Here is a 46,331-nt window from a genome sequence, read left to right as displayed (position 1 = left end):
TTTGGTGGTGGGTCGTGCGGGGGTCGAACCCACGACAAACGGATTAAAAGTCCGTCGCACCATAACGAGGCATAAGTAGAAAGCGCCGCAAATTCAACGACTTGCAGCCTTAGCCACCCTTCCACGGACGGCGCTTTCTATGCCCAATTATCCCCTTTTCGGCCTACTTTGGGCATGTTTTGGTCATAGCATATACTGTATGTCCATACAGTGAGTCAGCCATGTCAGAAAACGGAATTCTTGCAGAAGTGCCCGGCGAATATGTGTCCCGAGCGTCAGACGACCTACCCTACGCAGAACTTGCCGAAGATCGCGAATACATCGCCGAAATCGACGCCGGCCACGCAGGCCTGGTGCGGATCTTTTACCGCAAGCAGAAGGTGAAGAAGGGAAAGTACAGCAACGTCTTCTGGCTGGCAGTTCGGGCAGAGCGGATTACGTGAGGCCTATACTCCGCACATAGGAGAACACCATGTGTGGACGCATCGCTCAATCTCGCGCCGTCGCCGACTATCTGGAAACGATCGCGTGGAACTCGTACAGCCTGCCCGATGCGCTGGGCCCGCGCTACAACGTGCCGCCCGGCACGAAGCCATTGGCGTTCCACCGCTTGGCCGGCGATCCCGAGGCGACCCGCCTCTTCTGGGGCTATAAGCCGGTCTGGTTCAAGCGCGCCCCAGTGAGCAACGCTCGCCTGGACACCATCCTCGACCCCAAGAAATCATTCTGGCGTGGCCCGTTCGAACACGGACGCATGCTGGTGCCGGCCGATGGCTGGTACGAATGGACTGGCGAGAAAGGCAGCAAGCAACCCTGGTTCATCCACTCCGAGGGCGACGAGCCCATCATGATGGCGGCGATCTGCGCGTGGCGCCCAGGTGCCGAGATTGACGCGGAGCACGGCATGGCGATCGTTACCGATGATTCAGCAGGTGGCATGGTCGACATTCACGATCGCCGACCTGTCGTGCTTCCGCCGGCGCTTGCGCGTGAATGGGCGGACCCGTCGACCACTGCGGATCAAGCGCACGAAATTATTGCGGCCGCCCTGCCTTCCGATGCTTTTCGCTGGCACAAGGTGCGCACCGAGGTCGGAAGTTCCAAATATCAAATGCCGGATGCAATTAAAGCGATATGAGCAACTATTCCTCGTTCACCTACCTTAAGGGGGCTGAAGTATGAAAAAAGTCACTGACTGGCTGCTTGGCACCACAACGCGTCTTACATGCGATCTTGGCAACGGGAAAAGCAAGACAGGAACTGGATTCTTCTTCAACTTTGCGGCCGGCACAGAATCACACGTCCCCGTCATTGTGACGAATAGGCATGTAATTCAGGGCTGCCAAGGCGGTCAGTTTCTCGTGACGAGGTCTGATAGAGAGGGAAGGCCGATCGCAGGCGACTTCCAGTTCTCACACCCATTCCACGAAAGAGACTGGATTCAACACCCCGATCCTGAAATTGATTTGGCAATTTTGCCGATCGGGCAAATTCTTGAGCAGTGGGAGAATCACGGTATTACGGTGCTTCATAGCCAACTCACGGAGAACTTAATTTACGGATGCTCGAAAGTCGCAAAGCTAAGTGATATCGAGGAAATATTGATGATTGGATACCCCAACGGAATTTGGGACCAATATCACAACGCGCCAATTCTCCGGCGTGGCATTACTGCCACAAGCGTAAATCGACCGTACAACAACCAACCCTTTTTCTTGATCGACTGCGCCTGTTTTCCCGGGTCGAGCGGAAGCCCGGTTTTTCTCTACGACAATGGGTCATACGTAGACGAGAACGGCAACACTTACCTTGCCTCTGGTCCACGAGTAATTTTGCTCGGCGTTCTGTTCGCCGGCCCTCAACACACCGCCCCCGGCGAGGTCCAGACCATCAACATACCCCTGGCACAGGGTCCAATCGTGCTCTCCCAAATTCCAAACAATCTGGGATTTGTCATAGAAGCAAAAAAGATACTGGATTTCTGGGTGCTCCTGGGTTTCGATCAGGCACCAAGAGGGCTGTGCTGAAAATCCTGCGATTACCTCTTAATCAGGGATATTGAACGAACGTAACCTTGCAACCCGTTCACTTTGTCGGCAAGCCTTGCAGTGTCATTGCCCAGTCGCTCATATTCCGCGACACAGCTTCCAAGTACTCCGATCCAGTCGGCTCCGGCGCCATCAGATCCGCTGCCGGAGTCGGCAGTCTTGGAGCGACGGCGTAACTGGTCGAGCAGCCCGTCAATACGAGCACGCTGAGTGGCAACAGTTTTTTTAGCAGCTTCGCGCGCCATGATGGCGCCGCGGTATTCAGCATCGGCACGATCGGCCTCCTCTTGTGTTGCAAGCTCAATTTGGATATTGAGCGCACGGGCATCAGCCTGTGCCTGTTGGTAACCGCTGCCGTACTGAGCGGCGCGGTCGATACGCCAAGCGACGATAAGAAGGAGCAGCAGCCCAGCCATCAGCAGGGCTGGCCAACAACGGCGAATCATGGCGTATTCAGCCAGTCGGGAACGTCACCGTTCGGAGTCACCAAGCTCGGCGCCGGCGGCACATAGCCCTCTGGGAAAATTTCTTGAATTTTTTCCAGGGCATTCTGAGCGCGGTCACTCGCCTGCTGGGCCTTTGTCGCTTGCTTGCGTGCAGCGACGGCTGGACCTCCAATCTGCTCGACGATCTTCGTGGCGGCCTTGGCCGCATCACTTGCTCCTTCGGCAGCCGCTTTTACCGAGTCGCGGGTGTCGGCAGCCTTGGCGCCGTAGGTGTCACGCACAGCCAATATCTCCCGGCTGTGCCGCGCGGATTGTTCAGCCAGCAAGTGCGTGGCTTCGATCCGCGATACGGAGTACCCCGCGATGCCGCCAGCCATTGCGATGGCCAGACTCATCGACGTGGCCTTTACGGCGGCCAGTGCTGCGCTATATCGAAAGCGCAGGCGGTCCAGCTTAGTTTTGCTCAGTAGGGACATAGGCCACACCTCGAAGTTGTGCGATTTCCATTCGGGCGGCGCGCAGTTCGGAACGCATCCCGGCCACCTCGCCTTCCAGCCTGCCCAACGTCTGGTACAGGCCGTTCCGCTCTTTTGCGATCTCATCCGCGCGGCGATTTGCTTCGTCCGCGCGCGCATCGGACTGCTCCAAGCGTTTGAACAGTCCCTCCACTAAGTCGCTTAGTCCGCTGTCTGCGGCCTTCTCGCGCTTGTCGTTCTTGTAGCTGTTGTAGGCCTCGCGCAGCACCAGGCCGATGACCCCAGCCAGCGCTCCGTAACTCGTCACTAACTCTTCCATGCCTACCCCAACACGGCCAGCGCCGCTTTGTACCGACGTTGACGATCGGCCCACCCATTGGGGAAGCCGTCTCTGTTCTTGCCGTTCACTCGTATGGACACACGTAAAAAATCGCCTGTGTCGGCGATCTCGTTGCATCCATTGTTCAGCCACCACCACCCGCTTGCGCGAGCAGCGTCAGGCGGTCGTTCCAAGTCCTCCGGGCGACTCTGGTAGTCCACCCTCAGGCCACGCGACACCGCCGCGTAATTGGCGCGACCTGTAATCTGAATCAGCCCGCGTCCCATGAATCGCTTGCCGTCGCCTGGCTTGACGTTGCCCAGATCAGCGCGCATCTCGTATCGCTCTTGGGTCGGCGTCGGCCCCCAAATCTCTCGCGTGTAGCGGAAGTCAGCAGATTCATGCCCGATCGTCGCCAGGAACATCGCTGCGCGCAGCGGCGACACGATGGAGAACTCCATCATCGACCGCTCGACCGGGTCATACCATTTGTCGGCAAGCGCCTTCGATAAACCGGCCGCCGCGGCAAAGTCCTCTTTCAGCATGATCACTCCAGGCGTTAAAAAGCCCGCACTAGGCGGGCTGGTCGGGGTCGGTGGGTTCGGGTGACGCTGGCCATCCAACCTGATAATCGGCAAGGCCTGCAGCGTCCAAGCCGGCCACCTCTTCCTTCATCTGGCGCTGCCGAACATGGATGCGAAAGCCCTGCTCTACTCGGGCCCCCATCATGGCGCCGTAGAGCCCAGAAAGATTCTCGGCCTGCATCGGCACGTCTTCGTTTGACTCATCCGTCCAAAAGAATTGACCGCTGCTACCGATTCCTGATGCCACCGCATCCTGCAGGCGCATGCGTGACTTTTCGCCGCCGTCGTACTCGTGGCCGTCAAAAGTGAACTTCACGCCAGCGCGTTCCTCGGCATCACGCCAAGCTTCGATCGCTGCGATTGTCGCTACGAGAAACTCATCAAGCGAAGGGCCGGGAATATCCTCAATCGAAACCACGCCATCGATAACGACAATCGCTTTGCCAGCGTACTGAGCGGTCAAAAGCTCGTTGCGCTGCTCTGGCGTGACCATGACAGCGTCTGCGGGCCTACCGCCGCCATCGTAGAAACCATTGGTTGATGGTGAGTAGTACGGCATGACTTATCCCCTCCCGATTGAAATGTAAAAGAACGCAGTCGATGCAACGCCAGAACCGGCGCTATTCGACGCGAAGAAAGTGCCGACACTTGCACTTGCCGTCGCCGTCATGTTGATGGCAAAAACACCCGAAGCGTTAACTGTGGCTAGAGTTGAGAATGGGGCCTGTGCGAAGGCTCGAGAGAACGAGACGGCGATGCCGCCACCACTCGATGTGGTGGGGTTGCCCCAACAGATCTGAAGCCCACCAAGCCATGATGGCAGCTTGATATGCCCATTGGCGGCGAGATTGATTGACACCCCAGAACGCAGCCCCGCGGGCGTGACGAACTTGTCGTCGTTAGTACCGCTGTCTACGTCCGCCTGCAGAGCTCGCGGGTACAGGTTGCTCAATGTGACCCATGCAGTATTCGCAGCATTGCGGCGCTTCAGCAGACCGTTCGTGGTGTCGGCCCAGGTCATGTGCGGGCCAGCAAGACTGGCCGGGTCCGTGCCTCCCGCGAAGTCTGTAGCCACGGCCATGAGCGCCGCATTGGTTTGCTGGACGAGCGCCAGCCCAGGCAGAGGAGGCGTCTCCGATACCTGAATTGCTGATTGGGTCATATCAGTATCCCTGCGAAATGTAATTGAATTGCCGAGAAACCGGCGTTGCGTTGTTGAAAAATCGAAGATCGAAGCCGGTCGCGTCTTGATTGGTCAGTACGTACCGATCGCCGGCCACTGCGTCGAGCCATGTGATCTGAACATTAGGCGTCGCGTGAAAGGGTTTCGGGTAGGTGATGCGCGCGCCCGCTGAAGGCAACGTGACAATCTCGCCGCGCTGGATCAGATCCGGCACATCCACTGTCCAAGTGAAACTCTCGACAAACGGCACGATCAGCGGGTTGCGCGTCTCCAAAGCCAGTCGCACATCGAAGAAGCGACCGTTGATCAGGCCGGGAACGAAGTCTGCCCATTCTGTCCATTGACCGGGAGCCGTCGCGCTGCGTATCTGAGGCGTAACGCTGTAGAACTGCATGTTCGAAGAATTAAGGACGTCTTCTTCTGCAAACAAGTCCTCCATCGCCAGCACGTTCTCGCCGAAATTCAGTGCGTACGCGTCAATGTCAAAGTCGATCCGCACGGGCGCTGGATAGCCAATGTCGATGACGTTTGCGTCGTTCGTCTCGTATGTCCCCCTGCCGCTCACGCCGCCATACCAGAGCACGTCGTCCATTGCCAGGATGTCGTCTGCCGCCAGCAAGTCACCAATGCCGCGCAGGGTGAGTTTGTTGTCAATGACGAATGCGCCGCCCTGGGTGCGACTTCCCGAGCCAGTCCAAAGCATGGAAGCGCCAGCTTGTGGTGCGACTGCGGTGGTGATGGTGGCGCCACTGCGGCTGTAGTCTGTGATGGTGACGGCGGAGGCAACGGTCGGGACATAAGACGCTAGTTCGCCCGGGCCTAAAAATGTGTTCGTGTAGTAGATCCCCGACGATCCATCGCCAACTGTTGCGGCCGAATCTAATGAGTAGGCCCGAAAAGCAATATTGCCGTGCGTGTCGGTGTCCACCGTAAGCCATACTCGGTAAGAACCGTCGGGTAATAGCAAAGCCCCGCCGACCACGTTTGAGAATGCCGAGCCGGTTACCTGCTCAACAATTGCGCCGGTTAGCAAGTTAACGGTTATGTAGGCGATAGCCGTACTTGTGTTCGCGCCGTTCAGATAGAGACGGGCTCGGTTGTACTCAGCGGCTTTGGCATCAAAAAAGCCCGTATATCGCATCACCGCCGCCGACGGCTTCGTGACAGTCTGAGTCCGACCTCCTTGAGTTAGTCCGCCACCTGCTTGCCGCACCAACTTCCAGAAATTGTTAACGCCGTCAGGCCCGCGAATAGATGTCGCGACCGCTGCATATCCGGGATTAGGGCCCCAAGGGGTTAGGTCTAGGCTTTGTGACCGAAGCAATTGGTTCGTCCGCGGCGTCCGATACAACAGCTGCCGCCCCTGCCAGTCGTCGCGGTAGATCACCGGCTCGCCGTCGACGGTGGTTAACGGCAGGTTGAACACCGTTCGGCTGTCATCGCCACCGCCAAATCGGGTCGGCTCGGTAGCCACCACCGGCACATCCTCCGCCCCACCCAGATCACCTGTCCAAGTCGGATGCTCGTATTTCGTCACCAGCACATTGCGCACGAGCGTGGCGCCAGCGACTTCGAGCGAATCCGGGACGCCGTAGATCAACGTCCCCTTCGGCGTCTCGTACCGCGCAGCCACAAAGAATCGGCCGTTCGCAGTCGGCAGCATTTCGAGATTGGGCGTCAACGCCACCGTCTGCGAGTTGCCCCACGATACGCCGGTGCGGACTTCGTACAGGATCGGGCGCACATCCTTCACGGCGTCCCACTTCAACACCGTCAAACCGTCTCGATAGACGCTGGTCAAGCCTGTGACCGTCGGCACCGGGGCAAGCAGACCAGTCACCGTGTAGGAGCCGTCTTTTGACGTGCCCTTACCCGTCAGCGTGATCGGCGTGACCGTGACAAGGATGAAATCTCCGCTGTGAGCGGGGATAGTGAATGAGCGCTCCGTCGTTTCGACAGCGGTGTAACCCTCACCATTGATCCGGTATTCCACGAGCACACGCCCGGCAGAAGACAGGACGTAATCCAGTCGCACGGCGATGTCATCGTTGGACACGCCGTTGATCGTTTCGGAGAATGACAGCGCGAAAACGATGCCACCGATCAAAGCCCCATCGCGCGGCGGGGTGTAGAGGAACGGATTCCACTCCGATGCGTAGTAGTTGGGGTCGTCGTCCACGGCTTCGAACCGCACGCCCTCATCGTTCGTCGGCTGCGCGTGCACGATCTTTAGGCGGCGGCCGGGTGTGGCAAGCGGATCGAACTGCCACGCCCAGTCCAGCGCAACGATGCCGTCTTCGTTGACCTCGTCGGGCACAGGAAAATCGGCTTGGATGGGCGCAATCGGATAAAGCGTGTCGTATTCGCCGGCGACGGCGCCACCGGGCCCGCTCACCTGAAACGTGATGAAGTGGCCCAACGGACTGCGCAATGTCATCCATCCGAAGGTCGCCGCGACGGGCACAGAGCGATCGAGACGCAACGCGAACCGCGAGCCACCCAACAGACGGCCGGCGTATCCCCATACCGTCAAATCGTGGCTGATCTGCACCACGTCGCCTCGCGTGCACATCATGCCCTCGATGTCCATTTCCCAGACCACGCGGCGGCGGTGGAAAAGCTGGCTGGCGGCAATCAGATTCACCTCACGCCCTGCCAAAGCTGCGTCCGTATTCCCCTCGAGGTCGAGCTTCAACGGGCTATTCAGCAGCGGTGCGCCGGGAACGCGCACGCGCACCTCGTCCGCTTCCCAATTGCGTGCGGGGTTGATGAAGGTGCCGACGATTTCATCGACCGTCGCGTCGGCATAGGACACTTCGAACGTGCCTGCCTTGATGTTGTATGGCCCGATCATGCCAACGTAGGGCTGATTCGCAGCGTCCCAGATCACGCCGAGCTTTCCAGTCTGCCAGGTGTAGGAGCCTCGACCGGCCCGCGCGATCATCGTCAGCATGTCGTGCGCCGTGCGCTGTTGCGTCAGCACATAGTCAAACGTCAGCCCGCGAGCATCGCACCAGGCGGCCCATGCATAGATAGCATCGAGGTCGACCTGCGAATAGAGCATGCCCGCACCCCAAACGCGATTGCCGGCCTCGTCCCGCTCACCAACAGCGAACCGCAGGAACCACCAAGCCGGATTTCGAGTGTGCTTTATCGTCCAGGTTGTGCCGTCGAAGGTATTGCACTTCGCCTCAACCATGCCGTTGAGCTGCGCGATCGAGCCGTTCAGCTGCGCCGTGGCCCGAACGCGCACACCAAGTCGCGTCTGTCCGGTGTAGTCGGTGGGCGTGTCCTGATACGCCCGGATTTGGCTGACGGATACGACATTGCTTTCGAGGTTCGTAGCAACGTCCGCATTCATCTTCCGCACGCGGACTTCGTATTGTCCATGGCCGGTGTTGAAACTGACGGTTAGACGCACTGGCTTGCTGGAACTGCCAGTCAAGCGGGTGTTCGATGTAGTCGTGTATCCGATGAGAGGATCCGGCGCCACACCAGACCATGGCCGGCCCAACTGATATGGATGAGGCAGCCACCGCCACTCGTAGGTGGTGCAATACTGCGTTTCTCCCACGTCGCCACCACCAGACGTAAAGCACTCCTGATACTGCTCGCCGTTGACGTGGTCGGCTGCGTTCAGCGACCCATATCGAATCTGCGTCCAGTAGCGGTTGTTCTGGTCGTCGTTCGCATTGCTGTAAACGCCCAAGGCCCAGTAGTGCGTCGCGTAGACAGGATCGGTGTAGCCGCCGATCGGCACCCAATTGCCCTCCGGATAGCTACGGTACTCGACCTGCACTTCGACGGCGTTCGACTCAAATGCACCGGTCTGCGCGTTGACCTTGTAGACCTGACCCACTAGTTCGACCTGCACATGATAGGTGTCAGCCGGCGTGATTCGAGCGTTCCATCCGTCCGCGAACAGAAGATCGAAACCCTGCAGCGTATCGACGTTATCCGGCACCAGCGTCAATTGCCCGTCGTGGGCCGACCGTTGAATCTCGACGCCCTGATAGTTCACGATCGGGGTGTCGCCGATCCGAAGGTCGGTAATGTCGATCTCTTCCTGCACGCCAAAGTGAAACGCCTGGTTCAAAAACTGGTCATCCCCCTGGTAGAACGTGTGCGGGTTGCCAGCCAGGTCGGGATATACGCGGTGCCGGCCAAACACTACCATCATCGGCTCAAACGGGCGCGAACGGTTCGAGGCGGCGCCGATAGCGTAAGACGGGGCGTCTGCTTCTTGCGCTGTGATGCGTGGTGTTGACGCTTTTGGCGGAGGAAGTAGAGCGCTTACTATTAAAGATCCGCCGATCGTGATCGTTGCCGCTGCGGCTGCGCCAAGAGTCCCAGCACTAATGCCAGTTGCAGTCGAGGCCGATGCAATCGCCCCAGCACCGATAGCTCCAGACGCCACGCCGTAAGAAACGGCGGCAAGAGCAATAAGCGCCACACTCCGAAGAACTTTGCTACTGCCACCGCTCCCATGCATACGCGCCCGAATGGTGACCAAATCACCACTGCGAGGAATAAGCCGCAACCACAAAGCTTCCGGCACAAGCTGACCATTGTGATGCACAAGAACCGGCCCGCGAGCAATCGTGATCTCGTTACGCTCTAGATAGGCTCCCAGTGTTTCACGAGGTAGAAATTCCGCAAAGCAAAGGTCGCGCCCATCCGCCAGCAACGCATGAGGGGACGAAATAAGCCTCGGCTGCTCGATCACGTCCATCTGTAGAAACCTTCAAGTTGATAATGAATACGCGTCATTTCCCGCAGACGTTGCCTTACAACAAAACCTACTGTTTGATCGGCATGAAGAATCCATGTTTCGCCTGCAATCAAGCAGCAAACACCGATATGGCAGACACGCCCACGCCCTACAAAGAGAGCGGGCTGCCCATCGATCGGCTTATCAACGCGTCCCGCCAGCACATCCTTATGCTCGTAGATTTGAGTGGCCTGATTACGTAGCCCTGTTGCGTGCACTTCCGGCAGCCCGCAGGCAATACCCAGCACTTCACGACCGACTTTGGCCGCTAAAGAAGCGCAGTCACCCACGCCGGGAACATAAGGTTCTCCAACGTACTTGTCAGACCAATGCATCTATTGCCCAATTAAAAAGCGCCCCGAAGGGCGCTGCATGTTTGCTAGGTTCTAAGCTCGGAATACTTTCGGCTGACATGTGCCATGACAATTTCAGGCATTGCACCGCCTCTTGCTTCGTCATTCAGCCGCTTTGCCAGTGCTGTCAGCCCAAGCGGCGTAATCCGAACTTGCTCAGAAAGACGTTCCTCACCAGTGTGGATGTCCTTGATTGGCGTCTGCTTCAAGTACAACCAACCCGCCTTCACTTTGTCTGAATACCCAAGCAGGCTTTTGTGACCCGCCCGCCGATAGACCCAGTTGTGTTGCTGCAGCCACAAGACCAGCTTACGTTCCGGGTATCGCAACGTGTTGGCAGTCTCCCGAATGGTGATGCTTCCTTCGGCATCTGCAATTCGATCGTGCACTTCAACCTTCGGCGCCTGCTCGGCAACTTTAGCTTCCAGTTGCAGCTTCTCTTCTTCCGCCTGCATTGCAATCTGGATCAACTGCATGCGGGTAAGCGTCGCCGGATTGATCGCCGGAGCCGCCGCCTCCAGTTCCTGCCATCGGTCGATGATCTTGGCACGCATGGTCAGGTTGTAGCCAGACACCAAGATCAGAGTCTCGCGCTTAGCAAGAAGAAACACCGGATAGTTTTGTCCGTTTTGAGGGTTTGTATACGTCTCCTCAAATCTGAGGACACCCCCCTCACCGTGCAATTCCATCAGCATTTCCCTAATGTCGCGCATCACGTTGTCATGCCGCTTGCCTGTAAGCTCCGCGATCTCACGGCTCGACATCCTTGCTTCTTGGCCGATCTGCATCAGTGCGCTCATCCCGCACCTCCGACCAAGTAGCTTTTCTGCAACGGGACTTGACGCTTTAACTGCTTCATCAAGAACGGCCATTTCTGGCGGAGCATTGCCGGCGTTACAACATGCGGGTCAAACATCAGTCCAAAGTCGCAGTTGTCTTCCGTCGTGCTGGCAAACATGCTGAAGCCACTTTCGAGGCAAGCCTTCGCGCTGCACCGCGCATCAGCCCAGCGGCGACGTTCGGTCAGCGCTTCTTCCACTTCGTCCAGCAAGTCTTCCTGCATTTCGTCAAAGTACTCGGGCGAAATGGATGCAGTTTCAAACTCCACCGTTACCAGGTAAGGCCAAGAACGAACCTGAGTGACAGTCACTTTAGGGTTGCAAAAGCCCTGCCATTGCGCTACCGCAACGGCTGATATAACATTAGCCATGTTGTGTTTCCTCGTAAGGGTTTCACTGCATCGACGCATCAACGGTTGCCGCCATTGGTGCGTTTTCTTTTTGGCGCTGCATTTGCAGCAAATGAACAATCTCTGCGTTGGCCGAACGATGGCTTTCCACAGCGCGGCGCTTAAGCCACACTTTTAGATCCTCCGGCAACCGAAGCTGCATTGGTTTGACTAACATTTGAAATCCTCTTCAGTGATGGCGATCTGCCATTACTGAATTATGGCGAATCGCCATCACTAAGTCCAGTGTGTAGTAGCGATTCGCCATCATATATTTCTATGGCGATTCGCCACTAGAATAGGTTATGACTAAATCCAGCTTTCCATCAGACACAGCCGAGAAGTTCGTCCTACGGCTTCCAGCTGGCATGCGCGAGAAGATCGCAGCTTCCGCCAAAGAGGCCGGCCGTAGCATGAACGCAGAGATGGTCCATCGCTTGCAAGAATCCTTTTATCTCGATTTGCTTGATGATCGAGACCCAAACAAATCTCTAAACCAATTGGAGATCGAGAGCCTTAAAAAAGCCATGGAAAGGCAAACCAAGCTTTTGGTTGAGGTCTACCACTTAATTGGAGACCTCAGAGCGGCATCACTAAAGCCATCCAACTTAACTTCAGCGTTAGAAACGGTTTCGTCTTTGGGGAACGAGCCCGCCCACCATAAAACTAGGTTTGCTAGGCCACGTTCCAACAAAAAACCGCCCGAAGGCGGTTGAGACGTTTCATTGACAGGAATTATCGGCAGACATTAGTCCCTGATATCAGCGACGACTTGATAGCTTCAATCATGCGTCGGTCAAAAACACCTTCGTCCATAGCGCTTATCTCGACAGCGGTTGTGGCGTCGGTTACGGCAGCAAAGCTTATACGCACAAAATCATACTGAGAACTGGCGGGATAGTACGTTCGAACAGACCCCGCGCGAGTGTCTGTGTAGAGATCATCGGAGATGATCATGCTTGGCGCACATGTCCTTATGTTTGATACAGCCCGCCGGTGAACTTCTTGGTAAGGCGCCGGCGCATCGAACGTAACAGACGGGTAGGTGCGACCAGGCTTCATCCCGCTTGAGCACCCTGATGCCAGCACAGCGAGGATGACTATAAAAACCATTCGTCTCATTCAGCACCTCCAGTAGATTCGAAAATCTACCACAGCCCAGGCGCGCTTTGAGGATTGAACGTCTTGGCGACCGCTGATCGACCGAGCGTGTTAACGAAACCCAGCTGTGCCGACACCGTTAAGTTGTTCGCACTAATTGAAGTCAGATCAAGCAACATATCCAGTTCGCGTATGTTTGGGGTTGCCTCGGAAACCATTAGGATTCGGCACTTCGCGCCTTGTCCTCCGCGGCTTACCTCCAACCAGCCCATCAAAGCCTGATCTACGTTATCGACCTGCAACGTGGCCTGGGGTAATTGCCCCTCCGCGTCGTCAGGAAGAGTTATCGCGAAAGGACAACTGCTGAACGTCAAGCCTTGGCTAACCAAATCCTGAGTATCGTTGACGATTCGTACCGGCGACGTCAAATCGGGATGAGATATCTCAAGCATTATCAACAGGGATTCTTCGGGAGACGTCGCCAAGATGTTGCGGCGCCCGTTGAGCGAAATGTTCCGCATTAGCCAATCGTCTCAATTTGAGCCTGAGCAAACCAGATAACGCCTGGCGAAGTCCACGAGATCGCACCGCCCACAAAGCGGCCCTGCTTGCTCAGCCCATCCACCGGATCGGTAAAAGTGAACCAACCAGTACCCCCAAAGATGGCCGTCCGAAACCACGTTTCAAAGACCGCTTTGTCGTACTTATCCCGCAGACGAAGTTTTACCGTGCGCGTCACGATTGGCTTTGTCCACCGGCGCCGCTGCTTCGCCAAGCCATCCATATCTGATCGAATGACGCCGTAGTTTGGCGATTCGCTATAACCGTCCAGTTGAATGCACGCATAGGATGGGAATGCAGGTGTAGCCATTACGCACCCCTCATGGCACGACTAATCGGGCCATTTCGCTTACGGTCTCTTAGTATGATCTCGGTGACCACACGATCGCCGTCGAATCGCGTGGTTGCAGAGCTCGCTTCCAAATTTGCGTTGCTGGTCTGATTGATTACTCTCACTTCCGTCGCACCTCCCACACCAGCCGGCGCGGCGCCAACCAAGCCTCCATCGGCGTAGCCGTTGAGCCGATCCAAATAGGCGCGGCCGAGCTTGCGTGTGGCATCGGCATTAATAACGTACTCACCAGCGTGAACTACCCCTGCCGGATCGTACTTTCCGCCCTGCCCTGTGTATCCTCCGTCCGCGAACGCCTTGCCCAAGTAGCTCAAGCCGGACACATCGCCAGTCGCCGCACCGACCGAGGTGGCTTTGCTGTAGCTACCGCCGAGCGACCCGCTGCTAAGTTGTCCGAAGAAATAGTTGCTGACCTCACCAAGTATTCCGCCAGCCTTGCCGGAGTTGCCGTAGTCTCCGAAAAGTGCTTTGCCCAAATTCGCCGCAGCGGCGTTCGCAGCCATTCGGATAATCATCTGGCTCCAAGACTTCCCGATGTTGTCGAAGTTGCCTTCCAACAAGTCAACCAGTCCCTCCCCCAATGCGTCCTGAATGTTCCGAGCAGCCTGGATCGTGAATTGGTCCATCTCAGATGTCGTCTTCTGGGTGACTTTAGAAAGTTCTTTCAGCGTTTCCTGCGCGCTCTTGTACGCATCGTCCTGCTCTTTGATGAAGTCGAGCGTGTCGGCATAGCCCAGGGCAAGCATCTTGTCCTGCTCGCTCTTGAACTTCGTATAGCCCTGCTCAATGTCGATGAGTAACTTTTGACGCTCGGTCAGATCGCCAGTCAACGCGACACGCTTCTCAAGCTGCGCAACTAGGGCGGCGCCCTCATCCCGCTCTTGCTTGGTGCCGCCAGAGCGAGCAGAAGCTTTCCCGACTTTCTTTGGAGCGCTACCAATAACCGGGATCGCTGCCATTGTCGGCACCGATCCAGCCCAACCGAGCGCTGTGGTGTCGGTCTGGTTTTCTTGAAGATTGGCACGGCTTCGGCTGAAATTCAGTTGATTCTGAATCTGCTTGATCTTGCCAGATACCGTATCCGCGGCGTCGGTTTTGCCTTCGGAAAGGAGACGATCACGCCACGCCACGGCCTCTTTCAACTGATCGGTGTATTTGGTGACGTTCTCTCGATCCGAATTGAAAGGATTGATCGTCCCGTAGGTCAACAGAGAATCGATAAAACCTTCGGCGGCGGCCATGCCGTTGACAAAGTCATTCGCCATCTTCACCAGTGCGGTGGAGACATCGACCATGAAGCCGATGAACGAAGCGAACGCCGCCTTCGTCTCCGCCGAGCCAAGCAAGTCGGTCAAGTCATTGATGGCGTCGGTCAAACCGTTAACGCTATCGTCGTCGCCGGTCATCAGACTATTGATCTGTTCCTGCAACGCAGTGAGCGACCCGCCAAACGTGTTGCGGGCAGCCTCAGCGGCCCCGCCATAAGCTGTTTCCAAGGCGCTGAGAATGATGCCCTGTGCTTCGGCGGTACGGCCAGTTGATTCCAGGCTTTCGACCAGTTTTTTCTGATCTTCGGTAAATCTGAAGCCTTGTTTGGATAATGCGGTCAGCCCTTGGCTCGGCACGTCCAGAGCCTTGCCGATTGTCTCCGATGACTGCTCGAGCGAGGTACCCAGCCGAGCCGACATGTCGATAGCGGCCTGCAGCGCACGGGGGAACTGATCGCCGACCACTCCGGTATAGGACAGCAGACGCGTCTGAGCGCTGTTGATATCTCCTTCACCGAAGATCGACTTCCCGGCGAGCTGGGTCGCCATTCGGTTGAGTTGGTCGGCAGAAAACCCAGCGGCCTGCCCGGTCGATTGCAGCGCGGCTTTAAGTTGCGCTTGCTCGTTCTGGGCGTTCTTGGTTTCTTCGACGAATTTGCCGAAGACCTGGGAAACACCAACGCCAAAGATTGCGCCGGCCAATACGCCTTTGAAAGCGTCACCGATCCCACGGCCAGCATCGTTCGCGCTCTTCTGGATTTCTTTGAAGCGCTTATCGGCTGCCTTCGCTGCCCGCTGAGCGTCCGTCTCAAACGAGCCGGTGCGCATCAACAGGTCAACGACGATCGATCCCGCTGTGGCCATCTATTTTCTCGCTGGAGGTTTGAACCCGAAAGCGGCGAGTGTCCTCATATCCGCTTCGTCAAAGTTGTCTTGATTTGCTGCGTAGCTTGGCTGCAGCCAGCCGATCAGATCATCGATCTTTGCGGTAGATGAAACCTTGGCGATCAGCGCTGCCGGCCGGTGGTAGCGGTGTTTGTCATCAAAAGGGAACGACTGGTAAAAATTCGCCCACTCATCAAACTCTGTCTTCGACATCGCTGCTCGCCACTCGGCGATCGTCCGACCGCCAAGCGCCAGCGCAATTACATGCCAGAGCCAGTCTTCGCTTCCGGCCTCGATTCGTTTCCCAACGCACCGCCCTGCAACTTGTTGACCTCAACCACGTGGCTGAAGAGGGCGTTAGCAGCCGGCGCCGTGAGTTTCAAAGCCTGGGCCCGGGTGATCGCAGGCGACCCGTCCTCATTGCACAGGCCCGATGCGATCAGGTCGGCGATGCTGTTGGCGCGAACCTCAGCATCATCTGACCGCTCAGATAGGCTGAACTTCCGGAAATCCACGGCCGGCAACTGTCGAAAGTGCAGCTGGTGCTTACTACCATCCGGCAGTTCCACCTCCCGAGCGTGGATCTCGGGGCTTACGAAGAAAGACTTGTCCAGGCTCATACGGCCGGCTCCTTCCACGTCAGGGTGTAGCCACCAGAACGCTGCAACGTCATCGTGCCGCGCACGACTTCGTTATTGGCGACATCGATGTCCAGATCGGCGATGTAGGCCGTGAACGCCAACCACGAGCGATCTGCGCCTGGCACCAGCGCACCTGCCGCCGCGGTGGGAACCGAAGTGCCATCGGAAAAGCCGATGATCCATTTCAGGTTCTCGCTGGTCTTCTTCAATTCGAAGATGCGCTGATGGCTGCCATCTTCCGAATCGAGGATGAACGGTACCGATACCGTGCCCGGATCACCCAGACCAGATGCGTAGCTCATCTCGTCGGTTTCATCCAGGCAAGTCGTGTCGATACGACTGCGGGCGCCCGTGGTCACGCCGGTGATACCGGTGGGGCACTTGAACTTGATGGGCGTGGTCGGGCTATCGGGATCCAGCAAGTACAAATGCGTGCCGGCAGTCTTGAGTTCCATATCGGGCTCCAAAAGAAAAAGCCCGCTCAAGGCGGGCATATGCAACGTGGTGTTGGCTTATCGGTTGTGGATAAAGTCGGCTTCGATCGAAACCCGGAAAAGCTGTGTGTCTGTCTCGCGCGTCGTGATGATCGTGCGGTTGTGAATCAAGGCTGCATCCAATGCGTTACGGACGGCCAACGCCAGTGCACGTGCCTGGGCACGGCTATCGTCAGCAGGACCGGTGTAGCAATTGATCTGGATAGTGTCGAAATCGCCCTGCGGCGCTTCGCTGATGTTGTCAAACGGTTGGCCGGAAACATCGAGCCAAGTTATGTAAGGCGTCTGAACTCCTTGCGGTGCGCTGTCGAAGTCGTAGATTCGCAACGGCGTGCCAACCAAAGCAGCGACAGCAGGCACATTCAGCGTCTTGAATACCGGCGCCAGCATTACTTCATCCCCTTTTCTTTCGCCAATTGAGCTGCAACCTTCTCGATGCGCTTGCTCAAATCGGAAACGATCGTCTCAATGGCTTGTTGACCCTTCAATTGCACTGCGGGTCGCAACCACGGCGTTGCGGGCTGGTGGCTCGAGCCATATTCCATAAGATTCGCGGTTTGAAGCGTCGTCGTTGGCTTCTTGCCGCGCAGTTTTGGGTAGGTCTTGCGCTTCACTCGCACGAGATATCGCTCACCCTTCCCGCCAGACGGCGCCTTGCCGCGGCTGGCAATAACGTTCTTTTCAAGCAATCCGGTCGATTCAAGGCTGCCGTTCTGAGCAACAGCCACCTTCACATTCTTTCGAGCTTCGTCCCGGATGATCCGGGCTCCCTTAGCAAGCGCCAGCTTTACAGGTCCGCCACGCTTCGATACGACTTCGGCCGGCATCGACTGCAGCATGCCGAGCAACCCATCAGCACCTTGCAGTTTGACCTCAACCTTCACCGAAGCACCACGACGCGGCAGGGGATCGAGTACGTGCCACCGATCGCCAACAATGGCGCTGTAAGCGTCACTTGCAACGTTCCGTTAGCGGTGGCGATCGCGCTGTGAATCGCAACGCCGGCAGGAAGCGGGCTGGTCGGGAACAGCAGCACATTGTCCCCAGCCTGCAGGCCCGATACGCCCGTGAACGTCAATGTGCGAACACCAGCAGCAATTGCTACCGTCGCGGTCTGCGTGACCGTAATATTGCCGAGCGTCACTAGTGGCGAAGGGCCAGCATCACCTTTGGCGCCGGGAATACCTTGCGGACCAGTTGCGCCTTGCGGCCCCTGAACGCCGGTTGCCCCGGCATCACCCTTCGGCCCAGCAGCGCCAGGCGCACCAGTGGCCCCAATTGATCCTGTTTCGCCTTTCGCGCCGACAGCGCCTGGGATACCTTGCTCGCCGGCTGGGCCTTGAGGGCCACGCTCACCCTGCTCACCCTTTGGGCCAGTAGGCCCGACAGGGCCGGCTACGCCTTGCTGACCGTCTTGTCCAGGCTGCCCATCCTTACCATCAGTGCCATTCAACGAAGCTAGCCACTCTGCTTCGGTGCCTGACCACCCCAAGCCCACGGCCACGTCATAGGCGCTGGCGCCACGGGGACCTGCAACCGGAATATTTCCAGGTGCTTTGCTCATGCTTGGGAAAGCATTGACTTGTTCAAACTGCTCGTTGATTTGATTCATGGCTGTCGCACCCAGCCAGACTTCAACGAGAGCTGCGACATCGCGTCTCGAGTCCAGGTTTGCTTGTAGGAAATACCGTCAAACGTTGTCTTGGTGATCGATGTAATGTTCACACCAGACTCATCGTAGGTGTAGGCGGTCTGAGAATCAGCGGCGAAAACGTCGCCGTTAGTAGCCATGTTGTACAGGCAGACAGCAACGAGGCCACCCTTACCGCCCAAAGCGACAACCTCAGCGTACGTTCCGTCGCCCATATCTTTGTAGCGCTTGTTAGCAGCCACATTCCCAGGCAAACCACCTCTTGCGACAATATCTGGCATGACCGCTCCTAAAGTCCTTGGCCTACGCCTTCACTGCACGGCAGGGTCAAGTATTCAAGGCCGCTATCTTTGTCGGCCAATACACCTTCAATTCCGTAGATTTTTTCCCTGTGAAGGATACGCATCGTCGCATCGATTCCCTTTCTATATCGGATCGTGACTCTTGCGGTGATGTTCGACTGCGTAGCTGACGACTGGACAAATTCACGCGCCGACAGAGGCTCGATCGACGCCCAAACGCTCGCTAGATCCACCCAAGTCGTGGTCAAGTCACCGGTGTCCGGGTCCTGCGTGTTCTGCTGCCTTTGGATAACTACCCGGTGCCGCAACTTTCCTGAGGACAAAGGCATCACGCAAGCGCCGGATCGCGAAGTGGATAAAGCAGTGCTGTCACAGGACGCGGTAGATAACCTGGCTCGAAAGCTGAATCAGCATCGTCGTCGCGGTTCTTGAAAAGAAAGCCCAACATCAGCAATACGGCTGCGCGGACTTCAAAGCGCACATCGCGGGTGTATACAACGTTGCCATCTGCATCAAGCTCAACGCTACCCGATGCATCTCGTTTGGGCTCGAAGACAACCCCGCTCTTCATGTAGTTCAAGACCGATGAGGAAGCCGCGCCAATCTTCAATAGCAAGTCAGCGTCGTCGTCATCGGAATCAATGCGGAGATGCGCTTTGGCATCTTCTAGAGTCACAAGGGTGATCATTTCTTGCCCACCTCGACACTGTTCTTGGCATCTCGACCTTTCTTTACCGCAAGGCGCCAATCAGGATTGCCAATTTCAGGCTTGCTACGCGTCACCGCTTGAGAGATCCAATAGCTGCCACCAAAAGTCACCCCGTCGCCCTTCTCGAAAGATTCGCCTTCCTTGTAAAAGCCGCGGTCAATCACTACGGGGATGGTGAACTCAAACCGTTTCGTCTTTTCACCAGCTGCAAACGTCATGCAGAAACCTCGCTCGCCGTCATGTTCGATGGTCATGTCATCGAAGCCGAGCCCATCCAAGCCATCCTTTCCATCAGCCCCATTAATGCCGTCTTTGGGCTTTTCCAGCCGATCAATCGCTCGTTGCAGAGTCTCGTTTGCGCGTCTTTCGAAATCTAGTTCCCATCGGGCCAAATGGCCGTCGAGTAGGTTCTTTGCATCGTCAATGGTGAAACTCGAGCCGTCCTTGCCATCTTTGCCGTCAATACCAGGCGCGCCGTCTTTACCATTGGAAGGAATTGGAATGCGGGCCAGAATGTTTTCGATAACGACACCCTCGTCTAACGGCGTCGCATCTTTTCCATCGACGCCGTCCTTGCCCGGCTCCCCGGCCCGAGGCGAGGGTAATTCCGCTATGGTGCGTTCGATAGCGTCGATCCTGCCGCTTAAGGATTCTTTGACACCCGCGACATAGCCTTTAACGACTTCAACCAAGCCATCGGCCAACATCTTCATATCAAGCCGCATGGGTAAGCCCTTTCTGGAACAGTGCCAAGAATTGTCGCGTCTCTTCGGCGGCCAATTCTTCGTCGTCATATTCGTTCGGTTCGACCACCGGCGCTGGCGGCTGCGCAGCTAGCGGATTAGTCTTGTCGCGCTCGTCCAAGGCCGCCAAGCTGTAGTTCTGCTGTTGTAGATAGACCGTATCGCCGCCAACGATCTTTTTCATGTTCAAACGCTTCCTAGCTTCGTTTGGCGCCATGATCGAACCGCCCACTGCCGCTGCAAGAGTAGTGACTTGGGTAGCCTCATCCATTCGGAGAAGTACATCCAGATCCAGTTCGGTCGCATAGCGCTCTGGCATGGACAATCCTTCGTCCATGCAAAGCTCGAATTCTTCGATCAGAGAGTGAAGGCATTCGTCGTAATAGTCTTGCTTTAACTCACCAGGTTTCTTGCCGGCCGGGGCCGATCCGACGCCGACCAAATACGCGGGCATATGAAAGGTCGAACAGATATATTCATCAAGCCGGCGAGACTGTTCAGTCGTCTGAGCGTCAACCGCCGTCATGCGCATAGGCTCATACTTCAACCCGTCGCCCATTACAGCGACCTTTCCAGCGTTCTCACCGGTGAAGTTAGCTGTCCACTTCTCCTGAAGACGCTTGGCGGTCTCATCGCTAATTGAACCCGGCGCCGTCAGTACACCACCTGGATTAGCGCCATTCGCAAAGAAGTTCATCGAGTCATTGATGATCTTCAAGCCAAGATGGGCCGGAATACCACCTGCAAACAGCGGCGATACACCCATCAGAGGATGGAATACTGGGCACATGCGATCATGAATGATCTCTCGTGCGGGAACCGCAACGGCTGCCTCTTCAGTGATTCCATTCAAGTTATCGACCGATAGCTGATAGAAGATCGACCCGTCAGGACTCACCAACGGCTGAACTTTCGTTGGGTCAAGAATGTAGAGCGCCGTGACCACGCCACGGTTGTCGCGCTGTTTGATGGCATACGTATTGCCACGGCTAAGCTTCGACATGAACCACCATTGTTTGAACTGAATATGGTTCTGGTAGCGATTTGGTCGCTTTAAGACCGGGCTGAATGCAGCGCTAGTCGTCTCGTTCCAGATTCCATCGTTATCCAGTTCAACCAACTTGGCGCGAAGTTTTCCGATGTCGCTGGAGATCTGGGTGATGCAGGCGTAGACGATCGGATGCGAGAAGACTGTTTCCACAGTCCATTCGTCGTTGCGCTGCCATGCGCCCATGTACGGCTCACGCACAGTAGGAAACCAGCCGCGACTGTCTCCAGCAGGTGCGAGGTGGGCTCGCTTGATCTCCAAGCCGAACAAGCGCATTTCAGTCCTTAGCCTTGAGATCTCGCCGCTGATATGCTCGTTTCTTCTCGCTTGCTTCAGCGTCCAAATCTTTCTTGGCCACCGTCGCCTCTGCTTTCTCAGACTTGACCGGCTTAGCCCACTTAAGTGCAGTCAGAATGGAGGCCTCGTCCGCGTTCGCGGTGTATTCCTCGCCAGCCTCGCGCTCACCAGTGCCGAACGGATGCTTTCGCAATGCCACCATTTTGATTGAGCTCATGATTCGTCCTTGATTAAGAAAGGGCGCCCACTAGGAGCGCCCCTGTTTACTTAGCCTTCAGTTACGGCACCGTTCCACGACACACCGGACAGATACTGCACGGCGGCCGGGCGAGCCTTCAGCCAGTTGACATACCGCTCGGCACGAATTGCCAAGAGGTTGTTTTGCCAGAGGCTGACCATCACCGTGGTGGCAGTCGGGGGGCTGTCAGGAGCGCTGTCCATTTGCAGCGATGCTTCGCGGCTCGCGTCGATCGACACTTGTCCATCGTCAGCCAACAGAATGTCCTGAGCGTTGGCAAGAATGACGATGTTGCCCACAGCCTCGGACACAATCACGGGCATGCCCCAGAAAGTGCCGCCGGCCATATTCACGTCCGGGAAGGAGCGTTGCCCCAACGCATTCTTCATCAGAGACAAACCAAGCGCGTTGGTGGCCGACATGATCCAGACGGCGTTGGTCGGCGCAAGGTTGGCCGCGATGAAGGGCGCGAATACCGCTTGGATGTCCGCATTCACCGATGCTTCGCCGCTACCACTCGACGGCACCGCCGTGACGCCGTTGGTGATCGACGCGGGCTTGACGTTGGCAGTGCCGGCGTTTGCCGGGTTTACAAAATCGGCGTCCATTTGCTGGATCACGGCTGCAGCCAACTGATCGCGCAAAATGGTTTCTGCCGAAGGCTGAGAAAAGCGAGCCAGTTCGTCGGAAATCACAGCAATCGTCGCAAGCTTCGTCCAACGCAAGGTGACTTGGTCGAAAGCCAAGCTGGTCAACGGCTTGGCTTGACCTTCACCGACCCAGTACGCTGCGCCGCCAGAGGTTTGGCGCGGCATGCTGATGTTGAACGGCACCTGACGCAGGTTCGGGATGCGACCGACGATCGTCTGCGGACGCAGGAAATCGATGAATTCGCTGGCCATTTGGTTGTACTGAACCAGCGGAGCCGCCCAGGTGGTTCCGCTGGTCGTGCCGACAGCAACTGCGGCCTTGGTCACGTCTTCGAAGTTGTATTGCGAGAACATCTTGATGATGTCGTGCATACCTTTTTCTTCGGGGAAGCGATTGTTAGCGAAGTCGAGGGCGTCGCGCATGTTGCCCTTGGTGTGCGCCATCACACCGGCAAAGCGTGCGAAAGCCACGCCAGGCGCCAACTTGCGCTCAACGACAACGATGTTGCTGCCGCCACGGCTGGCCGAAGCTGCTGCAGTGGCGTCCTTCGTTTGACCCGGGGTCACGGCGGGAACCGGAACTGCCTTGGTGGAATTGATGGCTTCCAGCGAGTGCAGATCTTCCAGTTCTTGATCGATCGACTTGATCTCGTCTTTCAGCGTCGAGAATTCTTCGCTTTCGCCAGCATCCTTGGTCCGGTTTTCAGCCAACGTCTTGTTGGTCAGTTCCGTCATTCGGCCGGCTTTGGCATTGCGGGTGGATTCCAGGTCGGCGATTTGTTCGCCAATGGTCTTCTGGGTCATGGTCTTACCTTTTCGAAATTTTGATTGGTCCGCGCTTGGCGGTGCTGGTGATTGCCACCGCGCTAGCGGCCGGCTTTGAGCCCCGATCACCAGCGCGGCCAGCAGAGGCCAGGTGTTCGTGGTCGATACTCTTGACGGCGGTGATTACCGCCTGTGAATTCGCGGGAATAGTGACGAGCGAGAGCTCAAGCCAATCCCATTCTTTAAAGCGAAGCCCACCTGACTTCAGGCGTTCAACTTGACCTTCGATCGCGCTGAAGCCGATAGAGACGGCGGCAATGAGCTTGTACTTGAGCGAATGAATTGCCTCATCAACTCGGTCCTTCAAACGCCCAGCCTCGCTCACTATCGGCAATCTGGCCTCAAACGGAATGCCTTTCTCAGTCGCCTGCGCAAATGTCACCTGTCCTACAGGCTGATCATGCTGATGCTGCCAGAGCAAAGGCATAGGGGTTTTGAACTTTGCGCCCAGAGGCTCAACGATGTCACCCATGCGATCAGTGGAAGGTGTAGAAGCAATGCCGCGGATCACGACAAAGCCATCTTCTTCATCCACAGACTTTGTTTCTAATACGCTGTATGCGCGATCCATTGCTGGCCTCTGAAATGCAAAAGGCCCGCGCATGGCGGGCCAAAATGGTTAGAACGAACTCAAGAGAAAAACAACTGGTACTTTGGTTGAACAACAGCATCACCCGCATGTGCGGCACCGAATGCCATGCATAGCGCCACAGCAGCATCAATCTTGTTGATCGACCGCGTTTTAGCGAGCCAACTGTTATCCCACTTATCGGTTTCCGTCACTGCACTCATCATCGCGGACACAAGGACCGGGTTTTTCAGTAGCCTTACGCGACCTTCGAGCAAGGCATCTTCCAGCAAGCGCAGAGAGCCCGGCATCCACAGACCTTCTGCCTGCTCTCCCTTGGCTTTTGCAGCCTTTTGCATTGCCTCAGTGGCCTTGCCCTTCTTCAAACCACCCTGGGGATGTTCGACAAACTCGAGCGCAAGGCCGATCTCATCAACATCTTCCTCAAACCGCTTGAAGGCGAAGCGATCGTAAGCAACCATTTGAATGTCGTACCGCTCTGCGTATTCCGCAAGCGTCTGTGCGACATGCCTGTAGTTAATACTTTCGCCCGCCGGAGCCTGGATAAATCCTTGCTGCTTCCAAACGGTGTACGGGATTTTGTCTCGTAGTTCTCGCGCCTGAATCGTGTCACCAGGCGTCCAAGCTTCGATCCAGGCGTCAAAAAGCGGCTTGTTGTTGGCGTCCGTGCCAGTCCTTACGACTGCCCCGAGCGCCGTGATATCTCGGTTTTGAGAGAGATCGAGACCAATCCAGACCTGTTCTCCCTCATAGTCCTTGGGGTCAAACTCTACTAGTGCGGGTTCAAGCGTTGAGCGAGTCATCCACGCGGTTTCAGCATCAGTCCAAATGCAGAAGTGAAGCCGAAGAATCCCGTTTAATTGGCCCGGTATCGATTTGGCTTGAGCCACCACCTCCGACAGATACTGCTCAGTAATTGTCACGCCAAGCAGCGGGTTCGCCTTGATCCAGCATGTCGGGTCAGTCAGAGGATCATCGCCATCATCTAACGAACACACATAGCTGAAAGTCGTGTCGTCCAACGGCTCGCCAACGAACACCGGGTCGTTGACTGCCTCGGTGTGACCTGCAGCTACCTTTACCGCGTGTTCATGCTCTTCCCAAGCAACCGAGTTTCGGTCCGACCCACTATTCGTGATCATGAATAGCAAAGGTTGGCGCCGAAACTTAAACCCTCGCTCGAGCATTTCAATGATCTTGCGATCAGGCAACTCGTGCACCTCGTCGGCCAGCACGAAGTACGGACGCGGGCCTGAGCCGGTTTTACCGGTGTCCCGGCTCACTGGTCGGAAGAAGCTTCCGCTAGCATGATGAGCGATGTTGAACTCACGCCCTGGACCACCGGAAAACTCCATTCGCTTGTTGAGCGCGGGCGACTGCTTAACCATCTTCACCGCATCAGCGAACAGAATGCCGGCTTGTTCACGCTTCGCTGCCGCTGCATAGACCTGGGCGCCTGCTTCGCCGTCTGCGCTCATGCCCATCAGGCCAATTCCACCAGCCAAAGGCGACTTGCCGTTTCCTTTTCCCTGCTCGATATAAGCGCGTCGAAAACGTCGAGTACCATCCGCACGTTTCCAGCCAAACAGCGAACCAATGATGAACGCCTGACTTGGGTGAAGTTCAAAGGCTCGGCCTTCAAACTGCCCTTCTGACAGCTTCAGTACCGTTTCGAAGAAGTTGAATGCGTACTCGGCTGCAGCCTGGTCGAAGATCAATCCTCGCTTACTGCCGTCCTTCAGGTCCTTCAAGTGGCGTCTACATGCATTTCGAACATGGGGACCAGCCACTATCACCCCAGCCACTACAGCTTCAGCGTATTCCTTAGTGCGGTCGTCCAAAGAACTGGTCTGCCGGATCTTCTTCTTCGCCGTCGCCATGGTTCACTTTGGTTTCATCAACTGGTGTAGCGCCAAGCTTCGAGAGAATCGAACTTAGCGCCTGCGTTGCCGAAACTCCGAAATCGGCGTCATCCATTCGCGCCGTCCAAATGCACGCCAGGCGCAAGAGCGGTCGGTGCGAGCTGTTCAGCCAAGGCAGTTCGGCGCGGTATTCTTCCCACGCCACTTTCTGCTCGTCCGTCATTTTCAGATATGGTTCGCCAAGCGACCTAGCCCCCTTTGGAGCCTTACGATCCTTGAAGCGCTTTGGGTCGTGAACAGCGGCGCCGGAGACCGCTGCCTTGCTGGCCGGCAGCCTCGGTCGAGCCATTGGTTACCTCGTCTTGTGAATTGCGGATACGAAAAAATAGGTGAGCGGCCGGTGTCCGAGTTTGTCCCAGAAAAACAACGTTCTACCCCCCCCTGTTACAAACGTCAGAATGCCCCGATTTGGTGCATCTGTTACACACTTTCGGGCCATCCTTCGACGCTGATACGTGCCCTCAGCTTTCCGGTGTTGCCGGCCTCTCGCTGCGTCTTGGCCTCGTGACATGCGTCACAGATAGCTTCAAGGTTCGATGGGCTGTCGTCGCCTTGCTTGGACACCGGCACGATGTGATCGCACTGGGTTGCTTCGGCGACCCTACCCTTACGCTTGCATGTCTGACATATCCAACCATCGCGGTTCATGATCTGCTCTCGAAGCCTGCGCCAAGGTCTCCCGGTTAGTGTCCGGTCGTCCCTGTTCTTGCGCCACGCTTCGGTCATAACGGGTTGTTCGTGTCTCGGTCGCCTGGGATGCGCTGACCATCTAGCGAGTGGCCTGCATCCTCAAGCTCGTCTTGCTCATCTGCGAGTGCGGAAAGCAATGCATCCAGCTTGGCTTCGATGCGATCAAGTTGTGACGGCTTGGGATCGATAGCCGCTTGCTGGACGGAAGTGAACTGCCGACTTTCGTCCTCAAGCGTCGTTACGTCGTACTCAGCCTTGACGCCATCTAAGCGGTGCGGTTGCACCATGAGATGCACCACAGCGCGCCATACCTCGCCGACTTCAGCAATCAGCTCGACGCGCGTAACACCCTCGATCTTCTTGCCATCGGCGGTCAATATCTGAGTGCCCATACAAGGCAGGTGACCGTCCTCGCTGAGGGGTGGCGGAACGATGCTGATTAGCTTGCCCATCAGTAGCCGTAGTCCTGTTCGTTCATGCTACCGCGCCTTCCTGGCCATTCGTATATCCGCGGACTTCACCGTCGAACACGCAGTTCTGCGGCAGCTCGTGCGAGTACATCGACTCGCTTGCACCAGCCTTAATAGCCTGATCGCACTGCACGCAGAAAGCCTTATCTGCCTTACGCACGATCTGGGAGAAGTTGCGGAAATAGCCCTGGCATCGATCGCACTGTGCTTCCAATCCCATCTTAGTTCTCCAAATGCAAAAGCCCGCCAAGTCTGAGACCGGGCGGGCTGTTTTTGGTGGCTACTTGGGCACCAACGCGTCAACTTTAAACCGGAATCCGCGTTCATGCAACATATTTCGTTCACTAACGCGCATAAGGCCACGTTTAACGAGCATCGGTAGCAAATCCAGCTTTGCCCGTTGGTATTCCTGATGCTGTTGCTGCGGACTAAGACGAGGGTTCTTGTAGATGGCATTGCCGCATGCCTTGTTCGCGGTATGAATGCCTACCGCTGCACGTGCCTGCCAGGTCAGTTCATCCAGACACACGTCCACCGCCTTGCACTGGGCGTTGAAGATGCGCGTATCCGCTTCCTCGCCATCGGTGAATGAGTCGGTGTCACTCATGCCACGGCCATATGCTGAGACCCGAGGCGCGCCTAGATGCGGGCGGTAGGCATTCGCCCAGCGGTACCAGTCCATCAGCAGCCCTTCGATCTGTTCGCTATCTTCCTGTGTCATCACGACAATCCCCTTCTCTCTGATTGCCCCAAAGGGGTCTTCGGTTAACTCGGTACGCTGCTGTTTCAATCTTTGCTGCTCTCTGGCCATCGCTACCAGACATGGGTCAAGGCGTTCCCACCGCCTCTGCCAAGTCATCGCTGCCACCCTTCTTTGCCGCCCCACGATCGAGGATCCTGGCTAGCGCCCTTTGGAGTGATGAGTGCAGGCTGAATGGCCTTGGCTTTCTTCGCCAACTCGGCAAGCTGTGGCGGGAGTTTGTAGGTGCTCATCGCGCCTCCGATATGAAGACCCGAACAAGGCCTTTGGCTACTGGTGCGAAGCGGTGGATAGAAAGCTTGTCGATCAAGCTGTCGTCTTCAATCACGCCGGCATGAACGAGTCCATCAAGCAGACCTTTAAAAACGTTGTCCAAGTCTCGTTTGCGCCTGTCTGGTGGGTAGGCATCAACATGCACCTGCAATCGTCCTGGCGGGGCTATTCCGGGCTTCTGCGCTGCCATGACGATTGATCGGTATGCCCGGCCCCGCTCGCTGATCAGGGTTCGGCCGGCAAGTGGCCCCTTGTTGGGACTGCGCCAGTAGCCGTTCACGCTCGGCGGATAAGGAAGCTCGATAACGATCATTCTTCCCACTCCATCAGTTCGTCGTACATGGCTCCAGCACGGCAAAGACGCAGCGTCAGCCAAGCAAAGCCAACCCAAAGGGCAGCGACCAAGCCGACAAGGATCCAGTCCGAGGTATCCATCAGGCCACCTGCGCAATTAGGGTTGCGAAGACATTGCCTTGGTTAGCGGCAAGGCGATTAGTCAGAGTTTTCTTCTTGTGCCATGCCAACTGGCGGCGTCGGACCTCTGCCTTAGCCTGACGCGGCATCTTCGGGCTGACGCCAGCACCCAGCGTGTAGACCGGCGCCCACAAACCTTGCTTGCGGGGAGCCACCCAGCCGCAGACGTGGATCTTCCCTTCGTCTTGAAGGCGGCGAAGGTTGTGCTGAATCGTGCTGCGACTTGCCTGCAGATCGGCGACAAGATCTACCATCGTCATGTCGCCATTGGCTTCGAGCGCTTGCAGGATCGCCGGATAGGTGTAGTTGGGTGGGCTCATGCTGTCTGTGCCTCGCTCGAGTATTCGACGTAGGGAAATGGTCTGCGTTGGGGGTTGGTGGTGAACTGCATGGACGCGCGATTGAAAAAGAGGTACAGGCTGCGGGCCTGCGTTTCGCCATTGCGTTGTTTGTGGAGCTCGAGCTTCGCGTCTGGGGTATCCGGGTCTTCGCCGTCTTCCTTCTGCGCAGACCACACCGAAAACACGTTGTCTGCGGCATCAGTCAGCTTGGAACTGCCCGCCACATCCATCTTTCCGGGGTTCTTCTTCTCGTTCTCTCCTTTGCGGGGATGTGCGACAAGGTGCAGGTGCACGCCGAACTCGCGGCAGAATCCGGCCAGCTTGCGCATCGCCTCTTTTTGGGCGGACATGGCGCCTGCACCGTCTTCCGGTACATCGGTCATCATCAAGCTGTCGATAACGAAGTGGCGGATGCCATAGCGCTTGAAGCCGTAGCGAAACACTTCGAGCAAGCGGTCAATGGTGGCCGTACCGGTCAGGTTGAACAGCCACGACTTGTCCTGCAGCCATTTGCCGCAGTGATCGAAATAGCCTTGAGTCGGGCGATCCTGACCGGTCAATTGCTTGGTCATGCGCTTGCCCTGATTCACCGCGGTCATTTCTCCGGAGAACACACAAATCTTTTCCCCTTGACGCATCACGCCGATGAGCGCTTGATTCAACAGAAGCGACTTGCCGTGGCCGTTGTAGCCAGTCCAGACAGTGAGCTCGCCCTGACGGAACTGAAACCACGGTTGATCGACGCCGTTGAACGTCAAACACGGATCCATAACCTTGTCGCCGGCCGGCCAAAATGACGCCTTTACCTGGCTCCAGAAGTCAGACAGCGGGCGCAACTCTTCGGGGTCGAATGGCTGGGCAGCACGCAGGCAGTGATCAAAGTCAGCGGCCTCGACCCCACTCTGCAGGTACTCGTTCGCGTCTTTTGCTTTGTCGAACAGAACCACCTTGCAGCGTTCCAGGCCGAGCCGGTTTGCTACTTCACGGGCGCCCTTCTGACCTGCTTCGTCGTTGTCGTAGCAGAGATAGATCTCAGAGAAGCGCTGCAGCCGCTCCCAATCGTTATCAAGCCACTGATGATTACCGGCGCCAGCGTTCACCGACAAAGCCGGGACGTTCATCTGGTGCAGGCTCATGGCATCGATCTCGCCTTCGCAGATCGCAATTACTCGAGCCTTCGGATCGATCAACTGCCAGCCGAACAAGCATGGCTCGGCACCGCCTTCTTGGCGCATGTCCTTTTTATCCGCGACGTTCCGATATTTGGCGTTGATGAATTCGCCTTCACGCAGGTACGGGAACACGGCGTAGGATTTGCCCTGACGCTCCTGCTCAGCGATCTGGAAGGCAGCAATCGTCTCTTCCGTCAGCCCACGGCTCATGAGCCAATCACGCACTGGTTGCTTAGGCTTACTGGCCGCTGGCTTCGACGGACGCTTGAAAGTCGGCACTTCCTTGCGCGGCATGCTGTCGCGGATGCCCAAGAACGATTTGGCTTCTGCCATCGCTTGGCCGATCGACAGAATGCGGACCGATGCCCACAAGTCCAACAGATCTCCGGACTCACCAGTGTTGAAGTCCTTCCAGACGCCGCGCTTCGAGCCAGTCAAGCGGACCGACAGCGATCCGCCTTCGTCGCCGGCCACGCTGCCGGCCTTCCACTCACCGGACGCCTTCTTGCCACCGGGCAAGAGGTATTCGGCAATCCGTGCCGCGTCGTCTGCCAAACGTTGGCTTAATTCCTGCGCATTCATGCCGTCACTCCCATGCGGTGGCCGTCTTTCCATAGGTACGAGGTCTTCTCGCTACACCCTGCGTTCTGTGCCTCAAAAGGCGTTGCGAATCCTGCGTTCAACCACCAGCCGGCACCAGGAGCGCGACGCTCAACCTGGCCGACATAGCCTGAGAACTTGCTTGCGCCGAAAAGCGTTTCCGGCCGGAGGTATTTCGACATTTCGGCGTCATCGCCCCACTGGGCAGCCTTCGCGTCAATGACGGCTTTCACGTCGTCAAGGGAATAGCCCTCAGACAAGCGTGCGCGAACCAGCCGAAGATTTGCTTCCACTGCCCGGTACTGACAGCCTGTGCGATTGTTCAGGTACGAGATGACTTCCCGAGCATCGGCATTCGAAGCCTTCACGTCTTCGGGCTCTTCACTTTTTTGGCCCGATAGGTCGGGCTTGCCCGACAATGTCTTTTCTTTATCTTCTTCTCTTCTCTTCTCTTCTTTAGGTAACGCTGAGGTAACGCTGCTACCGTTACCTTTGCCGTTACCCTTAGCGTTAGCTTTGTGAGAAGCGACCCGTTTTGCCGTCAAAGCTCGGTCTTTTGCGGTCTTTCCGTTGTGGCGATCAAAGTTCGGAAGGGAAACACCAGCCTCTGAGACGACCAACCAACCTACATTTGCCATCGCTTGAGCGAAGCCGCTAACGCCAGCGATACGATCGAGTAACGCTGCGCTAACGCTCGGAGCGTTACCGTCAACAGTCTGCTGGTCGAACCAACGCCAGACACGGAGCAATTTGCCAACGGTCAGATCTGGGTCCTCCCATCCCATCGCGAAGGTGATCGCTAAAACTTCCTGCTTTTCAGGCGTGTTCACTTCGAACTTGATCCAGTCGCCGGCCATATCAATACCCCCTCAGTCGCAGGACTGAGAAAACGAAACGGACGAGCCACGCCGGCACAACGCCGCGGCAGTAGCCATCCATCAAACGATCTTTGATAAGCGCTCTCATGCCGCTGCCCGCTTGAGAGGTTCGTAAGCAACGCGGTAGGCTTGCTCGATTTCAGGTGTCCACAAGCTGCGGGCAATAAGCTCGGCTCGAGTCAGGTCGATGAACTGGACTTCCTGACGGCGGCGAAGATCGCGGTTCATGCCTCCACTGTCGTGATGTCGATGGCAGTTAACGCAAAGCGCCATCAATTGGCTGTCGCAAGCCTTCAGGCCCAGACCTTTGCCGAAATTGGCATGCGCGGCTTGCGTAAAGCCCTGCAGACCGCACTTCACGCAGGCCAGCGATGCAACATTGCGACGATGCTTTTCAGAGCGCAGGCGGGTGTTCTTGGGGCACGAGATCATTGCGACACCTCGACGTTGTTATCAACACACCAGGCCTGCACGTATTCAATGAGGCTGGTCATACGAGCAACGGACATCTGCGCGGATGACTCACGGATAGAGACGAATTCCCCTTCCAGACCAGGCACCATGTCGGCGCCATGCCCAGTCGCTGCGGCGTGCCCGGAGATCATCAACGTCTTCCATTGAGTGGGCGTCAAAGTGCGGCCCATCCATTTGGCTTGCTTTGCGATCTCGCCAAAAATGGCGTGCAACCGGGCGTTCTGGTCGCTTGATCGCGTGCGAGGTTTGATCTCGACCCGATAACCGGGCTCAGCTTGCAAGACAGCTTGAGCGGCGTTCTGACGAGCTTGGGGATGGCTCAGGACGAAGATCTGATTCATTTCTTCGCCTTCTGCGTGCGCACAGCATTGCGCTCGGCTCGATGTGCCATAGTGCGCAAGTCGCGAAGGTCCTCGACAAGCGCATCAACTTCGGCAGCGGACAAATCGCCGTCTTCCAACGATGCTGCTGTCGTGCCGGCCACCTTCCCAGCCAGAGCAGCTACGTTCATGACCTTCGACTGCAACGCCGTGATCTCGCACGGCCAGCCATTCGCAGGCGCGGCCGGAACGTTGTCGATAGCCATGTTGCGCGAGCCGGCAAGAGCTTGAATCCAGTCATTGGCGTACTCCGCGCCGCCCTCTTTCTCTTCCATCCACTCGGACAGAAGTTCAGCCATTTCGACGCTAATTGCATCGTCATCGCCTTTGAGCTTGGCGCGCAAAGATTCGGGGTGGATCGACTTGCCACGGCGCTCAGTCAAGAAACGAGCGGCATCAGCAACGCCACCTTTAGTGCGGCGAACCGACATGTAGAGAACGTCGAGCCAGTTGGTATTGCTGTAGCGGCAGGTCATCGAATTACCTTGAACCTTTGGAAATTTCAGTCTTTCGACGTTGCTGCGCTGCACCTAAGATGCATCCAACAACGAAACCGAGGACAAAGAAGTGAGCCAGACCGAGAAACTTTTGAAGAGCGCCGCAGACATAGCGAAGCGGACCTTTAGCGATCCGAGCGAAAGCGCCGTGCTTGAGATATTTCGCCGGCTGTCCTTCGAGATGGACACCGTTGACGTTGAGCGTGCGGAGATGCGTGGGGCTATGCACTGACGCTCTCCGCGCACTTTGGCGACACGCCCCAAATGAGGTGGTGGTCGTCCGGCCTGAGGGCCGAAACCGGAACCCCGGTCTTTGCTTGAATTGCCAAGCAATACTTGGCCGGCACGTTGCCGACCTTCATCCACTGCTGGACGGTCTGATAGTTCTTGGCGCCGAGGATTCTTGCGGCAGCTACAGCACCGCCAAGCAGATCAATCGCACGCGAGATGTCGGGGTTCTTTTCCATACCCCCACTTTAATGCAAGAAAAACTAGCATGCAAGATATTCCTGCAATGACACAAGAGATTCTTGTCTTTAACCTCGCGCGCATGAATACGATCCACACCCGCATCAAGCAGCTTCGCGAATCGCTCCAACTTTCAATGGAGCAACTAGCCGCGCTCGTGGGTGTGTCGTGGCAAACAGTGCAGCAGTGGGAGAACGGGAAGACGGCGCCAAAGCGTTTGCGGCTTGAGGCTGTGGCAAATGCACTGCAAACGACCTCAGATCATTTGCTGTTGGGTACGTCCAGCGAGCTGAAGACTGCCAAGACGGTTGATCTGGAGACAACGCCAGGACTGGTTGCCATTCGAAAAGTCGAATTCCGCATTTCCGCTGGCATCGCTGGGTTCGCCGTGGACTTCAAAGATGATGGCGACGGCGTGCCTCTGTTCATGCCGCAGAGTTGGGCAGACGCTAAAAAGCTAGATCCTGCCAAACTTTATGCAACGCGCACCAGTGGTGACAGCATGAGCCCCGGCATCCTTGATCATGATGTTGTGGTGGTAAATACCGGCGACACCAAACGTGAAAAGGACACAGTGTTCGCCTTCAATCATGAGGGCGAGTTCACCGTGAAACGGGTTAAGCACGAGTTCAGGAGGTGGTGGCTGTTCTCAGACAATCCGGATCAAAAGTCCTACCCACCTATTGAATGTTCTGACAGCACATTTCTACTCGGCAGGATCGTCCACCTGCATCGAGACATGTAAAAGCCTGGACGAAACACAGGGATGGAGAGGGGCTGATGAGGTTCTTGATTGCAGGTGTGATGGTAGCGTCTTTGGCTGGCTGTATCACACCACCAAAGCCAGTGGAACGGCGTCCTTTCGTAGAAGCGGAGTTCACTAAGTATCGGACGCCTGGCACAAGCACCATCAAGGGCCAAGCATTTTTGACGACACGCGGGGGCCAGGTTCGATCGGCTGCCGGCAACGAAGTGACGCTAGTCCCCAATACGTCTATTAGCGACCAATGGATCATGGTTAGTTGTAATGGTGGCCTACCGTTAACGCCTGCGGACCTGCGATATAACGAGTTCGTCCGCCGTACCGTCGCGGATGCCGATGGCCGATTCAGCTTCGCCGGTTTGCCAGCTGGTAGCTATGTGGTGACGACGGCCGTCATGTGGAGCGTGCCGGTCTCGGCCTACTCGACCTCAACACAAGGTGGAATGCTGGTCGATCGGGTATGGATTGAAGAAGGTAAAGAGGCCAACTTGGTGCTGTCCCAGCGAAATCTTTGTCAGGGGCGTTAAGTTGGATGACGAACCGCATTACAGCACCGGATTCAACTTCACCGATCCGCGAGTACTGGACGATATCCATAAGCGCCAAAAGGCTTTACCAGGAACCATTGCCATGGGTGTGGCGTGGCTTATTTTTACGGGTATTGCGTGGTCAGCCTTCCCCTCTTGGGATAAAGCGGGCCTATGTGGACTACTTGGAGCCGCAATCTGGTACTCGATTGTTCAGCAGGAGCGATTTGCACTTGAACAGCGGCGCCGCGATGAGATAACACGCGCCATGATTCGTGAGCTCGATCACACACTAGCCTTCCGAGTTGAGCATTTGGATCGAGAGCATGAGATAACGCGATCAATCATCAGGGCTAACCGCTGACCCATAGAAAAAGCCACCCGGAGGTGACTTTTTCTACAGTTTCTGGTTCAAGAATGCCGTTTCTTCAGTGGTTTCTTAATCCAGCGTTTAGCCAGCCATTCAAATTCTTGAAAGAATGTTTCCTTCTGCTGCTGTTGCCGAATGTCTTGGATAAGGCCGCGCGTCGCTTCCCAGACTTTTACGTAGTTGGAGCACTGCATCTCTTTAAACATCTGCTCATCAAACGCACCGACACGGATTCCGAGCGCGACGAACTCATAGCTGTTCAAAACCAACCTGATGCATTTACCCTGGTCGCTTTGAAGCGTCGGCAAATGCACGCTAAGGTTTTCGTTGTTGCGCTTCATCGCGTAGATCATTGACAGCGCATTTATCAAGTCGCTATCAGCCTTCTGATGAAGCACCAAATCTACCGTGGCTCGCTGCCGTGACACTCTACCGTTGTAGAAGATGACTGCGATTGCGCCTATCGCAGACAGAACAAAGGCTCCTGTTTGTATCCAGAAGCCTAAATTCGTCGCGCTCAAAGTTGTGGTGACTTCAGGCGGCATTAGCAGCCGTCCCAGCCTTCGCGATGTGCGGTCATGACGTTTTCCTTTCTGAGTGATCCGATGTGGATTCGTGTTGACGGCTTGGTCAACATGCCGTCACTTTACCAAGAAAAACCCGCTAACGCATGGCTTTATTTGCAACGCTTTCCGGTGAAGTGACAACTTAGATGACGCTATACGTAGGACAGACGTAACAGTACAAGGTTCCAGCTAGATATGGCGTCATCTGCAAGTGCACGAGAAGCCATCCGTGCAATCAATTGCAAACCAGCCACAGCCCGCCCTCTCGCGGGCTTTTTTGCGTCTGCGCGATATGTGGCACACAGAGCTTCTCAACGATCGATAAGTAGCACTTCGGAATGCGCTTACAACTTTTCGCGGCTCTATCTGCTAGTTTTTCTTGCATTGCTAGTTTTTCTTGTGCAGAATGGCATCTAACGGTTCACGCAACACCGAGCCGCCAGGGTCCAGCCCGCAGCAGTACGTCGATGGCGCTGACGGTAAAGCGCAATGCTCGGAACGGCCCGAGGATAAACAACAGTCGGGACTCGTGCGACGTGCATTGCACCAATCGAGGTCAGTAGCTGGCAGGGATGCCGGCAAGGATGCCCAGGCGACCAACTGGGCGTGAATCTGTCAGTGCCCTTGGTAAGGGTGCTGACAAATTCAAGAGGGCCGACCATGAAAGAAATTCTGACCTATCAAGGTCATGTAGTTCAGGTTGATGACGACGATTACGAAACTCTCGCTACGTTCAAGTGGACAAGTAAACGCACCAGGTGTTCTGGTTTTTATGCAACCAGGACACTGTCAACCTTGGAAGACCAGAGTAACGATCGGCTCATGCATCGAATGATTCTGCAGCCCAGAAAAGATCAGGTTGTTGACCACATCGACGGCAACTCGCTCAACAACCAGCGAAGCAACCTTCGAATTTGCACATCGAAGCAAAACTCTTGGAACAGCAACCGGAACAGCACGAAGGTATCTGGACTACCAAAAGGGGTTGTTTGGAGGCGAGTAAATCAAAAGTACTTGGCTCAAATTTATGTCAATGGTCACAAGTACTACCTTGGAAACCATGACACAAAAGAAGAAGCCGCACACGCCTACAACAAAGCGGCCATCAAATATTTTGGCGAATTTGCTCGGCTCAATCCTTTATGAGCCGTGTGACAGACGGCAGCCACATTCAACCGGAGATAGATATGAGCAAATCCAAAGCCGCGTGGAATCAGCTTTCTGACGCACGTAATTACGTCGCGATGGTCGGTAAGCCTGAATTCCATTTCACGCCTATATCGCATGGCAGGGTTCATTCGGTGTCAATCAAGACTCAGATCGGCTACCAGGAAAGCTGCGGCTCCAAGAACTATTGGGAGAGCGCCCACTTCGATGCAGCCTTGGCTGAAATCGTGAACCGAGAGTTCAAGGAACTTGCAGCCAAGGCAGTCGCATTGCTCGAGCTTCGGTATCAGCAAGAAAGGATTCAGGACAAGGAAGATTTGCTTCGACAGCTCCAAGAAATCGAGGATCTCGAAGCTAATTTCGCTTAACCATCACTCCGACGCTGGGTGCAATACCTCAAGGTTCGAACCGCGAGTGACGCCCTGGCCGACGCTGTAGACGGGTAGCGCACGATACGCGCCATAACGTTGTCGTAGTCAAACCGTAGGCGAATCGGGGCCGGCCAAACGTTCCCGTAATTGACTGTGGAGGTTTGTATGGGCGGTGACGCCTGCTAGACCTAACCGACCAACGGCGTCTCCCCGAACGATACCGGGGACCTTCAGGGATGGCGATTGGACGGTTGCGACAACGCGGCCGATGCGCACCAGTCGTCATCGCCTGAGGGTGAGCAGGAAAGCAGTAGGCACCGACTCATGTAAGGCGGCGAGCCAGGACCAACGGGGATGATGTGCCATTGGCCTCCCCGCCACTGCCATGCGGGTAGCTCCCGGCCACCCTCTTCAACACACACCGAAGCTCGGCGGGTCTACCGGGCGAATCCCAAGGATAGATATGCAAAGCGATCTTGAGCGCTACGGCGCAGCCATGCTTACCGGAAACGTCGACGCATGTGCACGAATCGAGCAAAAGCATGATCTGTATGGCTACCCGCCCGAGATTGTTTGCATTGGCCTACGAGCCGTTGCTGACGGTCAGGACATGAACGCTGCTATCGACGACTACGTTCGAGGTGAAACATGAGCATCTTCAAGATGAGACACGACGAACACGTTTATCACCCCGGGCTACCAAAGGCGAATTGGATAAGCGTTGATTTGCGCGGTTTCCGAATGAGTCGACCTTATTTTTTGAAGATCAGACTGGCTAACGCGATCGACTTTTGGTTCTTTGGCATCAACGTTGTTCTGCGGCGCCCATGGTTAGCAGGCCCCGCTCGCCAACTTTATCCGCAATTGTTCAAGGGCGATAAAGATGTCTGACCTCCGCACTCACCTCGCCGATATCCCCGGACGCCCTCTCACACTCCCTTGGAGGCCGAGCATGGATATCGATTTTGATCGTGCCGTGAACGTCTCGCCTGACTGGGCGAACAAGTGCGCCGAATCGCTGCATGACGCTGTGCTTAAGGATATGCGCGAGCAGGTGATCTACGCATGCGTGCGCAATCAGATGATCGTCTGCCAGTCGTCGTATGCCGACGAATCGCAGATGGCGCGGGACTGGGTGGATGAAAGCTCGATCCTTTCCGTTGCCGAACACCTCACGAATCGCCAGTTGATCGGACGCTGGCACGTTGAATTCCGGGAGCGCTAATGACCCGCGACCTTATCTGCGCCGCCATCCCCTGCGCCGTATTCCTCTACATGGCCGCCGAGCCTGCCAAATTCCTCTGGAGCATCTTATGAACCGCATCAAAGCTGCTGGACGTGCTGCCGGCCGTTTCCTCAAGGTGCACGGCGAGTGTTTGGCATGGGCTGCCGTGTGCATCCTGATCCTCGGTTGGTCGCAGCAGAACGACGAGTACTCGAACGCACGGTTCGCCAAGGATTCGCACGGCACTGCCTACGCCGCCAAATAGCGAGGTCGCCATGACCGAAGCCGAACACCACCAAATGCAGTTAGAGCAGCAGGAGATCGAAGATGAAACACAGCGAATCCATCAAGGCTATCGCGCCCGCCCTGTTGGCGGCACAGAAGGCGATCGAGTTCGCCAAGAAAGACAGCAACAACCCGCACTTCAAGTCTAAGTACGCCGACTTGTCTGCGGTGGTCGAAGCGGTCAAGCCTGCGCTGAACGCAGCCGGCATTGTCTACATCCAGACCGCCAGCCCGTCAGATGACGGAAAGCTGCACCTTACGACCACCCTCATGCATGAATCGGGCGAGTGGATCGGTGACACGCTGGTGATGCCGCTGCCTAAGCAAGACCCGCAAGGCTACGGCAGCGCACTCACTTATGGCCGGCGTTACGCGTTGGCGGCCATCACCGGCGTCTATCAGGACGATGACGATGGCAATGCGGCATCTGGCGTCGGTCAACGACAAGCCAAGGCTACGCCGTCGTTTGATTACGACGAAGCAGAAGCGGCGATCACGGCTGCAACCGAAATTCCAGCCCTACAGGCGGCTTTCGCGGGTTTCTGGAAAGTCTGCCCGCGCAACTCTCAGGCAGCACTCAAAGCTGCCTACGACACCCGCAAAGAACAACTCTCTCAACCTCAGGAGGCATGATGCCTACGCTTTTCGGACTTGGACGGCTTGGCCGTGATTGTGAACTTCGGTACACCGGCAACGGCGAGCCGGTAACCAGCTTGGCGCTGGCGATGAACTACGGCGTCAAGAAGGACGGCAAGCAGCCCACCGTCTGGATCGACGCCAGCTTGTGGGGCAAGCGTGCCGAAGCGCTTGTGCCTCACCTGACCAAGGGAACTTCGCTGTCAGTCGTCATCGAAGACCTCCACCAAGAAGAATGGAAGTCGGCCACGAACAGCGGCGTGCGCCTCACTGGCCGCATCAGCAATCTCGAATTTGCTGGCGGCCCAAAGCAAGACTCTGCTCCCGCCAAGCCTGCACGCCAGGCAGCACCCGCAACCAATCACGCCAGTTCGAACCTTGCGGACCTGGACGACCTCATACCTTTTAATTGAGGGGGTAAGGCCATGAATACCAAAGAAGTTTGGCGCCTTATCCCCTCCGTAGACGGCCTTATCGCATCAAGCGAAGGTCGTCTTATGGTTCTGCCGCGGATATCACCATTGCCGAAGGGTGGATTTCGTCAATATGGCGGAGAACCAACAACCGGTCAGTGGGACGGGAAGCGATTCCTTTATGTGCACAAAGGGAAAACGTTCAAAGCTCACCGGTTGATATGTGAGGCATTCAACGGCCCTCCAAAGCAGGGGCAAGTCTGCATGCACTTAGACGAGAACTCGTCCAACAATAAACCCACCAATCTTGCTTGGGGTTCTCAAAAAGAGAACCTCAATGCGCCCGGATTCTTGGCGTATTGCCGATCTCGAACTGGCGAGAACAGCCCTACTACCAAATTCCGCAACCGACAGGCTGAAATACTGGAGACACCCCCATGTCCATGACCCTGTACGAAATCGCCCCGCAGTACCGGCAATTGGCCGACAAGCTCCAGGACATGGGGCTTGACGAGCAAGCCATCAACGACACCCTCGAAGCGGAAACCGATCTGATCCCGAAGGTGCAAGCCTACGGCATGGTGATCCGCAATCTTGAATCCTACGCCGAAGCCGTCGATCAGGAAGCAAAGCGCCTGGCGGAAAAGGCTGGCGCCGCCAAGAAACGCATCGACCGCATCAAGTCTCAGCTGCTGCACGGCATGCAGACGGCCGGCGTGCAGAAGGTCGAGCATCCGCAGTTCACTATCGGAATCCAGGCCAACCCTGACGCCGTGCAGATCGACGGCGAGGATCTGATCCCCAGCGACTACATGCGCGAAGTGCCGGCCACATATGCGCCGGACAAGACGCTGATCAAGAAGGCGCTGAAGGACGGCTTTGATGTGCCTGGAGCTTCGCTGCGCAAGTCGGTGAGGCTGGTCATCAGATGAACATGCGCCTGACGATCGTCCCCTATGCCAACGGCACCTGGGGCTGGGAACTCTTGCGCGGCCGCCATGCGCTGTGCAAGTCCCACCACACATTCAATCGCCGCTCTGATGCGGTCAAGTCGGCAAACAGCATGGCTCGGCTGATGGTGGCTGAGCCGGACGTGGTTGCTGAGCAATAGGCCTGCTGGGCGGGCAAAGGAGAATTCGTGATTCATTATCACGGCCTGCCTATTACACCTGATACGGCCGCTGTCGCGGCCGCTGGAGGTGGGCACGCGTTTGTAAGCTTCGCTCACCCTGGGCAACTGGGTATAGCGGCTCAGGTCTGCCAGTCATTTGCCATTGACAATGGGGCGTTCTCAGCTTGGAAGAAAGGTGAGCCAGTAAAAGACTGGGCACCTTATTACGATTGGGCGCGTTTGGCAAAGCTAATTCCAAGCTGTGACTTTGCGGTGATCCCTGACGTCATTGATGGTGACGAAATCGCCAATGACGCTCTTCTCGCCGACTGGCCACTTCCCAAATGGTTTGGCGCTCCCGTCTGGCATATGCATGAAAGTCTCACTCGACTTGAGCGTCTTGCAACCGCATGGCCACGGGTTTGCATCGGCAGTTCCGGCGAGTACTCAAGCATCGGCACTAGGGAATGGTGGGGGCAAATGGCTCGAGCCATGCGCGTGGTGTGCGATGACGAAGGCCGGCCTATGTGCAAGCTTCACGGGCTAAGGATGCTGAATCCTGAAATCTTCTCTCGCCTCCCTTTTTCCAGCGCAGACAGCACGAACATTGGCCGAAATATTGGCATCGACCTGAAATGGCGCGGCACTTATTCCCCGCCAACTAAAGAAGCTCGAGCTCAGGTAATGCGGCATCGAATTGAAGCTTTCAACGCGCCGACCTGCTGGTCTTTTCTCGTGCCTGATAACCCAACCCCAGTTCAAGGAGCCCTGCTGTGATCCTTTCCCTTGCGATTGCCTGCTACGCGGGCGCGATGATTCTTGCCAACTTGCTCGTCGTTCAGTTTGGCCCGATGGTCACGCCGATCAATTCCTTCTTCTTGATAGGTCTTGACCTAGTTCTCCGCGACTGGCTGCACGTCAAAGTGCGCCCGTGGCAAATGGGTGCACTGATCGCGTTCGCTGGCCTGCTGTCTTGGATTCTGAACCCAGCAGCACAATTCATTGCAATCGCAAGCGCGGTGTCCTTTGCGGTGGCAGCGCTTGTGGACTGGATAGTATTCATGAACGTCAAAGGGAGTTGGTTCAAACGCAGCATGAAAAGCAACGTGGCCGGCGCCGCTCTCGATTCGATGTTGTTCCCCGCGATCGCGTTCGGTGCCTTCATGCCGCTTGTAATCGTCGGCCAGTTTGCCGCAAAAGTAGCCGGTGGAGCTCTGTGGGCTTATCTGATCTCCAAAGCCGCCCTCGCCCCGCTCGTGCGCTTTCAAGGGAATGACAAATGAACGAAGACAAAGTGCGAGAACAGTTTGAGGCGTGGATGACTGGCGAAGGATGTCACTCAAGTGACCTGGCTCGAGTACGTGACGGTTACTCGAATATCACCCTCCAGATGCGCTACGAAGCCTACCGCGCCGCCTACGACCAAGCACGACGCGATAACCAGTCCAACGACCTGATGGCTGAGTGCATGCACATGGTGCACACCGATCTCATCGCGGCTGGGGTGGTGGGCGAATCTGTCCCTCCGATGATGGTTCCGGAGGCTGTGATGCGAGCTATTGGCAAAGCACGACGCGAGGCGCTGGAAGAGATTGAGGCCATCGCAAACGAATTAGCGACAGGTTACGAAGTCGCTGAGATTGCACGATCCATAATCGAAGGACATTCGACATGAAAACTTGGTACGAGAAAGCCGAAGACCAAATTGATCAAGAGCTTGCAGACGGCTTGATCGATCAGAAAGAGTATCAGCGGCAGATGCGAGACCTTCGCGACGAGATGCGCGGGGAAGCAGAGGAAGCGGCAGAGCGCGCCTACAACGACGCAATGGGAGGGTGGTGAAAATGAACGACTACAAATTGCCGCCGCTGCCGAACCTCGTGACTCACGAAGCTGGCTGCTTCGATCCTACCGCCTTTGTCGTGCCGCTGACTGAGGTTGTCGTGCGCCTTCACCAATACGCCGAAGCCGCTACCGCCCCGCTGCTCCAAGACCTCGCCGCCCATGAAGCCTCGAACCGCATCAAGACCGAGAACTTGGAGACGCTGCGGGATCAGAACGAAACGCTGCGCGAGGCGTTGGAGCGGCTGGTCGACACATCTGCTCGGGTGAGCAAGTTGGGCGCAATGACCGGCCCTCAATGGCTACCGTTCGGCGTCGCCATTACGCGTGCCCGCGCTGCCCTAGGAGAGAGCAATGGATAACAAGACACACGGCGTGCTGACGGATGCCGAGATATACAAAATCTACGATGAGTACGCACGGGTTGACCTTATGCAAGCATGCCGCGCCATCGAAGCCGCTGTGCTGGCGAAAGCCGCCCCGCAATCGCCGGTTGCGCCTGCGGATGAGCGGGCCGCGTTTGAGGCGGATCGATTGAGCAAAGATCAGTACGCGCAATTGGGCCGTATGGGTCTGATCAACAACGACGAATACACCAACGCCGAAGAACAGGCCGCGTGGGAAGGCTGGCAGGCCCGCGCCCGCCTTGCCGATGCGCCCACGGTAAGCGCGACGGTGCCGGATGCAATGGAGCATCCGCGTTTGTACGCCGACGAGCCTATACAAGAGCAAATGCGCGCTGCACGATACCGTGATGGCTGGAACGATTGCCGTGCCGCCATGCTCAAAGCCGCGCCCACGCCACCCACCAGCGCAGCCGATGACGATGCGCCTGATGACGGCAAGTGCCCGCGCTGCGATGGCGAAGGTACCGAAACGATCCGCAGTGATAGCGGCCCGGATGCTCGCGAACAAACGGTGGATTGCAGCCACTGCCACGGATCGGGCCGCGCCGTCGATGCCGCCAAGATCCTCGCCGCTGATCTGAAAGCAGAACACGCTCGCCACATGATCGTGTACAGCGGCTTTCGGAATTTCCACCGCAGTCTTTGCGCCCGTTTCAACTATCCGCACGATGAGATCCATTTTCGGCGTGATCTGGTTTCGCTCGAGGAGGCGATCGCCAAGCGCATTAATACGCCTACGGTAAGCGCCATGCCCGCCGAGATCCCGCGCGACCTATTGGCCCAAATCGTCACACAAGCGTTTGATGACTGCTGCGAGGATACAAAGCCGATCGAGGATATTTATCGAATCGTGGCGCGTCAGTATGCGGCAGTGCCCACGGTAAGCGCGACGGTGCCGATCACCGGCCACAAGCTGGACACCAGCGCGGGCGGGCGCGGCTACGTGGCAGATTATTTTGCCAAGCGCATGAACCGTCACGATTTCGGGCGGTATATCACTGAAAGGCTTGCGGCTGATTTCGCGTGCGCCCTGGCCGCACACCTGGACAGCCTGCAGGGCGCGCCCACGGTAAGCGCGACAAACCAACACCCTGACGATGACGCGGTAGACCGCTTTGCCGAAGCGCTCAAAGAAAAGCTGGCGCAGGCGCGCAAGAAAGGCCGCAGCGGCTGGCATGAGTGCGACCCGCGCGACCTGTCAACGATGCTGCGCGAGCATGTCGAGAAAGGCGACCCCCGCGACGTGGCCAACTTCTGCATGTTTCTGTGGAGCCTGGGACAGCCGATCAGCCCCATATTGGGCTTGGCTGATCATATCGAATCGCTGCGTCGCATTAGCGAACGGGCTTCAAACGCCGCGCCCACGCCGCCCACCAGCGCAGCCGATGCGGCTGAACTACGTGCCCGCGTGCTTTCTGAAATTTCCACGTTTGCTGGCATGGCCCCCGAGCCCGGAGAAGATTGGGATGCGTGGTATTGCGCGGCATTTGACATGCTTGGATCGAATGTCAGGAACATATTCAGCGATGCGCTGATCGACGCCTCCATCGCGGCAAGCAAGAAGGAGAGCGGCGATGAGTGACATTAAGCTGCCGCCGTTACCAAGGTTTCCGCGTCACGTAATTTATGACGGGCATGGATCGGGTGAGCCACTCTACAGCTCTATGCAATGCGATGCCCGCTGTACCGCCGCAGTTGTCGCCGACCGTGCTGCGCGAGAGGAAGTGGTGAGCGAAGATAGCAAACGATTGGACTGGATCGAGCGCCGCATCAACCAACACGGCGCGATTCACTTGCACGATGGCAAGCACCCTTATGGTATTGGCTTGGGCCTGCGTCCTGGCAATCTGGTGCGCGATCTTCGGCAAGCGATCGACACAGCGCGGGGGTTCGGCGCGCCCACCCAAGAACGCGGAGCCGACGATGACGGAGGCTGAGCTACACGAAACCCAGCTTCTGCGCATGGCCCTGATGATGCCCAACACCGCTGCAGCAGACAGCCTGCGCGATGCTGCGGCGTTCATCCGGGCGCAGGACGAAGCCCTCAACCCGCCGCCGCCTAAGCCATCCGGCCCCCTCAACTACCGATCGCAGTAATGACCGACCAGATACACCGAATCATCGAAACCACCCGCCAAGCATGGAGGCCAAATGCACGAGCAAGCAATCACGCTGAAGGAGGCCGCCGAACGGCTGAACGTGTCCTATCAGACCGTATACGCGGCGCGCGAGCAGATCGCATTCAGGCTGCCAGGCTCAAGAATCTGGCGGATCTGGCCGTCTGCCCTTGCTGCACTGAGTGAAAAACGCAACAATCTGACCCGGCTATCGCTGCGGGTCGGTAAGGAAGCACCATGCCCATCCGTAAACACGCTGATTCCGGCGTCTGGTGGATTGATATTCGCACACCAGGCGGCCAGCGAGTTAGACGCTCTACTGGCACCAAAAGCAAGCAGGCAGCACAGGAATACCACGACAAGGTGAAGGCCGAGTTGTGGCGCACGTCGAAGTTGGGTGAAGCGCCTGAACGCACGTTTGACGAGGCCGCCGTCCGGTTTCTGACTGAATCGGCCGGCCAGAGCGATTACGACACGAAGGTCCGCAACATCACCTATTGGCGCACCGTCTTTGGCGGCCAGCCTCTCAGCTCTTTAACCAACGAATCGATCATGGACGCGCTGCCGACGCACCAGACGTTCAAGAACCGGCGTGCTGAACCGTTGGCGCCCGCGACACAAAATCGCTATCTGGCGACCATCCGCAGGCTTCTACGGCTGGCGGCTGAATGGGATTGGATCGCCAAGCCCCCGAAGCTGAACAACCGGACGGAGCCGAAGGTGCGCGTGCGCTGGATCACTCAGGCCCAGGCGCGCGCATTCCTCAATGCAATCACACTCGACTGGATGCGACACGTTTGCCAGTTCGCGCTGGCCACCGGCATGCGTCAAGGCGAGATCCTGACGCTGGAATGGGCCGACATCGACGAGGCGAATGCTCGAGCCTGGGTAACTGGCGATCGGGCAAAGTCGAATCGATCACGCTCAGTGCCGCTCAACGCCGATGCGATGGCAGTCTTGCAATCACGCCGAGGCAAGCACAATAGGCTGGTGTTCACCCGCGAGAGCGGTCTGGCGTTGACGCAGACCGACAGCAGGACGTTCACCACGGCTTGCAAGGTGGTTGGCATTACGAACTTCTCGTTCCACGGACTTCGGCACACATGGGCAAGCTGGCACGTTCAGGCCGGCACGCCGCTGTTCGTGCTCAAGGAACTGGGCGGATGGGAGACGCTGGAGATGGTGAAAAAGTACGCTCACCTGAACCCGGGGCACCTGGCAGCCCACGCGAATGCGGTCACGTTTTGGTCACAGCAGACGCCAGAAGCAGAAACGCCACCGGCGAGGGTGGCGTTAAGTGCTTGATACTACAGGTATTTGGTGGTGGGTCGTGCGGGGGTCGAACCCACGACAAACGGATTAAAAGTCCG

Annotated in this window: 74 protein-coding genes; 28 read left to right on the top strand and 46 right to left on the bottom strand. The window is 56.7% G+C overall.

Going from position 1 to position 46,331, the window contains the following annotated elements; all coding sequences use genetic code 11:
• Window positions 1–221 precede the first annotated feature (221 nt).
• The 3 genes from EYW45_RS00495 to EYW45_RS00485 are packed head-to-tail and all read left to right on the top strand — an operon-like array spanning window position 222 to window position 2,027.
• The gene (locus tag EYW45_RS00495) at window positions 222–443 is read left to right on the top strand and encodes a hypothetical protein (protein WP_161133414.1); all 222 of its coding nucleotides are present in this window, start codon (window positions 222–224) and stop codon (window positions 441–443) included.
• A gap of 29 nt (window positions 444–472) precedes the next feature.
• Window positions 473–1,138, top strand: coding sequence for an SOS response-associated peptidase (locus EYW45_RS00490; RefSeq protein WP_161133413.1), 666 nt, complete (start codon window positions 473–475; stop codon window positions 1,136–1,138).
• A gap of 40 nt (window positions 1,139–1,178) precedes the next feature.
• Window positions 1,179–2,027, top strand: a complete 849-nt coding sequence (locus EYW45_RS00485; RefSeq protein ID WP_161133412.1) for a S1 family peptidase — start codon at window positions 1,179–1,181, stop codon at window positions 2,025–2,027.
• Window positions 2,028–2,038: 11 nt separating this feature from the next.
• Here the strand turns inward: EYW45_RS00485 and EYW45_RS00480 are convergent, their stop codons facing one another.
• From EYW45_RS00480 to EYW45_RS00430, 11 genes are read right to left on the bottom strand one after another with little or no spacing between them, the layout of a single operon-like run.
• A complete protein-coding gene (locus tag EYW45_RS00480) occupies window positions 2,039–2,494 on the bottom strand; it encodes a hypothetical protein (protein WP_161133411.1) in 456 nt (151 codons plus the stop codon).
• Entirely contained in the window at window positions 2,491–2,970 is a 480-nt protein-coding gene (locus EYW45_RS00475; RefSeq protein WP_161133410.1) for a hypothetical protein, read from the bottom strand. Before EYW45_RS00475 ends, EYW45_RS00480 begins: the two co-directional genes overlap by 4 nt.
• The gene (locus tag EYW45_RS00470) at window positions 2,948–3,289 is read right to left on the bottom strand and encodes a hypothetical protein (protein WP_161133409.1); all 342 of its coding nucleotides are present in this window, start codon (window positions 3,287–3,289) and stop codon (window positions 2,948–2,950) included. The genes EYW45_RS00475 and EYW45_RS00470 overlap by 23 nt, the downstream gene beginning before the upstream one ends.
• A 2-nt stretch (window positions 3,290–3,291) precedes the next feature.
• The gene (locus tag EYW45_RS00465; protein WP_161133408.1) at window positions 3,292–3,834 is read right to left on the bottom strand and encodes a glycoside hydrolase family 19 protein; all 543 of its coding nucleotides are present in this window, start codon (window positions 3,832–3,834) and stop codon (window positions 3,292–3,294) included.
• Window positions 3,835–3,862: 28 nt separating this feature from the next.
• Window positions 3,863–4,432, bottom strand: coding sequence for a DUF4376 domain-containing protein (locus EYW45_RS00460; RefSeq protein WP_161133407.1), 570 nt, complete (start codon window positions 4,430–4,432; stop codon window positions 3,863–3,865).
• A gap of 3 nt (window positions 4,433–4,435) precedes the next feature.
• Entirely contained in the window at window positions 4,436–5,035 is a 600-nt protein-coding gene (locus tag EYW45_RS24245) for a gp53-like domain-containing protein (protein WP_202444520.1), read from the bottom strand.
• 1 nt (window position 5,036) lies between these two features.
• Complete coding sequence (locus EYW45_RS00450) at window positions 5,037–9,788, bottom strand: host specificity factor TipJ family phage tail protein (protein ID WP_161133406.1); 4,752 nt, start codon at window positions 9,786–9,788, stop codon at window positions 5,037–5,039.
• The gene (locus tag EYW45_RS00445) at window positions 9,779–10,162 is read right to left on the bottom strand and encodes a hypothetical protein (protein ID WP_161133405.1); all 384 of its coding nucleotides are present in this window, start codon (window positions 10,160–10,162) and stop codon (window positions 9,779–9,781) included. The genes EYW45_RS00450 and EYW45_RS00445 overlap by 10 nt, the downstream gene beginning before the upstream one ends.
• 44 nt (window positions 10,163–10,206) lie before the next feature.
• The gene (locus EYW45_RS00440; protein WP_161133404.1) at window positions 10,207–10,980 is read right to left on the bottom strand and encodes a Rha family transcriptional regulator; all 774 of its coding nucleotides are present in this window, start codon (window positions 10,978–10,980) and stop codon (window positions 10,207–10,209) included.
• A complete protein-coding gene (locus EYW45_RS00435; protein ID WP_161133403.1) occupies window positions 10,977–11,390 on the bottom strand; it encodes a hypothetical protein in 414 nt (137 codons plus the stop codon). The genes EYW45_RS00440 and EYW45_RS00435 overlap by 4 nt, the downstream gene beginning before the upstream one ends.
• Before the next feature lie 22 nt (window positions 11,391–11,412).
• Window positions 11,413–11,586, bottom strand: a complete 174-nt coding sequence (locus tag EYW45_RS00430) for an Arc family DNA-binding protein (protein WP_202444519.1) — start codon at window positions 11,584–11,586, stop codon at window positions 11,413–11,415.
• A 127-nt stretch (window positions 11,587–11,713) separates the two neighbouring features.
• Between EYW45_RS00430 and EYW45_RS00425 the strand changes: the two genes are divergently transcribed.
• Entirely contained in the window at window positions 11,714–12,124 is a 411-nt protein-coding gene (locus EYW45_RS00425) for an Arc family DNA-binding protein (protein WP_161133402.1), read from the top strand.
• A 19-nt stretch (window positions 12,125–12,143) separates the two neighbouring features.
• Here the strand turns inward: EYW45_RS00425 and EYW45_RS24975 are convergent, their stop codons facing one another.
• The 33 genes from EYW45_RS24975 to EYW45_RS00275 all read right to left on the bottom strand — a co-directional run bounded on the left by EYW45_RS24975 (window position 12,144) and on the right by EYW45_RS00275 (window position 33,160).
• A complete protein-coding gene (locus tag EYW45_RS24975) occupies window positions 12,144–12,521 on the bottom strand; it encodes a BPTD_2524 family lipoprotein (RefSeq protein ID WP_407924888.1) in 378 nt (125 codons plus the stop codon).
• A 35-nt stretch (window positions 12,522–12,556) separates the two neighbouring features.
• The gene (locus EYW45_RS00420; protein ID WP_161133401.1) at window positions 12,557–13,030 is read right to left on the bottom strand and encodes a DUF1833 family protein; all 474 of its coding nucleotides are present in this window, start codon (window positions 13,028–13,030) and stop codon (window positions 12,557–12,559) included.
• Window positions 13,030–13,380 carry a hypothetical protein gene (locus EYW45_RS00415; RefSeq protein ID WP_161133400.1) on the bottom strand — a complete coding sequence of 117 codons (351 nt, stop codon included), beginning with the start codon at window positions 13,378–13,380 and terminating at the stop codon, window positions 13,030–13,032. The genes EYW45_RS00420 and EYW45_RS00415 overlap by 1 nt, the downstream gene beginning before the upstream one ends.
• A complete protein-coding gene (locus EYW45_RS00410) occupies window positions 13,380–15,554 on the bottom strand; it encodes a phage tail length tape measure family protein (protein WP_161133399.1) in 2,175 nt (724 codons plus the stop codon). The genes EYW45_RS00415 and EYW45_RS00410 overlap by 1 nt, the downstream gene beginning before the upstream one ends.
• A complete protein-coding gene (locus EYW45_RS00405) occupies window positions 15,555–15,788 on the bottom strand; it encodes a phage tail assembly protein T (RefSeq protein ID WP_161133398.1) in 234 nt (77 codons plus the stop codon).
• Window positions 15,789–15,835: 47 nt separating this feature from the next.
• Window positions 15,836–16,195 carry a hypothetical protein gene (locus EYW45_RS00400; RefSeq protein ID WP_161133397.1) on the bottom strand — a complete coding sequence of 120 codons (360 nt, stop codon included), beginning with the start codon at window positions 16,193–16,195 and terminating at the stop codon, window positions 15,836–15,838.
• Complete coding sequence (locus EYW45_RS00395; protein WP_161133396.1) at window positions 16,192–16,671, bottom strand: phage tail tube protein; 480 nt, start codon at window positions 16,669–16,671, stop codon at window positions 16,192–16,194. The genes EYW45_RS00400 and EYW45_RS00395 overlap by 4 nt, the downstream gene beginning before the upstream one ends.
• Before the next feature lie 57 nt (window positions 16,672–16,728).
• The gene (gp17, locus tag EYW45_RS00390) at window positions 16,729–17,100 is read right to left on the bottom strand and encodes a tail completion protein gp17 (RefSeq protein WP_161133395.1); all 372 of its coding nucleotides are present in this window, start codon (window positions 17,098–17,100) and stop codon (window positions 16,729–16,731) included.
• Window positions 17,100–17,594 (bottom strand): HK97-gp10 family putative phage morphogenesis protein, encoded by a 495-nt coding sequence (locus tag EYW45_RS00385; protein WP_161133394.1) that lies wholly within the window; start codon window positions 17,592–17,594, stop codon window positions 17,100–17,102. Before EYW45_RS00385 ends, gp17 begins: the two co-directional genes overlap by 1 nt.
• Entirely contained in the window at window positions 17,591–18,322 is a 732-nt protein-coding gene (locus tag EYW45_RS00380; RefSeq protein ID WP_161133393.1) for a collagen-like protein, read from the bottom strand. Before EYW45_RS00380 ends, EYW45_RS00385 begins: the two co-directional genes overlap by 4 nt.
• On the bottom strand, window positions 18,319–18,642 hold the full coding sequence (locus tag EYW45_RS00375; RefSeq protein WP_161133392.1) for a hypothetical protein: 324 nt from the start codon (window positions 18,640–18,642) through the stop codon (window positions 18,319–18,321). Before EYW45_RS00375 ends, EYW45_RS00380 begins: the two co-directional genes overlap by 4 nt.
• An 8-nt stretch (window positions 18,643–18,650) precedes the next feature.
• On the bottom strand, window positions 18,651–18,992 hold the full coding sequence (locus EYW45_RS00370; protein ID WP_202444518.1) for a phage head closure protein: 342 nt from the start codon (window positions 18,990–18,992) through the stop codon (window positions 18,651–18,653).
• Entirely contained in the window at window positions 18,992–19,351 is a 360-nt protein-coding gene (locus tag EYW45_RS00365) for a head-tail connector protein (protein ID WP_202444517.1), read from the bottom strand. The genes EYW45_RS00370 and EYW45_RS00365 overlap by 1 nt, the downstream gene beginning before the upstream one ends.
• Window positions 19,348–20,085, bottom strand: coding sequence for a hypothetical protein (locus EYW45_RS00360; protein WP_161133391.1), 738 nt, complete (start codon window positions 20,083–20,085; stop codon window positions 19,348–19,350). The genes EYW45_RS00365 and EYW45_RS00360 overlap by 4 nt, the downstream gene beginning before the upstream one ends.
• 1 nt (window position 20,086) lies before the next feature.
• The gene (locus EYW45_RS00355; protein WP_161133390.1) at window positions 20,087–21,439 is read right to left on the bottom strand and encodes a phage portal protein; all 1,353 of its coding nucleotides are present in this window, start codon (window positions 21,437–21,439) and stop codon (window positions 20,087–20,089) included.
• A gap of 1 nt (window position 21,440) precedes the next feature.
• Entirely contained in the window at window positions 21,441–21,677 is a 237-nt protein-coding gene (locus tag EYW45_RS00350; protein ID WP_161133389.1) for a hypothetical protein, read from the bottom strand.
• Between the two features lie 50 nt (window positions 21,678–21,727).
• The gene (locus tag EYW45_RS00345; RefSeq protein WP_202444516.1) at window positions 21,728–23,152 is read right to left on the bottom strand and encodes a phage major capsid protein; all 1,425 of its coding nucleotides are present in this window, start codon (window positions 23,150–23,152) and stop codon (window positions 21,728–21,730) included.
• Between the two features lie 4 nt (window positions 23,153–23,156).
• Complete coding sequence (locus tag EYW45_RS24240) at window positions 23,157–23,744, bottom strand: HK97 family phage prohead protease (RefSeq protein WP_202444515.1); 588 nt, start codon at window positions 23,742–23,744, stop codon at window positions 23,157–23,159.
• A 59-nt stretch (window positions 23,745–23,803) separates the two neighbouring features.
• Entirely contained in the window at window positions 23,804–25,513 is a 1,710-nt protein-coding gene (locus EYW45_RS00340; RefSeq protein WP_202444514.1) for a terminase large subunit, read from the bottom strand.
• A gap of 73 nt (window positions 25,514–25,586) precedes the next feature.
• Window positions 25,587–25,847 (bottom strand): hypothetical protein, encoded by a 261-nt coding sequence (locus EYW45_RS00335; protein WP_235938730.1) that lies wholly within the window; start codon window positions 25,845–25,847, stop codon window positions 25,587–25,589.
• A 257-nt stretch (window positions 25,848–26,104) separates the two neighbouring features.
• Window positions 26,105–26,332 (bottom strand): HNH endonuclease, encoded by a 228-nt coding sequence (locus tag EYW45_RS24970; RefSeq protein WP_407924887.1) that lies wholly within the window; start codon window positions 26,330–26,332, stop codon window positions 26,105–26,107.
• Between the two features lie 74 nt (window positions 26,333–26,406).
• On the bottom strand, window positions 26,407–26,826 hold the full coding sequence (locus EYW45_RS00325; RefSeq protein ID WP_161133385.1) for a hypothetical protein: 420 nt from the start codon (window positions 26,824–26,826) through the stop codon (window positions 26,407–26,409).
• A gap of 22 nt (window positions 26,827–26,848) precedes the next feature.
• The gene (locus tag EYW45_RS00320; RefSeq protein WP_161133384.1) at window positions 26,849–27,064 is read right to left on the bottom strand and encodes a hypothetical protein; all 216 of its coding nucleotides are present in this window, start codon (window positions 27,062–27,064) and stop codon (window positions 26,849–26,851) included.
• 60 nt (window positions 27,065–27,124) lie between these two features.
• Window positions 27,125–27,655 (bottom strand): hypothetical protein, encoded by a 531-nt coding sequence (locus tag EYW45_RS00315; protein WP_161133383.1) that lies wholly within the window; start codon window positions 27,653–27,655, stop codon window positions 27,125–27,127.
• Between the two features lie 178 nt (window positions 27,656–27,833).
• Entirely contained in the window at window positions 27,834–28,190 is a 357-nt protein-coding gene (locus EYW45_RS00310; protein WP_202444513.1) for a RusA family crossover junction endodeoxyribonuclease, read from the bottom strand.
• Window positions 28,187–28,312 (bottom strand): hypothetical protein, encoded by a 126-nt coding sequence (locus EYW45_RS24700; protein WP_268894249.1) that lies wholly within the window; start codon window positions 28,310–28,312, stop codon window positions 28,187–28,189. Before EYW45_RS24700 ends, EYW45_RS00310 begins: the two co-directional genes overlap by 4 nt.
• Window positions 28,312–28,671, bottom strand: a complete 360-nt coding sequence (locus EYW45_RS00305) for a winged helix-turn-helix domain-containing protein (RefSeq protein ID WP_161133382.1) — start codon at window positions 28,669–28,671, stop codon at window positions 28,312–28,314. The genes EYW45_RS24700 and EYW45_RS00305 overlap by 1 nt, the downstream gene beginning before the upstream one ends.
• The gene (locus EYW45_RS00300) at window positions 28,668–30,446 is read right to left on the bottom strand and encodes a toprim domain-containing protein (RefSeq protein WP_161133381.1); all 1,779 of its coding nucleotides are present in this window, start codon (window positions 30,444–30,446) and stop codon (window positions 28,668–28,670) included. The genes EYW45_RS00305 and EYW45_RS00300 overlap by 4 nt, the downstream gene beginning before the upstream one ends.
• The gene (locus tag EYW45_RS00295; protein ID WP_161133380.1) at window positions 30,443–31,321 is read right to left on the bottom strand and encodes a conserved phage C-terminal domain-containing protein; all 879 of its coding nucleotides are present in this window, start codon (window positions 31,319–31,321) and stop codon (window positions 30,443–30,445) included. Before EYW45_RS00295 ends, EYW45_RS00300 begins: the two co-directional genes overlap by 4 nt.
• A gap of 105 nt (window positions 31,322–31,426) precedes the next feature.
• Window positions 31,427–31,774 (bottom strand): hypothetical protein, encoded by a 348-nt coding sequence (locus tag EYW45_RS00290; RefSeq protein ID WP_161133379.1) that lies wholly within the window; start codon window positions 31,772–31,774, stop codon window positions 31,427–31,429.
• Window positions 31,771–32,157, bottom strand: a complete 387-nt coding sequence (locus EYW45_RS00285; protein WP_161133378.1) for a recombination protein NinB — start codon at window positions 32,155–32,157, stop codon at window positions 31,771–31,773. The genes EYW45_RS00290 and EYW45_RS00285 overlap by 4 nt, the downstream gene beginning before the upstream one ends.
• Entirely contained in the window at window positions 32,154–32,726 is a 573-nt protein-coding gene (locus tag EYW45_RS00280) for a hypothetical protein (protein WP_202444512.1), read from the bottom strand. The genes EYW45_RS00285 and EYW45_RS00280 overlap by 4 nt, the downstream gene beginning before the upstream one ends.
• 188 nt (window positions 32,727–32,914) lie before the next feature.
• On the bottom strand, window positions 32,915–33,160 hold the full coding sequence (locus EYW45_RS00275) for a transcriptional regulator (protein WP_161133377.1): 246 nt from the start codon (window positions 33,158–33,160) through the stop codon (window positions 32,915–32,917).
• 29 nt (window positions 33,161–33,189) lie between these two features.
• On the opposite strand from EYW45_RS00275, the gene EYW45_RS00270 reads away from it, so the two are divergent.
• From EYW45_RS00270 to EYW45_RS00260, 3 genes are read left to right on the top strand one after another with little or no spacing between them, the layout of a single operon-like run.
• A complete protein-coding gene (locus tag EYW45_RS00270; RefSeq protein ID WP_161133376.1) occupies window positions 33,190–33,906 on the top strand; it encodes a helix-turn-helix domain-containing protein in 717 nt (238 codons plus the stop codon).
• Between the two features lie 35 nt (window positions 33,907–33,941).
• Window positions 33,942–34,451, top strand: a complete 510-nt coding sequence (locus EYW45_RS00265; protein WP_161133375.1) for a carboxypeptidase-like regulatory domain-containing protein — start codon at window positions 33,942–33,944, stop codon at window positions 34,449–34,451.
• A gap of 1 nt (window position 34,452) precedes the next feature.
• Window positions 34,453–34,815 (top strand): hypothetical protein, encoded by a 363-nt coding sequence (locus EYW45_RS00260; RefSeq protein WP_161133374.1) that lies wholly within the window; start codon window positions 34,453–34,455, stop codon window positions 34,813–34,815.
• Between the two features lie 47 nt (window positions 34,816–34,862).
• Here EYW45_RS00260 and EYW45_RS00255 read toward each other — a convergent pair whose 3' ends face one another.
• Window positions 34,863–35,366: a DUF4760 domain-containing protein gene (locus tag EYW45_RS00255; RefSeq protein ID WP_161133373.1), complete on the bottom strand. Its 504-nt coding sequence runs from the start codon at window positions 35,364–35,366 to the stop codon at window positions 34,863–34,865.
• 681 nt (window positions 35,367–36,047) lie between these two features.
• Here EYW45_RS00255 and EYW45_RS00250 point away from each other — a divergent pair.
• The 16 genes from EYW45_RS00250 to EYW45_RS00175 all read left to right on the top strand — a co-directional run bounded on the left by EYW45_RS00250 (window position 36,048) and on the right by EYW45_RS00175 (window position 42,799).
• Window positions 36,048–36,533 carry an HNH endonuclease gene (locus EYW45_RS00250; RefSeq protein ID WP_161133372.1) on the top strand — a complete coding sequence of 162 codons (486 nt, stop codon included), beginning with the start codon at window positions 36,048–36,050 and terminating at the stop codon, window positions 36,531–36,533.
• A 41-nt stretch (window positions 36,534–36,574) separates the two neighbouring features.
• Window positions 36,575–36,922: a hypothetical protein gene (locus EYW45_RS00245; RefSeq protein ID WP_161133371.1), complete on the top strand. Its 348-nt coding sequence runs from the start codon at window positions 36,575–36,577 to the stop codon at window positions 36,920–36,922.
• A gap of 466 nt (window positions 36,923–37,388) precedes the next feature.
• Window positions 37,389–37,577, top strand: a complete 189-nt coding sequence (locus tag EYW45_RS00240) for a hypothetical protein (RefSeq protein WP_161133370.1) — start codon at window positions 37,389–37,391, stop codon at window positions 37,575–37,577.
• The gene (locus tag EYW45_RS00235; protein WP_161133369.1) at window positions 37,574–37,816 is read left to right on the top strand and encodes a hypothetical protein; all 243 of its coding nucleotides are present in this window, start codon (window positions 37,574–37,576) and stop codon (window positions 37,814–37,816) included. Before EYW45_RS00240 ends, EYW45_RS00235 begins: the two co-directional genes overlap by 4 nt.
• 61 nt (window positions 37,817–37,877) lie before the next feature.
• Window positions 37,878–38,150: a hypothetical protein gene (locus tag EYW45_RS00230; protein ID WP_161133368.1), complete on the top strand. Its 273-nt coding sequence runs from the start codon at window positions 37,878–37,880 to the stop codon at window positions 38,148–38,150.
• 88 nt (window positions 38,151–38,238) lie between these two features.
• A complete protein-coding gene (locus EYW45_RS00225; RefSeq protein ID WP_161133367.1) occupies window positions 38,239–38,415 on the top strand; it encodes a hypothetical protein in 177 nt (58 codons plus the stop codon).
• A gap of 62 nt (window positions 38,416–38,477) precedes the next feature.
• Window positions 38,478–39,068, top strand: a complete 591-nt coding sequence (locus EYW45_RS00220) for an ERF family protein (protein WP_161133366.1) — start codon at window positions 38,478–38,480, stop codon at window positions 39,066–39,068.
• The gene (locus EYW45_RS00215; RefSeq protein WP_235938728.1) at window positions 39,065–39,484 is read left to right on the top strand and encodes a single-stranded DNA-binding protein; all 420 of its coding nucleotides are present in this window, start codon (window positions 39,065–39,067) and stop codon (window positions 39,482–39,484) included. The genes EYW45_RS00220 and EYW45_RS00215 overlap by 4 nt, the downstream gene beginning before the upstream one ends.
• Before the next feature lie 12 nt (window positions 39,485–39,496).
• Window positions 39,497–39,931 (top strand): HNH endonuclease signature motif containing protein, encoded by a 435-nt coding sequence (locus tag EYW45_RS24965; protein ID WP_161133364.1) that lies wholly within the window; start codon window positions 39,497–39,499, stop codon window positions 39,929–39,931.
• Window positions 39,922–40,416: a siphovirus Gp157 family protein gene (locus EYW45_RS00205; protein ID WP_161133363.1), complete on the top strand. Its 495-nt coding sequence runs from the start codon at window positions 39,922–39,924 to the stop codon at window positions 40,414–40,416. The genes EYW45_RS24965 and EYW45_RS00205 overlap by 10 nt, the downstream gene beginning before the upstream one ends.
• The gene (locus EYW45_RS00200) at window positions 40,413–40,595 is read left to right on the top strand and encodes a hypothetical protein (protein WP_161133362.1); all 183 of its coding nucleotides are present in this window, start codon (window positions 40,413–40,415) and stop codon (window positions 40,593–40,595) included. Before EYW45_RS00205 ends, EYW45_RS00200 begins: the two co-directional genes overlap by 4 nt.
• Window positions 40,596–40,622: 27 nt before the next feature.
• Complete coding sequence (locus EYW45_RS00195) at window positions 40,623–41,372, top strand: hypothetical protein (RefSeq protein WP_161133361.1); 750 nt, start codon at window positions 40,623–40,625, stop codon at window positions 41,370–41,372.
• A complete protein-coding gene (locus EYW45_RS00190; RefSeq protein ID WP_328703573.1) occupies window positions 41,369–41,878 on the top strand; it encodes a VUT family protein in 510 nt (169 codons plus the stop codon). Before EYW45_RS00195 ends, EYW45_RS00190 begins: the two co-directional genes overlap by 4 nt.
• Window positions 41,875–42,270: a hypothetical protein gene (locus EYW45_RS00185; protein WP_161133360.1), complete on the top strand. Its 396-nt coding sequence runs from the start codon at window positions 41,875–41,877 to the stop codon at window positions 42,268–42,270. The genes EYW45_RS00190 and EYW45_RS00185 overlap by 4 nt, the downstream gene beginning before the upstream one ends.
• Window positions 42,267–42,437 (top strand): hypothetical protein, encoded by a 171-nt coding sequence (locus EYW45_RS00180; protein ID WP_161133359.1) that lies wholly within the window; start codon window positions 42,267–42,269, stop codon window positions 42,435–42,437. The genes EYW45_RS00185 and EYW45_RS00180 overlap by 4 nt, the downstream gene beginning before the upstream one ends.
• Window positions 42,438–42,439: 2 nt before the next feature.
• A complete protein-coding gene (locus tag EYW45_RS00175) occupies window positions 42,440–42,799 on the top strand; it encodes a hypothetical protein (RefSeq protein WP_161133358.1) in 360 nt (119 codons plus the stop codon).
• On the opposite strand, the gene EYW45_RS00170 is transcribed toward EYW45_RS00175, so the two are convergent.
• On the bottom strand, window positions 42,759–43,478 hold the full coding sequence (locus EYW45_RS00170) for a hypothetical protein (RefSeq protein ID WP_161133357.1): 720 nt from the start codon (window positions 43,476–43,478) through the stop codon (window positions 42,759–42,761). The genes EYW45_RS00175 and EYW45_RS00170 overlap by 41 nt on opposite strands.
• On the opposite strand from EYW45_RS00170, the gene EYW45_RS24235 reads away from it, so the two are divergent.
• Genes EYW45_RS24235 through EYW45_RS00150 form a run of 5 tightly spaced genes read left to right on the top strand, consistent with a single transcriptional unit; the run spans window position 43,446 to window position 46,266 of the window.
• Complete coding sequence (locus tag EYW45_RS24235) at window positions 43,446–44,426, top strand: hypothetical protein (protein WP_202444511.1); 981 nt, start codon at window positions 43,446–43,448, stop codon at window positions 44,424–44,426. The two genes, EYW45_RS00170 and EYW45_RS24235, sit on opposite strands and share 33 nt — an antisense overlap.
• On the top strand, window positions 44,419–44,781 hold the full coding sequence (locus tag EYW45_RS00160; protein WP_161133356.1) for a hypothetical protein: 363 nt from the start codon (window positions 44,419–44,421) through the stop codon (window positions 44,779–44,781). Before EYW45_RS24235 ends, EYW45_RS00160 begins: the two co-directional genes overlap by 8 nt.
• The gene (locus EYW45_RS00155; protein WP_161133355.1) at window positions 44,768–44,941 is read left to right on the top strand and encodes a hypothetical protein; all 174 of its coding nucleotides are present in this window, start codon (window positions 44,768–44,770) and stop codon (window positions 44,939–44,941) included. The genes EYW45_RS00160 and EYW45_RS00155 overlap by 14 nt, the downstream gene beginning before the upstream one ends.
• A 54-nt stretch (window positions 44,942–44,995) precedes the next feature.
• Complete coding sequence (locus EYW45_RS24960) at window positions 44,996–45,328, top strand: helix-turn-helix domain-containing protein (protein ID WP_407924885.1); 333 nt, start codon at window positions 44,996–44,998, stop codon at window positions 45,326–45,328.
• The gene (locus tag EYW45_RS00150) at window positions 45,238–46,266 is read left to right on the top strand and encodes a tyrosine-type recombinase/integrase (protein ID WP_407924886.1); all 1,029 of its coding nucleotides are present in this window, start codon (window positions 45,238–45,240) and stop codon (window positions 46,264–46,266) included. The genes EYW45_RS24960 and EYW45_RS00150 overlap by 91 nt, the downstream gene beginning before the upstream one ends.
• Window positions 46,267–46,331: the final 65 nt, after the last annotated feature.

Origin of the sequence: Schauerella aestuarii (assembly GCF_009866805.1) — a bacterium.
GTDB lineage: Bacteria > Pseudomonadota > Gammaproteobacteria > Burkholderiales > Burkholderiaceae_B > Schauerella > Schauerella aestuarii.
The sequence above is the reverse complement of the archived record's forward strand: the minus strand, read 5'-3'. Positions and strand labels throughout refer to the sequence as shown.

Coding starts and splice junctions, on each gene's coding strand:
- EYW45_RS00480 (WP_161133411.1), bottom strand. CDS start 2,494: ATGATTCGCCGTTGTTGGCCAGCCCTGCTGATGGCTGGGCTGCTGCTC.
- EYW45_RS24240 (WP_202444515.1), bottom strand. CDS start 23,744: ATGGATCGCGCATACAGCGTATTAGAAACAAAGTCTGTGGATGAAGAA.
- EYW45_RS24975 (WP_407924888.1), bottom strand. CDS start 12,521: ATGGTTTTTATAGTCATCCTCGCTGTGCTGGCATCAGGGTGCTCAAGC.
- EYW45_RS00155 (WP_161133355.1), top strand. CDS start 44,768: ATGACGGAGGCTGAGCTACACGAAACCCAGCTTCTGCGCATGGCCCTG.
- EYW45_RS00255 (WP_161133373.1), bottom strand. CDS start 35,366: ATGCCGCCTGAAGTCACCACAACTTTGAGCGCGACGAATTTAGGCTTC.
- EYW45_RS24965 (WP_161133364.1), top strand. CDS start 39,497: ATGAATACCAAAGAAGTTTGGCGCCTTATCCCCTCCGTAGACGGCCTT.
- EYW45_RS00220 (WP_161133366.1), top strand. CDS start 38,478: ATGAAACACAGCGAATCCATCAAGGCTATCGCGCCCGCCCTGTTGGCG.
- EYW45_RS00320 (WP_161133384.1), bottom strand. CDS start 27,064: ATGGGATTGGAAGCACAGTGCGATCGATGCCAGGGCTATTTCCGCAAC.
- EYW45_RS00160 (WP_161133356.1), top strand. CDS start 44,419: ATGAGTGACATTAAGCTGCCGCCGTTACCAAGGTTTCCGCGTCACGTA.
- EYW45_RS24970 (WP_407924887.1), bottom strand. CDS start 26,332: ATGAACCGCGATGGTTGGATATGTCAGACATGCAAGCGTAAGGGTAGG.
- EYW45_RS00225 (WP_161133367.1), top strand. CDS start 38,239: ATGAACCGCATCAAAGCTGCTGGACGTGCTGCCGGCCGTTTCCTCAAG.
- EYW45_RS00350 (WP_161133389.1), bottom strand. CDS start 21,677: ATGAGCTCAATCAAAATGGTGGCATTGCGAAAGCATCCGTTCGGCACT.
- EYW45_RS00490 (WP_161133413.1), top strand. CDS start 473: ATGTGTGGACGCATCGCTCAATCTCGCGCCGTCGCCGACTATCTGGAA.
- EYW45_RS00250 (WP_161133372.1), top strand. CDS start 36,048: ATGAAAGAAATTCTGACCTATCAAGGTCATGTAGTTCAGGTTGATGAC.
- EYW45_RS00240 (WP_161133370.1), top strand. CDS start 37,389: ATGCAAAGCGATCTTGAGCGCTACGGCGCAGCCATGCTTACCGGAAAC.
- EYW45_RS00375 (WP_161133392.1), bottom strand. CDS start 18,642: ATGCCAGATATTGTCGCAAGAGGTGGTTTGCCTGGGAATGTGGCTGCT.
- EYW45_RS00315 (WP_161133383.1), bottom strand. CDS start 27,655: ATGGCCAGAGAGCAGCAAAGATTGAAACAGCAGCGTACCGAGTTAACC.
- EYW45_RS24960 (WP_407924885.1), top strand. CDS start 44,996: ATGCACGAGCAAGCAATCACGCTGAAGGAGGCCGCCGAACGGCTGAAC.
- EYW45_RS00180 (WP_161133359.1), top strand. CDS start 42,267: ATGAAAACTTGGTACGAGAAAGCCGAAGACCAAATTGATCAAGAGCTT.
- EYW45_RS00475 (WP_161133410.1), bottom strand. CDS start 2,970: ATGTCCCTACTGAGCAAAACTAAGCTGGACCGCCTGCGCTTTCGATAT.
- EYW45_RS00200 (WP_161133362.1), top strand. CDS start 40,413: ATGAACATGCGCCTGACGATCGTCCCCTATGCCAACGGCACCTGGGGC.
- gp17 (WP_161133395.1), bottom strand. CDS start 17,100: ATGCTGGCGCCGGTATTCAAGACGCTGAATGTGCCTGCTGTCGCTGCT.
- EYW45_RS00410 (WP_161133399.1), bottom strand. CDS start 15,554: ATGGCCACAGCGGGATCGATCGTCGTTGACCTGTTGATGCGCACCGGC.
- EYW45_RS00370 (WP_202444518.1), bottom strand. CDS start 18,992: ATGCCTTTGTCCTCAGGAAAGTTGCGGCACCGGGTAGTTATCCAAAGG.
- EYW45_RS00355 (WP_161133390.1), bottom strand. CDS start 21,439: ATGCGCTTGTTCGGCTTGGAGATCAAGCGAGCCCACCTCGCACCTGCT.
- EYW45_RS00460 (WP_161133407.1), bottom strand. CDS start 4,432: ATGCCGTACTACTCACCATCAACCAATGGTTTCTACGATGGCGGCGGT.
- EYW45_RS00305 (WP_161133382.1), bottom strand. CDS start 28,671: ATGAGCCCACCCAACTACACCTATCCGGCGATCCTGCAAGCGCTCGAA.
- EYW45_RS00485 (WP_161133412.1), top strand. CDS start 1,179: ATGAAAAAAGTCACTGACTGGCTGCTTGGCACCACAACGCGTCTTACA.
- EYW45_RS00310 (WP_202444513.1), bottom strand. CDS start 28,190: ATGATCGTTATCGAGCTTCCTTATCCGCCGAGCGTGAACGGCTACTGG.
- EYW45_RS00380 (WP_161133393.1), bottom strand. CDS start 18,322: ATGAATCAAATCAACGAGCAGTTTGAACAAGTCAATGCTTTCCCAAGC.
- EYW45_RS00230 (WP_161133368.1), top strand. CDS start 37,878: ATGGATATCGATTTTGATCGTGCCGTGAACGTCTCGCCTGACTGGGCG.
- EYW45_RS00185 (WP_161133360.1), top strand. CDS start 41,875: ATGAACGAAGACAAAGTGCGAGAACAGTTTGAGGCGTGGATGACTGGC.
- EYW45_RS00205 (WP_161133363.1), top strand. CDS start 39,922: ATGTCCATGACCCTGTACGAAATCGCCCCGCAGTACCGGCAATTGGCC.
- EYW45_RS24245 (WP_202444520.1), bottom strand. CDS start 5,035: ATGACCCAATCAGCAATTCAGGTATCGGAGACGCCTCCTCTGCCTGGG.
- EYW45_RS00395 (WP_161133396.1), bottom strand. CDS start 16,671: ATGGAACTCAAGACTGCCGGCACGCATTTGTACTTGCTGGATCCCGAT.
- EYW45_RS00450 (WP_161133406.1), bottom strand. CDS start 9,788: ATGGACGTGATCGAGCAGCCGAGGCTTATTTCGTCCCCTCATGCGTTG.
- EYW45_RS00425 (WP_161133402.1), top strand. CDS start 11,714: ATGACTAAATCCAGCTTTCCATCAGACACAGCCGAGAAGTTCGTCCTA.
- EYW45_RS00445 (WP_161133405.1), bottom strand. CDS start 10,162: ATGCATTGGTCTGACAAGTACGTTGGAGAACCTTATGTTCCCGGCGTG.
- EYW45_RS00285 (WP_161133378.1), bottom strand. CDS start 32,157: ATGAATCAGATCTTCGTCCTGAGCCATCCCCAAGCTCGTCAGAACGCC.
- EYW45_RS00275 (WP_161133377.1), bottom strand. CDS start 33,160: ATGGAAAAGAACCCCGACATCTCGCGTGCGATTGATCTGCTTGGCGGT.
- EYW45_RS00345 (WP_202444516.1), bottom strand. CDS start 23,152: ATGACCCAGAAGACCATTGGCGAACAAATCGCCGACCTGGAATCCACC.
- EYW45_RS00295 (WP_161133380.1), bottom strand. CDS start 31,321: ATGGCCGGCGACTGGATCAAGTTCGAAGTGAACACGCCTGAAAAGCAG.
- EYW45_RS00400 (WP_161133397.1), bottom strand. CDS start 16,195: ATGAGCCTGGACAAGTCTTTCTTCGTAAGCCCCGAGATCCACGCTCGG.
- EYW45_RS00495 (WP_161133414.1), top strand. CDS start 222: ATGTCAGAAAACGGAATTCTTGCAGAAGTGCCCGGCGAATATGTGTCC.
- EYW45_RS00325 (WP_161133385.1), bottom strand. CDS start 26,826: ATGGGCAAGCTAATCAGCATCGTTCCGCCACCCCTCAGCGAGGACGGT.
- EYW45_RS00290 (WP_161133379.1), bottom strand. CDS start 31,774: ATGATCTCGTGCCCCAAGAACACCCGCCTGCGCTCTGAAAAGCATCGT.
- EYW45_RS00300 (WP_161133381.1), bottom strand. CDS start 30,446: ATGAATGCGCAGGAATTAAGCCAACGTTTGGCAGACGACGCGGCACGG.
- EYW45_RS00440 (WP_161133404.1), bottom strand. CDS start 10,980: ATGAGCGCACTGATGCAGATCGGCCAAGAAGCAAGGATGTCGAGCCGT.
- EYW45_RS00360 (WP_161133391.1), bottom strand. CDS start 20,085: ATGAAGATGTTGGCCGATGGCTTGGTTGAAGTCGTTAAAGGCTATGTC.
- EYW45_RS00265 (WP_161133375.1), top strand. CDS start 33,942: ATGAGGTTCTTGATTGCAGGTGTGATGGTAGCGTCTTTGGCTGGCTGT.
- EYW45_RS24700 (WP_268894249.1), bottom strand. CDS start 28,312: ATGGATACCTCGGACTGGATCCTTGTCGGCTTGGTCGCTGCCCTTTGG.
- EYW45_RS24235 (WP_202444511.1), top strand. CDS start 43,446: ATGATCGTGTACAGCGGCTTTCGGAATTTCCACCGCAGTCTTTGCGCC.
- EYW45_RS00235 (WP_161133369.1), top strand. CDS start 37,574: ATGAGCATCTTCAAGATGAGACACGACGAACACGTTTATCACCCCGGG.
- EYW45_RS00335 (WP_235938730.1), bottom strand. CDS start 25,847: ATGACGGACGAGCAGAAAGTGGCGTGGGAAGAATACCGCGCCGAACTG.
- EYW45_RS00415 (WP_161133400.1), bottom strand. CDS start 13,380: ATGGCTACACCTGCATTCCCATCCTATGCGTGCATTCAACTGGACGGT.
- EYW45_RS00435 (WP_161133403.1), bottom strand. CDS start 11,390: ATGGCTAATGTTATATCAGCCGTTGCGGTAGCGCAATGGCAGGGCTTT.
- EYW45_RS00470 (WP_161133409.1), bottom strand. CDS start 3,289: ATGGAAGAGTTAGTGACGAGTTACGGAGCGCTGGCTGGGGTCATCGGC.
- EYW45_RS00430 (WP_202444519.1), bottom strand. CDS start 11,586: ATGTTAGTCAAACCAATGCAGCTTCGGTTGCCGGAGGATCTAAAAGTG.
- EYW45_RS00270 (WP_161133376.1), top strand. CDS start 33,190: ATGCAAGATATTCCTGCAATGACACAAGAGATTCTTGTCTTTAACCTC.
- EYW45_RS00215 (WP_235938728.1), top strand. CDS start 39,065: ATGATGCCTACGCTTTTCGGACTTGGACGGCTTGGCCGTGATTGTGAA.
- EYW45_RS00175 (WP_161133358.1), top strand. CDS start 42,440: ATGAACGACTACAAATTGCCGCCGCTGCCGAACCTCGTGACTCACGAA.
- EYW45_RS00405 (WP_161133398.1), bottom strand. CDS start 15,788: ATGTCGAAGACAGAGTTTGATGAGTGGGCGAATTTTTACCAGTCGTTC.
- EYW45_RS00420 (WP_161133401.1), bottom strand. CDS start 13,030: ATGCGGAACATTTCGCTCAACGGGCGCCGCAACATCTTGGCGACGTCT.
- EYW45_RS00245 (WP_161133371.1), top strand. CDS start 36,575: ATGAGCAAATCCAAAGCCGCGTGGAATCAGCTTTCTGACGCACGTAAT.
- EYW45_RS00365 (WP_202444517.1), bottom strand. CDS start 19,351: ATGATCACCCTTGTGACTCTAGAAGATGCCAAAGCGCATCTCCGCATT.
- EYW45_RS00465 (WP_161133408.1), bottom strand. CDS start 3,834: ATGCTGAAAGAGGACTTTGCCGCGGCGGCCGGTTTATCGAAGGCGCTT.